Source organism: Microvirga sp. jy35, assembly GCF_056148915.1.
Window position 1 is genome coordinate 56,453 of sequence record NZ_JBWBEW010000017.1, and the last position, 53,503, is coordinate 109,955.

Sequence of the window (53,503 nt, forward strand, 5' to 3'; positions counted from 1 at the left end):
GACTCGTTGATCGCCTTCCAGCCGGCGATGGACGAGCCGTCGAACATGACGCCATCGGCGAACAGGTCCTCATCGACCATCGACACGTCGAAGGTCACGTGCTGCCACTTGCCGCGCGGGTCCGTGAAACGGAAGTCGACGTATTGAACGTCGTTATCCTTGATCGCCTTGAGCACATCCTTGGCGGTCTGCATGGTCGTGTGGTCCTCTTCTGCCCTTGAGAGTAGTCCTTGGCCTTCAGGCCCAGGCTTGGAAAAGCGAGCTTAGATCGCGTCGGATCCGGTCTCGCCCGTGCGGATACGAACGGCCTCTTCGACCGTCGAAACGAAAATCTTGCCGTCGCCGATGCGGCCGGTCTGCGCGGCCTTGCGGATAGCCTCGATGGCGGCGTCCGCCATGTCGTCGTTGAGAACGATTTCGAGCTTAACCTTCGGCAGGAAGTCGACCACATACTCGGCGCCGCGATAGAGCTCCGTATGGCCCTTCTGGCGGCCGAAACCCTTGGCCTCGATGACGGTAATGCCTTGCAGGCCGACTTCCTGCAGAGCTTCTTTGACTTCATCGAGCTTGAAGGGCTTGATGATGGCTTCGATCTTCTTCATCCCGTTCAACCGTTCTCTTTCGAGGTTTTGCTGCTTTTAGCACCGGCAGGGAGGAGCCTTCCATGGCCTCGCCGGCTCAATATCGGCCATTTTGCCGCCTTGCTGAGCATCTTCTGATTAAAGTTTGTGCAGTTGCGAAAAACGTGGCCAAATCCACTCAAACCGCTCCATTTTGGTCCCATGACAGCCCCTGAACTCGTTCTGACGCCCTCTGAGATGAAGCAAGCCGATCGGGAGACGATCGAAAGCGGCATTCCGGGAATTGAACTCATGAGGCGCGCCGGTCACGCTGTGGCCGATCATGCCGAAAAATTAGCCGCTCAAGGGGGGAGGGTCATCGTGGCGGCAGGGCCGCGGCAGAATGGCGGCGACGGCTACATTGCGGCAGTCCTTCTGGCCGAGAGGGGCTATCAGGTGAGCCTCGGCCTCTTGGGCGCGCCCGACCGGCTGACGGGGGATGCGGCCGAAGCCGCTAAGGGTTGGACGGGTGAGGTCGGGCGGGTCGAGGATCTTTCCTTCCATCGGGCAGACCTCATCATCGATGCGCTCTTCGGTACCGGTCTCGCCCGCGACCTTGAGGGCTCTGCGCGCCTTGCCGTGGAGCGGATGAATGCATCCGGGCGCCCGATCCTCGCGGTGGACATGCCCTCCGGCATCGACGGCGATACCGGTGAGGTGCGAGGGGTGGCCGTCAAGGCAACCCGGACCGTGACCTTCGCAGCCCGCAAGCCGTGCCATCTGCTGATGCCCGGGCGGGCCTATAGCGGGCCGGTCGAGGTGGCCGATATCGGAATCAGCCGCAAGACGCTGGAAGCCAAGGGCGGCACTCTGTTCGCCAATGGTCCGGGCTTGTGGAATCATGTGCTGCCGAGGCCCGGTCTCTCATCGCATAAGTATGAGCGCGGCCACACCCTCGTCGCATCCGGCGGCGCCACGCGGACTGGTGCCGCTCGGCTGGCGGCGCGGGCTGCGCTTCGGATAGGGGCCGGCCTCGTGACGGTAGCCTCGCCTCCGGAGGCGCTTGGGGTCAATGCGGCCCATCTCACGGCCATCATGCTGCGGGGCTGCGACGGGCCGGAAGGGCTGAACACCATTCTGCAGGACCCGCGCTTCAATGCCCTGGTGCTGGGCCCGGCGCTCGGCATCCACGCGGGCACCCGGGCCATGGTGGCGGTCGCAGTCCATGCCCGGCGCAGTCTCGTGCTCGATGCCGACGCGCTGACGTCGTTCGAGGGGCTCGCCTCCGAGCTGCACGGGGCCTTACGGTATGCCCCGACGGTGCTCACGCCCCACGACGGCGAGTTCAACCGCCTGTTCAAGGGACACCCGGATCTCCTTGATCCTGCATCGAAACTTGAGCGCGTCCGCAGGGCCGCCGCTTATACGGGAGCTGTGGTGCTGCTCAAAGGGGCGGACACGGTCGTCGCCGCGCGGGACGGCCGCGCTGCAATCAACGAGAACGGCACGCCCTACCTGGCCACCGCGGGTTCGGGAGACACCCTCTGCGGCCTCATTGCCGGCCTGATGGCCCAGGGGGTGCCTGCCTTCGAAGCGGCCTGCGCCGGTGTCTGGATCCATGCGGAGGCGGGGGCGAGCTTCGGGCCCGGGCTGATCGCCGAGGATCTGGCGGAGCTGGTGCCGGGAGTGCTGCGGGACCTGCTCAGGTAACCTCGATCCAGGTCCACAGGCCCGCATCGAACCGCTCCAGTACGGTCGACGCCAGAAGCCACTTGCCGGGATTGTCCGCCACGAAGGCAATGCGGACGGTCTTGTTCTCCGGCACCTGGACCGTATCCAGCCAGTAGGGCTCCCAGCCATCGTCGAGAGCATGGAGGAGCCGGACGCTATGGCCGTGCAGATGGAGCGGCTGCATGAGGGCGGTCTGGTTCGTCAGGGTCAGCACGACGGGGCTGCCCCGCTTGACTTTGACGAGTGGGGCGCCGTTCGGCTTTCCCGCGGCTCCATTGATGGTCCATGGGAGGTTTGCTGCCTTCGGGTCCCCCCTGATCACCACGTCCTTGCGGGTGGCGTTCTGCAACTTGATCGTCTCAGGCAGCTTCGTGTTCGCCGGCAGCGGAGCGACGGCAGGCAGGGCCGGGCGCTTCTCGCCGGCGGTTGCAATTTCGAGGAGAGGCAGGCCGTCGCCAATCAAAGCCATCACGGCGCCGGTGGCGCCAGGCTCGGGGGCAAGGTCCATGAGCACGTCGTAGCGGGTGCCGGGCGCGAAGGGCAGGGAGGCTCTCAGCGGCTCGAAGGTGCTGGTCGGCTGCCCGTCGATGGCGATCACATATGCCTTGAGCCCGTCGAAGCGCAGGCGCATGGCGCGGGCATTGCAGGCATTGGCGAGCCGCAGCCGCAGGCGCCCGCCGGGCGGGGCCTCGATCCGTTGCGGCGTCGGCTTGCCGTTCAGGCTGAGCCAGCTCCCGAGCCGGCCGGCGGGGGCATTTTCCGCCGACTTGTTGAAGGGAACGAGCGAGCCATCGTCGGTCAGACTCCAGTCGTCGATCACCAGGGCGAGGTCTTGGTCGACCTGCGGAGGGTTGGCCTCCTCCACGATCAGCAGGCCCGATAGGCCACGCTCCTGAGGCTCGGCGCTGCCGCCGAGCACGCAGGGGCGGATCAGGAAGGTACCGGAATCGGGCGGGGCAAGGCGGTACTCGTAGGACCCGCCGGGCGCCGCCGGCTCCTGAGTCAGTCCGCCGACTCCGTCCATGCCGTTGGGGCCGCGAACCCCATGGAAGTGCAGGGACAGGGGCAGGGCGGTCTCGTTCCGCAGCTTCAACCGCAACTCGGCGCCATGTTTGATCCGTACCGCGGGGGCGAGCTGGCCGCTGAAGGTCCAGGCTTCGACCTCGCCGCTCGCATCCGGGCGGAGCCGCAGCTTGTCCGACTTTGCGGTGAGCTCCTGGACGGAGGAGCCTGCCTCCTGAGCCCAGGCTACCCGGGGGAGCCCGACGAGGGAGGTGGCAAGGCCGGCGGTGAGGGCGCGGCGGGTGATCATGCAGGGGGCTCGCGAATGGCTCGAGGGTGTCGGTACAGGTACAGCTTTGAACGTGAACGGCCAAGTTTGGTTGCCAATTGGCCGCACACGAACTTTTTTGATGCACACTTCCTCAACCATGCTATAGAGCCGCGTCCCGGAAGAGGGGCGCGTTCTCGCGCTGCTCCCGCGCGGGCGTGGCGGAATTGGTAGACGCACTGGATTTAGGTTCCAGCGACGCAAGTTGTGGGGGTTCGAGTCCCTCCGCCCGCACCAATCCCGTCAGGGTTGGATCCGGAGGCTCCGAGCGGCTCAGATGATGGCATGACGCCGCATCGGCCGGAGCCTGGATTTAAGTTTCTTTTCGAGTGGATGAAGGCGAACAGTACCATGCAGGTGACGGAAACACTGTCCCAAGGCTTGAAGCGAGAGTTCAAGGTCGTGCTCCCGGCCACCGAGTTGGAAGAGCGCCTGAACAGCGAATTGTCGACCCTGAAGGACCGGGTTCGGCTCAACGGGTTCCGTCCGGGCAAAGTGCCGGTTGGGCACCTGCGCAAGGTCTATGGCCGCTCCGTCATGGCCGACGTGCTGCAGAACGCCGTCAACGAGGCCAACCGCAAGATCGTCGAGGACAACAGCCTGAAGCTCGCCAACGAGCCCCAGGTCCAGTTCCCCGAGAGCCAGGAAGAGGTCGAGAAGGCCATGGACGCCAAGGGCGATCTGGCCTTCACCGTCGCCCTCGAGGTTCTGCCCGACTTCGAGCTGGCCGACCTGTCGGACGTCGCCGTCACGAAGCCTGTGGCCGAGGTCACCGACACCGAGATCAACGAATCGCTCGAGCGCATGGCCAAGCAGAACCGCTCCTTCGAGACGAAGGACGGCGAAGCGGTTTCCGGCGACCGGGTGGTCGTGGACTTCGTGGGCCGCATCGACGGGACCGAGTTCGAGGGCGGCAACGGTCAGGACATCCGGGTCGAGCTCGGCTCCAACACCTTCATTCCGGGCTTCGAGGACCAGCTCCTAGGCCTCAAGGCGGGCGACACCAAGCTCGTGAAGGTCACCTTCCCGGTGAACTACATGGCCGCTCACCTGGCCGGCAAGGATGCCGAGTTCGACGTGACCGTGAAGGAAGTCGAGGCTCCCGGCGAGCTGAAGATCGACGACGAGATGGCCAAGGGCTTCGGCATGGAGTCCCTGGACAAGCTCAAGGATGCGATCCGCGACGCCATCAAGCGCGACTTCGACGCCCAATCGCGCCGCAAGGTCAAGAAGGACCTCCTCGACTCCCTAGACGCCAAGTACAGCTTCGAGCTGCCGCCGACCCTGGTCGAGCAGGAGTTCACGGCCGTGTGGTCGCAGGTTGTGGGCGACATGAAGTCGAACAACCGGACCTTCGAGGATGAGGAAACCACCGAGGACGAGGCCAAGGCCGAGTACCGCAAGATCGCCGAGCGTCGTGTACGTCTCGGGTTGGTCCTTGCACAGATCGGTGAGAAGTCCGATATCAAGATTTCCGACGACGAGGTGACTCAGGCCCTCATCGAGCGGGTCCGCCAGTACCCCGGCCAGGAGCGCCAGGTTTGGGAGTTCTACCAAAAGAACCCGCAGGCCCTAGCTGAAATCCGGGCTCCTCTGTTCGAAGAGAAGGTCGTCGACCAGATCCTGTCCCAGGTGAAGGTGGACGAGCAGACCGTCTCCAAGGACGTGCTCTTCAGCGACGAGGACGAAGACGGAGAGAAATCCGGCAAGGGCGAGTAACGCTCCCTTAAGCGTCTCGTTGCTTGCATGACATGCACGGCCGCGGATTCGCGCGGCCGAACTGGAGCAGTGAGACAATGAGAGATCCGGTAGCGCTCTTTAACAATACGCTCGTCCCGATGGTGGTTGAGCAGTCGAACCGCGGCGAGCGGGCATTCGACATCTATTCGCGCCTCCTGCGCGAACGGATTATCTTCCTCACGGGCCCCGTCGAAGATTACTCGGCCTCGCTGATCGTGGCGCAGCTTCTGTTCCTCGAGGCCGAGAACCCGAAGAAGGAAATCTCCTTCTACATCAATTCGCCAGGCGGCGTGGTGACCTCGGGTCTGTCGATCTACGACACCATGCAGTTCATCCGCTGCCCGGTCTCGACCCTCTGCGTCGGCCAGGCTGCTTCCATGGGCTCCCTCCTGCTCACCGCAGGGGAGAAGGGCATGCGCTTCGCCCTCCCGAATGCCCGCATCATGGTCCACCAGCCCTCCGGCGGCTACCAGGGCCAGGTCACCGACATCATGATCCATGCCCGCGAGAGCGAGGCCCTCAAGCGCCGGCTGAACGAGATCTACGTCCAGCATACCAGCCAGCCCTACGAGGCCATCGAACGGGCCCTGGAGCGCGACAACTTCATGACCGCCGAGGCTGCCCAGGAGTTCGGCCTGATCGACCAGGTGATCGCCAAGCGTCCCGAGCCGGCAGCCACTCCGGTCTAACCCTTAAATCCTGGGGACAAATTCCTCCAGGGTGCGTCTTTTTGGCGGGCAATTCCGTTTCTATTGATCCCGTGCTCTGCGCGTGATTGCATGTGGATTCGGAACATGTGGCGATTTGATCGTTCAATTCTTAGCGACGGAACCTTTCGTTAGGCCCGTCGCTCATAAACTTAGAAGAAGTACTGGGCCGGAAGGGCCGTCCCGGTGCGGATTGGAGATGTGATAATGACCAAGGCTGGCGGCAACGACTCCAAGAGCACGCTGTACTGCTCCTTTTGCGGCAAAAGCCAGCATGAGGTTCGCAAGCTGATCGCTGGCCCGACGGTTTTCATCTGCGATGAATGCGTCGAGCTCTGCATGGACATCATCCGCGAGGAGTCGAAATCGTCTCTCGTGAAGTCCCGCGACGGGGTTCCGACCCCGAAGGAAATCAGCCGCGTTCTGGACGATTATGTGATCGGCCAGGAGCACGCCAAGAAGGTGCTCTCGGTAGCGGTCCACAACCATTACAAGCGTTTGGCCCACGCGACGAAGCACAACGACGTCGAGCTGGCCAAGTCGAACATCCTGCTGATCGGTCCCACCGGCTCGGGCAAGACCCTGCTGGCCCAGACCCTGGCCCGGATCCTGGACGTGCCCTTCACCATGGCGGACGCCACGACCCTGACCGAGGCGGGCTATGTGGGCGAGGATGTGGAGAACATCATCCTGAAGCTGCTCCAGGCCTCCGACTACAATGTCGAGCGGGCGCAGCGCGGCATCGTCTATATCGACGAGATCGACAAGATCTCCCGCAAGTCGGACAACCCCTCGATCACCCGCGACGTCTCGGGCGAGGGCGTGCAGCAGGCGCTCCTGAAGATCATGGAGGGCACCGTGGCCTCCGTGCCCCCGCAGGGCGGCCGCAAGCATCCCCAGCAGGAGTTCCTGCAGGTCGACACCACGAACATCCTGTTCATCTGCGGCGGCGCCTTCGCGGGCCTCGAGCGGATCATCGCCAGCCGCGGCAAGGGCACGTCCATCGGCTTCGCAGCCTCCGTGAGCTCCCCTGACGACCGCCGGACGGGCGAGATCTTCCGTGAGGTGGAGCCAGAAGATCTGCTGAAGTTCGGCCTCATTCCCGAGTTCGTGGGCCGTCTGCCGGTCCTGGCGACGCTGGAAGACCTCGACGTGGATGCCCTGAAGACCATTCTGCAGGAGCCGAAGAATGCCCTGGTCAAGCAGTACCAGCGCCTCTTCGAGATGGAAAACGTGCAGCTGACCTTCCAGGACGAGGCGCTGACCCTCATCGCCAAGAAGGCCATCGAGCGGAAGACGGGCGCCCGCGGCCTGCGTTCCATCATGGAAGGCATCCTGCTGGAGACCATGTACGACCTGCCGGGGCTCGACTCGGTTGAGCAGGTGGTGATCGGGCCCGAGGTGGTGGAGGGCAAGGCCAAGCCGCTCTTCATCCACGGCGAGCGCAACGATCAGGCCGCCAGCGCCAGCGCCTGACGGCGGCCAGGGGCTCCAGATGAACCCATCCGTTGCGGGCGATCTTCTTGAAAGGAAGGGCCCGCAACGCCACATTATCTCTTGCGCCGGAGCTGTCCGCTCATCTCCCGAGGGAGGGCCCGGCGTACCGGATGCAGCCCATAACAAGAGCCTGAGCAATCCGGTTATCCGTCTGAGGTCCAGCTCATGTGAGGGGATCCCCGGACGCAGTCAAAAGGAAGCCGTCTCATGACACAATCGAAGCCACGTCAGCCTGTTGTTCCAGGCTCGACCGGAACCTATGCGGTTCTGCCTCTGCGCGACATTGTTGTCTTTCCGCACATGATCGTGCCGCTCTTCGTCGGCCGCGAAAAGTCGATCCGCGCGCTTGAGGAGGTGGTCAAAGGAGACCGTCATATCCTTCTGGCAACCCAGATCGATGCGACGGACGACGATCCGGCAACGGATGCGATCTACAAGGTCGGGACCCTGGCCAACGTGCTTCAGCTCCTGAAGCTGCCCGACGGCACCGTGAAGGTGCTGGTCGAGGGCGCGAGCCGGGCCAAGGTGAAGACCTACACCCGCACGGACGAATATTACGAGGCTGAGGCCGAGGCCCTGCCGGACGCGCTCGGTGACCAGGTGGAGGCCGAGGCGCTCGCCCGCTCTGTGGTGTCCGAGTTCGAGAACTACGTGAAGCTCAACAAGAAGGTGTCGCCAGAGGTCGTGACCGCGGTGACCCAGATCGACGAGCCGGCCAAGCTCGCCGATACAATCGCTTCGCACCTGGCCATCAAGATCGCCGACAAGCAGTCGATTCTTGAGACCCCGACCGTCGCTCAGCGCCTGGAGAAGGTGCTCGGCATGATGGAGAGCGAGATCTCGGTTCTCCAGGTCGAGAAGCGCATCCGCACCCGCGTGAAGCGTCAGATGGAGAAGACGCAGCGCGAGTACTACCTCAACGAGCAGATGAAGGCGATCCAGAAGGAGCTCGGCGACGACGAAGGTCGCGACGAGCTGGCCGAGCTCGAGGAGAAGATCGAGAAGACCAAGTTCACGAAGGAAGCCCGCGAGAAGGCGATGGGCGAGCTGAAGAAGCTCCGCCAGATGTCGCCCATGTCTGCGGAAGCGACCGTCGTGCGCAACTATCTCGACTGGCTGCTCGGGATTCCGTGGAACCGCCGCTCGAAGATGAAGAAGGACCTAAAGGCCGCTCAGGATCTGCTCGATTCGGATCACTACGGCCTCGAGAAGGTCAAGGAGCGCATCGTCGAGTACCTGGCCGTGCAGCAGCGCGCCAACAAGCTCACGGGCCCGATCCTCTGCCTCGTCGGTCCTCCCGGCGTCGGCAAGACCTCGCTCGGCAAGTCGATCGCCAAGGCCACGGGCCGCGAGTTCGTGCGCATGTCGCTCGGCGGCGTCCGTGACGAGTCGGAGATCCGCGGTCACCGCCGGACCTATATCGGCTCGATGCCCGGCAAGATCATCCAGTCGATGCGCAAGGCCAAGACGTCCAACCCCCTCATCCTGCTCGACGAGATCGACAAGATGGGCATGGACTTCCGCGGCGACCCGTCGGCGGCCCTGCTCGAGGTTCTCGACCCTGAGCAGAACTCGACCTTCAACGACCATTACCTGGAGGTCGATTACGACCTGTCCAACGTGATGTTCGTGACCACGGCTAACACGCTCAACATTCCCGGCCCGCTTCTCGACCGTATGGAAGTGATCCGCATCGCGGGTTACACGGAGGAGGAGAAGGCCGAGATCGCCCGCACCCACCTGATTCCGTCGTCCATGCAGAAGCATGGCCTGGCGCAGAAGGAGTGGAAGATCGGCGATGAGGCTCTCCTCATGCTGATTCGCCGCTACACCCGCGAAGCGGGCGTGCGTAACCTCGAGCGCGAGCTGGCCAACCTCATCCGCAAGGCCGTGAAGGAGATCCTGATCTCCAAGGTCAAGTCGGTGGAGGTCACGACCGCCAACCTGCCAGACTTCCTCGGACCCCCGCGCTACCGCTACGGCGAGGCCGAGACGGAGGACATGGTCGGCGCGGTCACTGGTCTGGCCTGGACAGAGGTGGGCGGCGAGCTGCTGACCATCGAAGGCATCATGATGCCGGGCAAGGGCAAGATGACCGTCACGGGCAACCTTCGTGACGTCATGAAGGAATCGATCTCGGCTGCGGCATCGTACGTCCGCTCCCGGGCCGTCGATTTCGGCGTCGAGCCGCCCATGTTCGATCGTCGCGACATCCACGTGCACGTGCCGGAGGGTGCGACGCCCAAGGACGGTCCGTCGGCCGGCATTGCCATGGCCACAGCCATCGTGTCCGTCATCACGGGTATCCCGGTCCGTCGCGATATCGCCATGACGGGCGAGGTGACGCTGCGGGGCAGGGTTCTGCCCATCGGCGGCCTGAAGGAAAAGCTCCTTGCGGCTCTGCGCGGCGGCATGAAGAAGGTGTTGATCCCCGAGGAGAACGCCAAGGACTTGGTCGACATCCCGGCAAGCGTGAAGAACGGGCTTGAGATCGTCCCGGTCTCCATGATGGATCAGGTTCTCCACCACGCCCTCGTGCGCACGCCCGAGCCGATCGAGTGGGACGAAGCCTCGGTTCTTAAAGCCCCGAAGCCTGCTGTCGAGGACGACTCGACCGGGGTCGTGGCTCACTAAAACCCTGGCATGACGTAACGATAGGAGCCCCCGGACGCGAGTTCGGGGGCTTCTTTTTGGGAAAATGTGCCAATAAACGGCTGATTTCAGCCACTTCGGGGTTGCTTACGGACAAGCTTTGCGCCAAACGGAGGTCCCTGAAACGGGGACCATTTCCTTTTGCGCCTGCCGTGATCACTGGAGGATAAGACATGAATAAAGGCGAGCTCGTTGCGGCTGTCGCCGACAAGGTGGGCCTTTCGCGCGGCCAGGCTGGTGACGCGATCGACGCCGCCATCGAGGCGATCACCGGCGCTCTGAAGCAGGGCGACGAGGTGAAGATCGTCGGTTTCGGAACATTCGTGGTGACCAACCGCGCCGCCGGCGAGGCGCGCAACCCGCGCACCGGTGAGAAGGTCAAGGTCCCGGCTTCCAAGACACCGAAGTTCCGCGCCGGCGCTGGCCTGAAGGACGCCGTGAACGCGAAGTAATCGCTTTTTTCGCGGTGTTCGGTTGCGATGAGGGCCAACGGCGCTTGCGTTGTTGGCCTTCTGTTTTTATGTCAGGCCTGTCGGGCGGTTAGCTCAGCTGGTAGAGCATCGGTTTTACACACCGCAGGTCGGGGGTTCGATCCCCTCACCGCCCACCATTGTCCTATGATACCCTGCTATTCCTGCGGTGCCTCGTCAGGGCGAGCCGTTTTCATCCTCCGTCAGCCTGTCGAGCACCTTCTCCGGTGCCACATGCTGTTCCAGCTCTTCCAGGGTCGGATCGTCCGCTTCCTTGATGCCCAGATGCACGGCGATGGCTCGGGTCAGAGTCAGAAGCCGCGTGATCTCATGCTCGGACAGAAGGTTGGTCTGAAGATCGAGCTGAGAGCGGCGGTCCGCTTCGGCAGCCGCGCGGTTCTGGCTGATGAGGACGAAGGTGGAGAGAAAGATCGCTTCCACTGACGCAAAGGTCGCGAGGATGACGAAAGTCGGATCGAAGACCGGAACGCCGGGGATGATCCCAAGATTGACTGCAACCCAACCGCCGACCAGGGCAATGTGAACGTAGACGAAAACCATGCTGCCGGTGAAACGGGTGATGGCTTGGGCGATCCGGTCCTGAAGACTGGCTCTTCTCTCTTCCTCCTCACGCTTGAGACGCAAAGCGTCGATGTTCCGCTCCAGCACGGAGGCGAACATGTTCGGCTCAACGGGAGGGGTGCTCGGGCTCTCACGCCGTGCTTTGGATTCGGCAGGCCCCATGGTCTTTGTCACGGAATGTCTCTCCAAGCCTCGTTTCGGCTGGAGTCAAACGGTTGGTCAGCGCAAGAGTTCAGCCAGGAAAGGCTCACCCCATCCATGGGATGGAACGCCGCACCCGATGCATGAAACAATCTGTTTTCCCGAGGGTTGGACAAGATCCCTCCAAGGATTACTCCTGAGACTTGAACCCGCTCCAGCTTCAACTGGAGCGGGCTTTTTCCGTCGTCCGGCGCCTCAGCGCATGGTCTTCTGCATCTCTTCGAGCATGGCGATATGCTCTCGAATATGACCGCGGGCCATCTTGGCGACGTTCATGTGCTCACGGTTCTGCGGGTTGGACTGGAGATAGCGCTCCTGGACCTGCAGCAGGTCGCGGTGGCCCTGCAGCTGTGCTTCCAGGTACATCTTGTCGAATTCGGCGCCCGCCTGCTGGTTCTGCATCTTCTGCATCATGTCGCGGGCGCTGGCATCCATCTGCATAGGCGGCATGGTCGACTGACCCGACTGACCGCTCGCCGATCCTGTCGCGGCGGTTGCTCCAGGATCCATCATGGAGCGCAGGACTTCCGACAGGGTAGTCTGCTCCTGAACCTCGAAGTTGGCGAAGCGCTTGAGGTCGTCGTTGCGGACCTTGTTCATGGCCATGCGGCTGGATTCCAGAGCGACCATGCCAAGCTGCATGGTCTGCTGCATGTGCTGCATGTCGGCCTGGCTTATCTGGCCGGCAGCCCGGTTCATCGGCATGGCGCCCGAGGAGCCCGAGGGCATGGTTGAAGGGGAGCCGCTCGTCTGGGCGAGGGCAGGGGCAACGACTAGTGAGGCGGCCAAGCCGCCGAGAAGGGCGCGACGATCCATAGGTATCTCCTGCTGAACATCCCGGCTCGGCCGCGACACGCTGAGGAAGCGCTCGACTCTGGGCCGCCGTTGGGATGCGAACGCCGCTTGAGTCCGATGGTTTCAGCTGGGCTTTGGCCACTGGAGTTCACAGGATTGTGTGAAACCGCACATCAGAAATGCTGATGCGTAATATTATGTTGTTCATAAAAACCAAGAAGCTGAAGCCAGGGGTATGGGGGCTCAGTCTTCGGCGGTGCTGACATAGCTCGCTGAACGGAGGATGAGAATGGCAAGCATTCGTGTTCAGAGCAGCGGATACGGCTTCGGTACTAGGGGCAATGATAGGATTTACGGCGATGATCGGGTCAATATGATCTACGCCGATGCAGGCAATGACCGCCTCTATGGTGGAGGGGGCAACGATCACCTCGATGGAGAAGCGGGCCGAGATACCCTTACGGGCGGCGCTGGTTACGACGACTTCTACTTCGGGAGCCGGCCTTCGAGGAACGCGGTCGATGTGATTACGGACTACGACAAGAACTACGATGCGATCCTTCTGTCGAACGACATCTTCAAGGGCATTGGCGCCGCAGACAAGTGGATGAAGGCAAGCGCATTCTGGCAGGGCAGCAAGGCTCACGACAGAGACGATCGCATCATCTACAACTCCAAGAACGGGCTGATCTACTACGATCCTGACGGGACAGGCTCCAAGGGAGCTGTCCCCTTCGTGAAAGTGGGAAAAGGATTGAAAATGTCGGCTTCGGACTTCTGGGTAGAAGAGTTTTGACTTTTGGGAGCACAGCGGGGCCAATAAAGCTCCGCTGTGCTCGCCAGAGGCGTGAGCACGATACGGAGTGTTTTTGTGCTCCACTGGAATTTCGGGGTTGCGTGACCGCTCCTAAAAAGTTAGAGCATCCAAGCCTTTCGGCAGTCGGAGCGTAGCGCAGCCCGGTTAGCGCACTAGTCTGGGGGACTAGGGGTCGGAGGTTCAAATCCTCTCGCTCCGACCATTTATCCAAGGGCACGGGACCGGCGCCCTTCGCCTTCTTACCCTCTCTAACAGCAGAGCCTCGCCAGCACGGTTCGACCGAGCCGGGCTACCGCACCAGCGGCGTCCGGGCGAGCCGCACACGGGTCGTTGCATTGCCGCTCACCATGATGCGCGCTGCCTCGAATGAGGGCGGTGCGGTGCGGCCCGCACCATTGCTGAAGCCATAAGGTTCCTGCGGCAGGCCCCTCGAGTCCCGGTCGAGGCTGTTGTTGCCGTTCGTGTCCTGGAAGACCGCGACGGCGTAGGCTCCCTCCGGAACATCCGGGAACACCACTTGGAACTCCGCCGCCGGGGGTTGCACGGTCTGATTGTACCGGCACGATCCGAAATCCAGGGAACCTGAGCAGATGCCGATCAGGACGGGACCCCGGCCGGGACTGGCGCCTTCGACTTGCACGGTCAGCGGGGCCGCCTCCACACCGCTCGTGAGCATGAGAACGGTGATCATTCCGGTGATCGATCGCAGCATCGATAGCGCCTCTCCTGAAACATAAGGGCTTTGTACATCCGACCACGACGAACTTGGCGCTCGTCTTCAAGATTGCGAGAGCCTCCGGCACGTCCGGCGATCACGTGACGGCGTGCTCTTCCCGAAACCGAAATCGGAGCTAGGTTCCTGACGAGAGGCAGCCTGCCCGCAATCCCCCTGTCCCATGGAGGCAGCCATCGCAGCGCGTCATCACCTGTCGAGGATGCCGGAGCCTGCGGCGGCGCATCAGGGATCATCGATCGCGATTCTGGCCGAGGTGCAGGTCCGGTTGGGCGTACGGGAGGTTCTGCAGGGATTGAACCTGCTGCTACGGCAGGGTGAGATCTTCGCCCTGCTCGGGCGCAATGGGACCGGCAAGACGACCCTGATGCGCCTCCTGACCGGCCAGCTCAGGCCGACATCCGGCGAGGTGAGGGTCTTCGGAGGCGATCCCGGCCGGGAGGCAGCGCCGCGGCGGATGATGAGCCTGGTACCGCAGGACATCGCCCTCTACCCGCGCCTGACAGTCCGGGAAAACCTGGAGATCATGGCCGGAATGGCTGGCCTGTCGAAGCGCGAGATCCCCCTGCGGGTTGGCGAGGCCATGGGCCTGGTGCAGGTGGAAGGCCGGCAGCACGATCTGATCGACCACCTTTCCGGCGGGTACAAGCGACGGGCCAACATCGCCGCAGCCCTGCTGACGCGGCCCCGTCTTCTGCTTCTGGACGAGCCCACCGTGGGCGTCGATGTGGACGCCCGGCTGTCGCTGCACCGAACCTTGAGGCGGCTGCGGGATGACGGCACCTCGATTCTGCTCACGACTCACGACCTCGACGAGGCACGGGCCTTGGCGGATCGAATAGGGATTTTGGCATGGGGTAGGATGGCCGAAGAGGGACCTGTCGGCGACATCCTCCATCGCATGTTCGGGGACCGGCGCGAAGTTGTGGTGACATTGAGCCGGGAGCCGGAGGACAGCGTGAAAGGCGTTCTCGAACGGTCAGGGCTCGCGCCCACGGCCAACCCGCTCGAATGGACCTCGTGGTCGACAGGCCTGGAGGGTTTTGCACCCTTGCAGACTGCGCTCCGGCGGCATGGCGTCGATCTGCACGAGATCAGCCTGCGCGAGCCCGGGCTCGAGCATGTTCTGGCTCATGTCGAGGGATGGCGATCATGATCTTCGCGGCGGCGCGGGTCATGTTCCTGACCCTCCTCAGGGATCGCGGCGCGCTGGCCATGGCGTTCGTGCTGCCGCCGCTCATCTTCGTGATCTTCGCCGCAATCTTCTCCTCCGCCGGCGGTGACCAGCTCCGGCTTCATGTGGGTGTCGCCGATTTGGCGCGAACCCCCACCACGTCACAGCTCGTCCAGGTAATCCGTCAGGAGCCGACCCTGCGGGTCACCTACAGCCACGATGCATCGGCAGAGGATGTGCGCAGACTGGTGAAAGATGGCGCCGTCGATCTGGGACTCATCCTCCGGAGCGACCTGAACCAGCGGGGTGCCGGAGCACCCGTTCTCCTCGTGACCCATGAGGCGCGGGCAATTGCCGGTGCGATCATGGCCGGCCACCTGCAGCGGCTGCTCGCGATCCATATGCCGGATGTGGCCTTCGCCCAGGTGCTGGCAGACCTGGAGGCCATCGGGGGCATCACGTCCGAGCAGAGAATCTGGATCGACGAGACGTTCAAGGAGAAGGCGGACGAGACCCGCAGCGACCCGCGCATGCGTGATGCGGGGCTGGTCGCCAGTGAATCGGCCCTGCCACAGACCGCCGGTTGGGCCGTCTCGTATTACGCCGGCGCCGTTGCGGTGATGTTCCTGCTTCTGGCGGCCGTGCAGGGGGCGGTCGGGCTCATCGAGGAACGGCGCCTGGGGGTCTATGACCGTCTGCTGGCAGGACCCGGAGCCGTTGCGGCGATCATCCTGGGAAAGTTTCTGTTCCTCGTCGTTCAGGGAAGCGTGCAGGCGGCGCTGGTCTTTGCCGCGGCGTATCTTCTCTATGGGGTGGATTTCATCTCAACCTTCGGCCCTTGGCTCACCACGACCCTCGCTGTGGCCGCGGCAACTTCCGGCCTTGCCCTGAGCCTGTGCGTCGTCTGCTCCTCGCGCCAGCAGGCACAGGTTCTGTCGACCTTCGTGGTGCTTATCCTTTCGGCCGCCGGCGGCAGCATGGTCCCGCGCTTCTTCCTGCCTCCATGGCTGCAGGAAGCGGGATGGTGGACCCCGAACGCCTGGTCGATCCAGGCCTATTCCTCGGCTCTCACGCCGGGGGCGTCGGTGTCGTCCCTGTGGACCGCCTGGGCCGTTCTCATCGCAATGACGGCGGGGGCGCTGCTCTTCAGCCTGATGGTGTCGCTGCGGCGCCGCTCGATATGAACGCGTGGCGAGGCGGACCCTGCTTTCAGGGAGATGCCGCCTGTTCTTGTCTGTGACCTGACACCTGCCCGGGATCTCTCTTGTCCGCAGCCTCTACGGAGCGCAGTTCGAGTTCAGCCATCAAGCCATCCGCCAACTGCTGAAGCTGAATGCGGTCCGCATCGGAGAATGCCCGTGGCTCCATGTCGATGACGCACAAGGAACCCAGAACCAGACCTGAGGAAGAGCGCAGGGGGGCTCCGGCATAGAAGCGAATGCCCTTCTCGAGAACGAGCGGATTGTCCGTGAACCGGGGATCCTTGGTCACATCCTCCGAAACGACCACCTCATCTGCTGCCATGACGTGACCGCACACCGACGCCTCTCGCGGAAGGTGATGGGCCGCGTTTGGATCCGGCGGCTGGCCCGTCACACCGGGCATGATCGGGTGCTCGTCGGTGATCAGCGATACGAGCGCGATCGGAGCCCCGAACGCTTCAGCAACCCGTTTCGTGACTTCGTCGAACGAATGGGGCCGGCCTCCGGCGAGCCCTAACTGATGCAAGGCGGCTAGACGCTCGTGCTCGTCGTCGATAATTGCCGGCTTCTGGCCGCCTTCAGTAAAGGAAGTAGCCTGCTTGTTTGCAGCCCATGCGGTGACCTGGTTGATGCCGACCTCAAGTGAAAGAATGGCCGCATCGGCGGACATCTGCCGAGCCAGATCCTCCGTGTGAGTGCCCTGGGGCGGGGCGTTCCAGCAGCAGACCATGAGCTTCAGGTGCGGCGCTCGCCGGCGAAGGCGGCGGCAGATGTAGCGGGCGAAGACCTGCGGCTGCGGGTGGAGATAGGACAGGCAGACGACCTCCACCCCGGTGAGATCGAGCTGCGCCAGAGCGCCTTCGGTCACTGAGATCGGCGGCAGGACCCGCGCTCCCGTTCCGTTTTCCTGCAGCACCTGGGCCAGCATTTCGGCCGCGGCCCGATCAAGCTCGGTACGGCCTGCGATGCAAAGCACCGGCGCGGCCGCGGGCGGGTTCGTGTCGGCGACGTTCGCCTCTTCGGAGGAGGTGGCCTTTTCCTGAATGTGCTCTTCGACCTCCCGCACCACGCAGATGGCGGTGTTCGCGACGAGGCGCCGGTAATTCGTGTCGGTCGTGCTGCGCTGGCGGTCGTTTTCGGCCAGACGCAGGGCCGGAATGGCCACGTGATCGTAGAACGCGCGGGAGGAGTGCTCGTCCACGTAATCCTCGGCGATCTCGACCGCTTCTTCGAGGTTTCCGGCCAGCAGGCGCTGGTACAGGCGCTCCTCCGGGGCGAGCACGGGATCGCTGCCGAGAAGAACGCCCAGAAATTCGAGCTGCGGCACGTAGCGCCCGATCACCACGAGGCAAACGGTCAGGGGTGTGGCGAGAAACAGCCCGACAGGTCCCCACAGGGTGGTCCAGAAGATCGCCGCCATGATGATGGCAAGGGAAGACAGACCCGTGCTGGAGCCATACAGCCATGGCTCGATGACGTTGTTGCTGACGAGTTCGGCAAAGAGAAACAGCCCCACAACCCAAAGCAGCATCGACCAGCCTGGGTCGACTGCAAAGGCGAGCGCGATAGGAAAGCTGGCTGCCAGGAAAGGGCCCAGATATGGGACGAAGCGCAGCAACGCTGCCAGTAGTCCCCACAGCACGGCATTGGGAACGCCGATGAAGTAGAGCGCGATCCCGATGGGGATTCCATAGGTCATGTTGACCATGAGCTGCATCAGCAGGTAGCGGCTGACTCGTGCCGCCGCGTCGTTGAGCGCTTGGGTGCTCTTCTGAAGATCGCCAGCGCCGGCGAGCTTGATGAATCGGTCGCGCAGATCTTCCTGTTCGAGCAGAATGAAAATCACGAAGATGATCACCAGGCCAGCGGTGGCCAATGGCGCGAGGAGGGGACCGACAATGGTCTGAATGATCTCGAGCGGCTGGGACTCAGCACGCTCGAGCCTGACTGTGATCGGTTCCTGTGGAGCAGGAGAGGTGCCCAGAGCCGTGCCGGCCTGCTCGGCTGCCTTGTCGGTGGCCTTCTCCGCTCCCGAGATTTCCTTGCTCAGGTCTTGGATGGTCGTGGTGACTTTGTCCACAACCCCGCCTCCCGGAGCGGAGGTCTGCAAGGTGCGGATCTTCTCCGTGATCGTCGTCTGATAGCTCGGGAGATTGTTGGCGAGCTGCACGAGCTGGCTGCCAACGACGTAGGTGAGGCCCCCGATCAGGATGAAGGCCAGCGTCACTGCAACCAGCGCAGCAGCAATCCTCGGCAGCTTCAGTCGCCGGAGCCGGTTAACGAGAGGGGTCAACGCGAAGCTTAGGAGAATGCCGACCGCGAAGGGAATGAAGATATCCCGGCCAAAGTAAAGCCCGCCTATCGCCAGAACGACGCCGCCTGCGGTCAAGAGCGAGGAACCTGCAGGCGGTGGAGCAGGCTGAGGGGCGGGGAGTGCCGGGTCAACCATGCACGGGTACTTTCCAGTTGAGCTTTCCTGCAGACAACTCGGCAGCACCCTGTTAGATCCGGGACCCTCCTGCGCCCCTGGATGCTCGTCTGCCTTTCAGATGGGCTCAGGTTCCCTTCGATGCCCGGCGCCATCCATCGAGGTCGTCGAGGGACAGGTTGGAGCCGCAGAGCACGAGGCCGATCACGCTGTCGTCGGGCAGGGATGGCGCGATCGTGTCTGCCGCGGTCAGCACGCAGGCGGCCGCCGGCTCGCAGAGGAGCTTCTCCTTCTGCAGAAGCCAGCTCACGTCCGCGATCACAGGCTCGTCCTCCACGAGGAGGATTTCCTTCAGGAAGAGCTTGGCGCCCGCGACTGTCCTGTGGGTCGCAAACGGAGCGCCGAGGGTTCTGGCAATCGATGTCGGGCGGATCGCGACCGGTTCGCCGGCCTTGAGCGCCTCCGTCATGGTCGGCGCGCCGACGGTCTCGACGCCATAGACCGTGACCGAGGGCCGCTTCGCCTTCAGGGCTGCCGCGACGCCGGACATGAAGCCGCCGCCGCCGATGGAGACGAAGACGTGGGTGAGATCGGGGATGTCCTCCAGGAATTCGAGCCCGAGAGTGCCATGGCCCGCAATGATCGCCGGGTCGTCGTAGGGATGGACGAAAAGCCGTCCCTGGCGCTGGTACTCCTCCGCCTTGGCGAAGGCCTCGGCCGCGTCGTCGCAGAGTTCGATGCGCGCGCCGTACTTCGTCGCGAGATCGACGTTGAAGCGCGGCGTGACCTTCGGCATCAGCACGAGGGCGTCGAGGCCGAGGGTGCCGGCCACCTGCGCGACCGCGATGGCATGGTTGCCGCCCGACACCGTGACGAGCCCGCGACGGCGCTCCTCGTCGCTCAGGGTCAGCACCTTGTTGAAGACTCCGCGCACCTTGAACGAACCGGCAAGCTGCAGCGCCTCCATCTTCAGGGCCGTGCGCCGGCTGAGCCGCGCCGAGACCTCGGGGCTGTCGAAGGCGGGCGTACGCCGGACGCGTCCGGCGACGCGGCTGCGGGCGGCTTCAATATCGGCGAGCGTGACGTCGAACGTGGTCATAGTGTCTCCGTCGGAGCGGAATGGGAGGAGGGGGCGGATCATGGTGGCGTGGGGCCTGCCGCGTCAACAGGCACGGCATCCGCTGACGGGCGATAATTCCGGCTTGACCGGCCGCGCCATAGGGTCGGATGCTCGCGACTGTCCTAGGGAGAAACATGACATGTCCTTATCGCCCCGCGAGATGCTCGCGCGTCTGGTTGCCTTTCCGAGCATTTCGACGAGCAGCAATCTCGACATCATCGGGTTCTGCCGGGACTGGCTGAACAGCCATGGGGTGGAAAGCACCCTCGTGATGAGCCCGGAGGGCGACAAGGCCAATCTCTATGCCAGCATCGGCCCGAAGGTTGAGGGCGGAATCGTGTTCTCCGGCCATACGGACGTGGTGCCGGTGGAAGGGCAGAACTGGACCACCGATCCCTGGACGCTGACCGAGAAGAACGGTCGCCTCTATGGGCGCGGCGCAACCGACATGAAGGGCTTCGACGCTCTCGTGCTGGCGCTGGTGCCTGAGATGGTGAAAGCGCCCCTCAAGCGGCCTGTCCATATCGCGCTCTCCTATGACGAGGAGATCGCCTGCCGGGGCGCGCCTTCCATGGTGGAGGCCATGGCGCGGTCGATCCCGACCCCGGCCGCCGTGATCGTCGGGGAGCCGACCCGGCATTCTGTGGTGACGGGCCATAAGGCATCCGTTCAGCTTCGCACTCAGGTGACGGGCTATGCCGTTCATTCCAGCCGGATCGACCAGGGTGTGAGCGCGGTCATGAATGCCGCCCGGCTCGTCACGTGGCACGAGGATGTCATGGAGGAAAACAGGCGCAGGGCTGATCCGGCCAACCCTTTCGAACCCTCCTATACCACGCTGCATTGCGGCATGCTGGCCGGCGGCATCGCGGCCAATGTGGTGTCCTCCTCCGCATGGTTCTTCAGCGATATCCGTGCCATTCCGACCGAGAGCCCGCGTGATTTCGTCGATCGCTACCAGGCCTATATCCGCGAGGTGATCGAGCCCAGGATGAAGGCGATCGCTCCCGAGACCGGCGTCGCTGTCGAGCTGATCGCCGAGATTCCGGGGCTCAGGCCGGAGACCGACGGTGCGGCCGAGAGCCTTATGCGACGCCTTACGGGGGACAACGGCACCCATGTGGTCTCTTACGGAACAGAAGCCGGCCTGTTCCAGCGGGCCGGTTGGTCGACCGTCGTGTGCGGCCCAGGGGACATCGCCCAGGCCCACCAGCCCGACGAATACATCGAGGTCAGCGAAATGGAGGCGGGTGAGCGTTTGCTGCGGCGCATCATCGGCGAGCTCTCTGCCTAAATGGTAAGCAGGGAGATGGAAGACGGGACTAGACCACCGGCCACTTTCCTGCCTAACTTCATGCCCGACGGAAGGAACACGGCCCAAGCCGGGCTTCCGACAAGAAGAACTCCGCGCAAAGACGTGGAGCTTCCAGAGGAGAAAGACATAACATGACGAAGCGTTCGAAATTTCTCGCTGCCACGGTTGCGACGCTCATGGTCGGCGCAGCCCTGCCGGCGATGGCGGTAACCCTCCGCTATGCCAACCAGGGCGACCTGAAGTCGCTCGATCCCTATACCCTCAACGAGACCACCACGATCGCGCATCACGGTCACGTCTATGAGGGTCTGACCAAGCGCGGCAAGGATCTTGCCATCGTGCCCGGGCTCGCCGAGCGGTGGGAGATCAGCGAGGACGGCCTGACCTGGCGGCTCTTCCTGCGCAAGAACGTGAAGTTCCACAACGGCAACCCGTTCAACGCCGACGATGTGATCTTCTCGGCGACCCGCGTGCGTGCGCAAGGATCCAACTTCCAGACCCGCGTGCCGAGCGGCTCCGAATGGGTGAAGGTGGACGACCACACGGTCGACGTGAAGCTCAAGACCCCCAATCCCATCATGAACGCCCAGTGGGATACCTGGTACATCATGGACAAGGAGTGGGCGGAGGCGAACAACAGCGTTGCTCCGACTCCAGCTGCCGCAACAACGCCGAGCTTCGCTTCGCTGAATGCCAATGGCACCGGCCCGTTCAAGATCGAAAGCCACCAGCCCGGCGTGAAGACCGTCTTCAAGCCGAACAAGGAATGGTGGGACAAGGCCGAGCACAACCTGGACGAGATCGTCTTCACCCCGATTGCCTCCGATGCGACCCGCGTTGCCGCGCTACTCTCCGGCGAGGTGGACGTGGTGGAGCCGGTTCCGATCCAGGACGTCCAGCGCGTCAACAGCAGCGCCAACGCGAAGGTGCAGGCCGGTCCCGAGCTGCGCACCATCTTCCTGGGCTTCGACCAGACCCGCGACGAGCTTCTGTTCTCCAACGTGAAGGGCAAGAACCCCTTCAAGGACAAGCGCGTGCGCGAGGCCTTCTACAAGGCCATCGACATCGAGACCATCAAGTCCCGCGTCATGCGCGGCATGGCGACGCCTTCTGCTCTCATGATCGCGCCGCAGCTCTTCGTGCATTCGAAGGACTTCGAGCGACCCAAGCACGATGTCGAGGCTGCCAAGAAGCTCCTGGCCGATGCCGGATATCCAAACGGCTTCGAGGTCGGCATGGACTGCCCGAACGACCGCTACGTGAACGACGAGGCGATCTGCCAGGCTGTCGTGGGCATGCTGGCCCGCGCCGGCGTCAAGGTGAACCTCATGGCTCAGCCCAAGGCGCAGTACTTCGCCAAGGTGCTGAAATCCGGCAACTACAACACCTCGTTCTACCTGCTGGGCTGGACGCCAGGCACCTTCGACAGCCACAACGTGCTGTTCGACATCCAGGGTTGCCGCGACAACGCGCAATCCTCCCGCGGCGAGTCGAACCTCGGCAACTACTGCAACAAGCAGCATGACGAGCTGACCGACAAGATCCTGGTCGAGAGCAACAAGGAAAAGCGCGACCAGATGATCAAGGACGCCTTCAAGATCTCGACCGACGATTATTCCTACATCCCGCTGCACCAGCAGGCTCTCGCCTGGGGCGTCTCGAACAAGGTGTCGCTCACCCAGCGCGCCGACAACCAGGTGCTGCTCTACTGGGCCCAGAAGAAGGAATAGTCCGCGCCTGATCGCATGTCCCGGGCAGCGGACTGCCCGGGACAATTCATTCGAAGGCCCCGGACGGGCAAGCTCGTCCGGGGCGTAGCGATCAAGAGATTGTACATGTTTGCTTTCATCATCCGGCGAGCCCTCCAGGCCATCGGCGTTCTTCTGGCCGTCGGGTTCATTTCGTTCGCGATGTTCCGCTTTGCCGGTGACCCGGTGAACCAGATCGTTTCCCTCGACACGCCCGCGGCGGAGCGGGAGCAGGTCCGCCGCTCTCTCGGATTGGATGATCCGGTTCCCGTGCAGTTCGCGCGCTATCTGTCCAGAGCCGTGCAGGGCGAGTTCGGCGTCTCCTATCAGTTCCGGCAGCCGGTTTCCGACCTCCTGGCCGAACGCATGCCGGCGACCCTGGAGCTCGCCTTCTGCGCCACGGTCTTTGCCATCGGCTTCGGCGTGCTGATGGGCGTCTATTCGGGACTGAAGCGAGACAGCTTTCTGGCCAAGGTATTCCAGACGATCTCACTGATCGGCATCTCGCTGCCCACCTTCCTTATCGGCATTCTGCTGATCTATCTCTTCTCGGTGATCCTCGGCTGGCTTCCGTCCTTCGGACGCGGCGACACGGTTCGCCTGGGCTGGTGGTCGACGGGGCTTCTCACCACCTCAGGTCTGAAGGCTCTGATCATGCCTTCGATCACCCTGGGCCTTTTCCAGATGACCCTGATCATGCGAATCGTCCGGGCCGAGATGCTCGAAGTGCTGCGCACCGACTACATCAAGTTCGCGCGGGCGAGGGGTCTTACCACACGGGCCGTTCATTTCGGCCATGCGCTCAAGAACACGCTGGTTCCGGTCATCACCATCGTGGGGCTGCAGTTCGGCTCAGTCATCGCCTTCGCCATCATCACCGAGACCGTGTTCCAGTGGCCCGGCATGGGCCTGCTGTTCGTGCAGGCTGTGCAGAACGTCGACATCCCGATCATGGCTGCCTACCTGATGCTGGTGGCGCTGATCTTCGTGGTGATCAATCTCGCGGTCGATATCCTCTACACGGTTGTCGACCCCCGTCTGAGAACGTCCATCCGGCAGCCGGCCTGAGGAGGGAACCATGGCAGACGCAATCCAAGCGGCGCCCGCGCCCCAATCAGCACCGACAACCTGGGCTGGCCGCTTTCTCGACAGCGACGTCTGGGCAAGCTTCAAGCGATCGAAGCTCACCATGGCGGCCGCCTTCCTGACTGGCCTCTTCATGGCCTCCGCCATCCTGGCCGGGGTCCTGTCGCCGCAGGATCCCTTCGATCCGGCGCAGCTGGAGCTCATGAACAGCCGGCTTCCCCCCATTTGGGATGCGGAAGGGCAGATGCCTTACATGCTGGGTACCGACGAGCAGGGCCGCGACATCCTTTCGGCTATCCTATACGGCCTGCGGATATCCCTCACAGTCGGGATCATGGGTGTCGCCTTTTCCGCCACCCTTGGGATTACCCTCGGTCTCATTGCCGGATATATCGGCGGCACAGTGGATGCCATCATCATGCGCATCGCCGATGTGCAGTTGACCTTTCCGGCCATTCTGATCGCTCTTCTCATTGATGGTGTGGTGAAGGCCGTTCTCGGCGGCCAGCTCGACGAGATGACGACCCTGTCGGTTCTGGTCTTCTCCATCGGCCTCAGCTTCTGGGTGCAGTACGCCCGCACCGTGCGCGGTTCGGTGATGGTGGAAAAGAACAAGGATTACATCGCCGCGGCCCGTCTGATCGGCCTTCCAGCACCGGTCATCATGGTGCGCCACGTCCTGCCCAACGTCCTGGGCCCGGTCCTGGTGATCGCCACCATCAATCTGGCGCTGGCCATCATTACCGAGGCGACGCTCTCGTTCCTCGGCACCGGCATGCCGGAGACGATGCCGTCGATCGGTACCTTGATCCGCATCGGCAACAACTATCTGTTCTCGGGCGAGTGGTGGATCGTGGCCTTCCCCGGCATTGCGCTCGCGCTTCTCGTGCTTGCCATCAATCTCCTGGGCGATTGGCTGCGCGATGCGCTCAATCCGAAGCTGCGATGAGAGGCGGCATCCATGACACAACCAGTCCTCTCCGTCCGTGACCTGCGCGTCGAGTTCGTCACGCGGCGCGGCATCCTCAAGGCCATTGACGACATTTCCTTCGACATCGCCAAGGGCGAGGTGCTCGGGGTCGTCGGTGAATCCGGCGCCGGCAAGTCGGTGACGGGCTCGGCCGTCATCGGCCTCATCGACCCGCCGGGCCGGATCGCCGGAGGCGAGATCCTGCTGTCGGGCATGCGCATCGACAATCTTCCCCCCGAGGAGATGCGCCGGGTGCGCGGCAAGCGCATCGGCATGATCTTCCAGGATCCGCTGACCAGCCTCAATCCGCTCTACCGGGTGAGCGAGCAACTGATCGAGACCATCCGCACCCACACGCACCTCTCCGCTTCTGCCGCTCGCAAGCGCGCCATCGACCTCCTGGCTGAGGTCGGCATTCCGGCACCCGAGAGGCGGATCGACAGCTATCCGCACGAGTTCTCCGGCGGCATGCGACAGCGCGTGGTGATCGCTCTCGCCCTGTGCGCCGAACCTGAACTCATCATCGCCGACGAGCCGACGACGGCTCTCGACGTTTCCGTTCAGGCGCAGATCATCTCGCTCCTGAAGCGCCTCGGGCGCGAGCACGGAACGGCCATCATGCTGGTCACGCACGACATGGGCGTCATCGCCGAAACGGCCGACCGGGTCGCCGTGATGTATGCGGGTCGAATCGCCGAGATCGGGCCTGTGCGGGACGTGGTGCAGAACCCGCTGCATCCCTATGCCAAGGGGCTCATGGGGGCGATTCCCTCCCTCGAGAGCGATGCGGACCGCCTCGTGCAGATCCCCGGTTCCATGCCGCGCTTGTCGGCGATCCCACCCGGCTGCCCGTTCAACCCGCGTTGTCCCTACGTGTTCGACCGTTGCCGTGTCGAGAGGCCGGAGCCGATCCAGCACAGCGAGCACCGGGTCGCCTGCCATCTCTACGATCAATCTGCCGTCCGGTCGGAGGCCGTCGCGTGACCGAGCGTTCATATGTCGAAGTCAAAGACCTGCGCCGCGAGTTCGACGTCTCGAAGCCCTGGCTCAACCGGGTGCTGGAAGGTGGCGAGAAGCAATACCTGAAAGCGGTCGACGGCGTTTCCTTCTCCATCGCCAAAGGCGAGACCTTTGCGCTCGTCGGCGAGTCCGGCTCGGGCAAGTCGACGGTGGCCCGCATGGTCGTGGGCCTCCTCCCGCCCACGAACGGCGAGGTGGTGATTGACGGCGTCTCCATGTCCAGCAGGGCGGCCCTCGCCGAGCGCCAGCGGCTGCGCCGACGCATCCAGATGATCTTCCAGGACCCCTATGCCAGCCTAAACCCCCGCTGGCAGGTCGACCGCATCGTCGCGGAGCCGATCCGGGCCTTTCGGCTGATCGAGAGGGAGAAGGACATCACGGACCGCGTCGGCGAACTGCTCACCCTGGTCGGTCTTCATCCGGCGGATGGAAAGAAGTACCCGCACGAGTTCTCGGGTGGCCAGCGCCAGCGCGTCGCGATCGCGCGCGCGCTCGCGTCGAACGCGGAGTTCATCGTCTGCGACGAGCCTACATCCGCCCTGGACGTGTCCGTGCAGGCGCAGATCCTGAATCTCATGCGCGACCTGCAGGATCGACTCGGCCTGACCTACCTGCTCATCAGCCACAACCTCGCCGTCGTGCGCCACATGGCGAGCCGGATCGGTGTCATGTATCTCGGACGCATCGTGGAGATCTCCAACGGACGCGAACTCTTCGCGCAGCCGAAGCATCCCTATACCCGGATGCTCCTCGATGCCGTTCCGGATGTGGGCATGACCGGTCGCCAGCGGGTCGCCGTGAGCGGCGAGATCCCGAACCCGATCAGTCCCCCCTCCGGCTGCACCTTCAACCCGCGCTGTCCCTTCGCCAACGAACGGTGCCGGGCCGAAATTCCGCCGCTCCTCGGCGGCGTCGCCTGCCACGCCATTCATGAAGGGCGCTTGGCCGTGGATGCCGCCGCATGAATGAACGCTCTGAGAATAGTTGACTCCATCAACTGTTTGGCGGAGTCTGAAGGACAGGGGAGGCGGCTATGTCTCGACTGTCCAAACTGCCTGCGCATGAGCGGGTCGACCAGGTTAGGCGGTTCAACCGTTTCTATACGCGCCATATCGGCCTTCTGAACGAGGGGCTTCTCGACAGCGAGTATTCCCTGACCGAGGTCCGCGTTCTCTACGAACTCGCCCATCGCAAGCCGCTGACCGCAGCGGCGCTCGGCCAGGATTTGGGTCTCGATCCGGGCTATCTCAGCCGGATCCTCAAGAAGTTCGACGGCCGCGATCTTCTTCAACGGACCCGCTCGGAGGATGACCGGCGCCAGGTCTTCCTGTCTTTAACCGATGCCGGACGTGAAGCCTTCGAGCCCCTCGACAGGGCTTCCGCCGATCAGATCGGCGCCATGCTGTCGAAGCTCTCAAGTGCCGAGCAGGAGAGGCTGGTGCAGGCGATGACCGTCGTGGAGCGCCTCATCAGCGGCTCGGCGTCGGAGGCTCCTTACATCCTGCGCCCGCATCGGGTCGGCGACATGGGCTGGATCGCGCACCGGCAGGGGCTCCTCTACGCTCAGGAATATGGATGGGACGAGACCTTCGAGGCTCTGGTCGCGGAGATTGCCGCCGCGTTCGTCAAGAACTTCGATCGGGAGCGGGAGCGCTGCTGGATTGCGGAACGGGACGGCGAGATCGTCGGCAGCGTCTTTCTGGTGCGTCATTCGGACGAGGCTGCAAAACTCCGGCTGCTCTATGTGGAGCCCTCAATGAGGGGACATGGCCTCGGACGCCGGCTGGTCGATGAATGCATCGCGTTCGCCAAAGCCAAGGGATACCGCACGCTGACCCTTTGGACCACCGACGTGCTGGCGGCAGCTTGCGGGATTTATCAAGCCGCAGGCTTCAGGTTGGTGAAGGAAGAGGCTCATCATTCCTTCGGTCAGGATCTCGTCGGTCAGACTTGGAATCTCGACCTGTGAGGCGGCATCAAGCCCTTGCCTTCGCGGCCGCAGCGGTCACGGGTGTGCAGGTCGGGGCTGCCCTCGTGGCGAGCCGCTTCGTCATCTACGATATCGGCCCGGCATCCCTGGCTTTCCTGCGCTATGCCATCGCGGTTCTGTTTCTTGCACCATTCGTGATTGCGGGCGGGCGGGTGCGGTTCGCACCGCGCGATCTCCTCGCCGTGATGGGACTCGGGATCGTTCAGTTCGGCATACTCATCGCGCTTCTGAACCTTGGTCTCCAGTTCATCTCGTCCACCCGCGCGGCGCTCCTGTTTTCCACTCTTCCGCTGATGACCATGATCGCCGCAGCCTATCTTGGACGCGAGCGCCTGACGGGGACAAAGTCGGCTGGTGTGACATTGACCGTGGTGGGTGTCGCAATCGCCTTAGGCGAGAGGCTGATCACCGACAGCGGCGCGAGCGATGGTCTTGGAGCGCTTCTTGTCCTGGCGGCTGCACTCTGCGGTGCCGTGAGTTCCGTGTTCTACCGGCCGTATCTCTCACGTTATCCCACGCTGCCAGTCGGAGCTTCGGCGATGCTGGCCTCGGTCGCATTCCTGGCTGGTCCGGCAGGCCTGGAGGGGCTCTTCACGGAAGGAGCGCGTCTCGACCAACGTGGCTGGATCGTCGTCCTGCTGATCGGTCTCTCAAGCGGCATCGGCTATGTTCTGTGGCTATGGGCGCTCAAGAATACAACCCCGACCCGAGTGACCGTTTTCCTCTCGCTCAGCCCCATCACGGCATCTCTGCTCGGTGCGCTCATCCTCGACGAGCCTTTCACGCCTGGTGTCGTTCTCGGACTCGCCGGCGTCGTGAGCGGACTTTGGCTTGCCACGAGAAGCGGCGCAGATGAGGCCCGGGGAACCTAAGATCAGATGCTCATCGCACACGAGGCGTCGGCGAGATTCAGTGTCATCCACGAAATCTATCAAACTCCGCATGCGCAGCGACTTCCCCGCGTGAAATCCCTGGTGCTCAAAGATGTCATGTTTTGAGGTCGATGGTTCGCTTACTCGTGTATATCACAAGCTGAATTCAAGCTTGTTTGGAATTGTTTTAGAATACCTTGGTGTCCGTGCCTGACATAGCGTAGCTACGAATACCGTTCATCTTTCATTGGCGTTGCATTAGGCTTGGCGATATGAAAGCTTAGCCTTCATAGATCCACCAATCACATCTCTGTGCGTGGAAAATACGCTTGGAAACCAATCGGCTCTTATGCGTTAAGCCTGTGTTCTTATGGCGAGAAGCCATGCCTAAACCAAGCACAGGAGACTTCTATGAAGAGGATCGCACTCATCGCTGGCGCTGGTCTGATGGCCCTTTCGGGTGTTGGCACGGCCGTTGCCCAGCCGGTTTCCGGGACGCCGGATTCCCTGTTCCCGCACGCCGCTCCGCACGAGATCCGCTGGATCAACGGTGTGCCGTGCCGGACCATTTATGACTATGGTTCGAAGACCCGGATTCCCGTTGCTTGCGCCGGTCCGGTGGCGGGTGCTTCGGCTGCCCCGATGGCCATGGAGGGCGACGTGGTTTCAACCGGCAGCATCGCCCCGGCTCCTGTTGGCCCCATGATGGGTGCGCCCGTGTCCGGCACCCCGAATTCGCCGTTCCCTTATGCAGCGCCACACGAGATCAGAACGGTGAATGGCGTGCCTTGCCGTACCGTTTATGACTACAGCTCGAAGACTCGGATCCCGGTCGCCTGCGCGCAGTAACCTCCGGGCTTACTAAGGGAGGGCGTGGATCCCAGGGGTCCGCGCCCTTTTTCTTGATGTTGCCATGAGCTTTCCTGCCCAGGCGATCAGTCTATTCAGCCGCCTGTCTGAGAGGCAGGAAGCCGATAGCCTGGCGCTGCGGCCCTGTCTGCTTGAGGGTGCCGACCAGCCCTTCATATTCCCGCTCCATCTCCGGTGTGACGGAGGGGCGCGTCTCACGCAGGGCATGTTCGAAATGGGCCATGGTCACGCTCTGTGCCTGAAGCGACTCCCGAAGGGCGAGGAGGCCGGCCCGGCGCGTCAGGTCCTCGAGGTCGGCTCCCGTATACCGGTCCGTCCGTTCTGCGATGGCATTCAGATCGACATCGGGCCCCAGAGGCATGGTTTTGGTGTGGATGCCGAGAATATGCCGGCGGCCACCGACATCGGGGACCGGCACATAGATCAATTCATCGATGCGGCCCGGCCGCAGCAGAGCAGGGTCGATGAGGTTGGGCCTGTTCGTCGCCGCCATCACCACGACGCCTTGCAGTTCCTCGAGACCGTCCATCTCGGCCAGGATCGTATTCACCACCCGCTCAGTAACGGCGGGCTCTCCGAAGCCGCCTCCACGGGCGGGTGCAAGGGAGTCAATCTCGTCGATGAAGATCACTGCCGGGGCAACCTGACGGGCACGGGCGAAGAGCCGCGAGACCTGCTGCTCGGACTCGCCATACCACTTGGACAGGAGGTCCGAAGACTTGGTCGCCACGAAATTGGCTTGGGCCTCCCGGGCGACCGCTTTCGCCAGCAGGGTCTTGCCGGTGCCAGGAGGGCCGAACAGCAGGAAGCCCTTGGCCGGCCGTATCCCAAGCCGAAGGAACGCTTCCGGGCTCTTGAGGGGAAGCTCCACGCCTTCGCGCAGGCGTGTCCGCGCCTCCTCGACGCCGCCGATGTCGTCCCAGGTGACGTTAGGCACCTGGATCATGATCTCGCGCAGGGCGGATGGCTGGACGCGCTTCATCGCGTTGACGAAATCCTGCCGGTTCACCTGGAGGCTCTCGAGCACATTGGCCGGAATGCCGTCCCGTAGATTGATGCCGGGCAGAATGCGCCTCAGGGAATCCATCGCAGCCTCCCGGGAGAGAGCTGCGAGATCGGCGCCGACGAAGCCGTAGGTGGTGCGGGCGACCTCATCGAGGTTCACGTCTTCCGCGAGGGGCATGCCGCGGGTGTGAATACCGAGGATCTCCCGGCGACCCGGCTCGTCCGGCACCCCAATGACGATCTCACGGTCGAACCGGCCGGGGCGGCGCAGGGCCTCGTCGATGGCCTCGCGTCGATTGGTGGCGCCGATCACCACGATGTTCTGGCGCGGCTCCAACCCATCCATCAGGGTGAGAAGCTGCGCCACGATGCGTCGCTCGACCTCGCCCGTCACTTCCTCGCGCTTGGGCGCGATGCTGTCGATCTCGTCGATGAAGATGATGGCCGGCGCATTCTGCTGCGCCTCCTGGAACACTTGGCGCAGCCGCTGCTCCGACTCGCCGTAATGCTTGCCCATGATCTCAGGGCCGGCGATGTGGTAGAACTGCGCTTCCGTCTCATTGGCGACCGCGCGCGCCAGGCGCGTCTTGCCCGTGCCGGGCGGTCCATAGAGCAGCACGCCTTTGGGCGGGTCGATGCCGAGGCGCTGGAACAGTTCAGGGTGGCGGAGCGGCAGCTCCACCATCTCGCGGAGCTGATCGACCGTGTTGCCGAGCCCGCCAATATCGTCATAGGTGACATCGGCGCGCCGGGCCTCCCGCGGCTCCTCGAATTGCGGGCGGAGTTCAATCTCTGTTTCCGCCGTCACATGCACGATGCCGCGCGGTAGGGTCGTCACCACGACAAGGCGGATCTCCTGCAGGCCATAGGCGGGGATGTTGAGCAATCCGCGCAGTTCCTCGGGCAGGCGCTGATCCGTCGAACGCTGCGAGTACACGGAGGTCGAGATCACGTCTCCGGCCGTGAGCGGGCGCTGATGGAAGGTGCGCTTCAGGGCATCGCCCGAGCCCTGCAGGCGCAGTCCCTTCTGGGCTGGTGCGAAAACGACGCGGGTCGCGGGGCGGACGACGGCCCGCCGGACCTCCACGTGGTCGCCGCTGCCGACACCCGCGTTCACGCGTTGCAGGCCGTCGAGGCGCACGATGTTCAGGCCTTCGTCCTCTGCATAGGGGGTCACTGCAATGGCAGTGGTGTGGCGCTTGCCAATGATCTCGATGGCCTGGCCTTCCTGCACGCCGATATCGGCCAGGGCCTGTCGGCTCATGCGGGCGATCCCTCGCCCGGAATCGTCCGGCCGGGTGTTCGCGACTTGGAGCCGTACATTCTGCCCATCATCTGCCATGGCTGTCTTCCCATCGTTCGAGTGGTCGCTCATGCGATGGCAGATGCAGGGAAGAGGCCGGGAACTCAGGCCTTCCGAGTGCCATGCGTCGGGGTCCAGCTGGCATTTCAGGCAGCGAAACCGCATGGCAAACGCCATATGAGTGGAATTGTTGCAGGTTTATCGGAGGGCTCCAGGGCTACGGTGAAGCGTCCTTGGTCGGTGTCCAAAGCCTTTGAAGCGAGAGCTCGATTTCGTCCTCAGCAGGTGCCGGGCTGTGCGACAGCCTGCCGGTGGGCATGAAAGGTGCAATTGTCGGCAGCCTGGGAGATCCGTCCATGTCGCCCTGCGCTGCAGTCTCCTCGGAAGGAGGGTCGATCAGTTCCCAGCTGTCGAAAAGATCCATGGTCGAGTGGCCCGGCAGGTCCGGGCCGAGATAGGGGACGATTTCGATCCAGGGGCGTCCATGGGGACGTGGGGTGATCTTCGTGACGCGACCAAAGAAATTCGTCAGAGGGCAACGGACGAAATCGCCGGGTGCCGGCAGGCGTGCCTTTTCGCGCTCGAGGTCGGCTTCGGCCTTCTGAAGCTCCGCCTGCAGCCGGGCAATCCGAGCCTCAAGTTCCGTCACACGCTTCGTGCAGGAGTTGTCATGCGCCTGGTTGAGCGTCGAAACCAGCGCCAGGCTCTTGTCGGAACCGGTACCCATCACCGGAAATGCCCTCATGGTGGGCCCTCCATCTATATGTGAATCTTGGTGCGTTCCGCCATGAGAACAAGACGCGCAGAAGGCTGAGCGGGAACCCAAGCTCGGCGCATGAGGGTTATAGGACTGTAAGGCTGGAGAATTGGAGTTTTCATGAAACTACGGGGCCGCAGGGCAGGGGGGATGGGCGGCTTCATGATTCTGCTGCTGATGGCGGCACCTGCTGCCTGGGCGCAGGCGCCGACAGCGCCGCTGCCGCCGCCGCGTCCTGATCGCCCGACGCAGCCTGAGCCTGGAGCCGAGACGTCGTCTTCGAGCGAGCCTCCTGCCGGGAAGCTAGCCGCCAAGGACAACAGCGACCACGCCGCCTGTCTTGATAAACTCTCCAGGCTGGGCCTGCGCTTCGAGAAGCGGCCTGATGTGCAGGGGGGACGGTGCAGTGTCGAGAACCCCGTTCTCGTGTCATCCCTGCCCAACGGCATCGAGGTTGTACCCGCGTCGCTCATGGCCTGTCCGGTCGCCGAGAGTTTGGCGCGCTGGGTGAGCGAGGTGGTTTCACCCGAGGCCGAGCGCCAGTTTCAGGGCGCTCCGACCAAGCTGCTGATCGGAACCGCCTATCAATGTCGTGATCAGCGCAACGGAGCGAAGCTCAGCGAACATGCGCTCGGCAACGGCGTCGATGTCATGGGCTTCGAATTCTCCAAGCGCTCTCCGCTGGCGATCGCCTCGCAGTCGGAGAACTCGCCGGAGGCGAATTTTCAGTCCACGATCCAGAAGGGCGCTTGTCCCATCTTCAGCACGGTGCTCGGTCCGGGCTCGGATGCAGCCCACGGTGATCACCTTCACCTCGATCTGCGTGAGCGCAAGGGAGACTACCGGATCTGCCAGTAGGTTGCGGAACATGGCGGCCATCCGGGCTTTGTCGTTGATGATATCGTCGGTGGAGTCTCCCGTGAAGTTGACCGCTTATGCTGCTCTCGGGATCTTGAGCTTCCTTGCACCTGCTCTGGCCGCGCCTCAGGGGCTCGATCTGCAGGCGGTGAACGGCGCCCAATGGAATCCCACGAATACCCAGGGTAAGGAGATCGATCCGGCTCTGGTCAAAGCTCAGGTCCTGCTCGACCGGGCCCGTTTCTCTCCCGGCGTCATCGACGGGCACAACGGCGAGAATCTTCAGAATGCCATCAAGATCTTCGAGAAGGCCAATGAGCTCAAGCCGGACGGATCTCTCGACGACGAGGTCTGGAGAAAGCTCTCCGAGACATCGGCCGAGCCGGTGCTGACCCAGTACACGATTACGGAAGAGGACGTGAAAGGCCCCTTCGTCGACATTCCCGACAAGCTGGAGGATCAGGCCAAACTCGACCGGCTCGGCTATTCCAGTCCAGGGGAGCTTCTGGCCGAGAAGTTCCACATGGATGTCGACCTGCTCAAGGCGTTGAATCCCGACAAAGCCTTTGACAGGGCCGGCACGGCGGTCGTCGTGGCCAACGTGGACGCGAAGGCCGATCCAGGGAAGCCGCAGGAGAAGGCGGCCAGGATCGAGATCGTCAAAAGCGAGCGCATCCTGCGCGCCTTGGCCAAGGATGGTGCCGTGATGGCGGTTTACCCGGCCTCCATCGGAAGCGAGGAAAAACCTGCCTCCAAGGGATCCCATACGGTCCGGGCCATCGCACCGAACCCGAACTATACCTATAATCCCGATTATGCCTTCAAGGGCGTGAAGGCGAAGGAAAAGTTCGAGATCAAGCCGGGACCCAACAACCCTGTCGGGAGCACTTGGATCGACCTGTCCGTCGAATCCTTCGGCATTCACGGCACTCCCGAGCCGGAAAAGGTCGGAAAAGCCTATTCTCAGGGATGCGTGCGGCTGACGAACTGGGACGTGCAGGAATTGGCCAAGATGGTGGAGAAGGGCACTCCGGTGGAGTTCATCGACTAGACTGGTGTCTTGAGATGATGGCCGATCAGTCGTCGTTGGCGGAATTCAGCTGGTCTGGTCTCAATCCTTCGTCCACCTCGGCATCGTGAGCCTGGACGAGCCATTCCAGCTGCTCTTGGACGAAGTTGGGGTCGCTGTGGAAGCGCATGGCGCAGGCAACGAGGAAGACAGCAATTTCCGGCAGGTCGCTGTCACCCATGTCCGGGAGGATCAACTCGAGATCCGTCATGTTGCCGGAGGTCAGGATGGCAGCCTCGGTGGGAGGGATGACGGTTCCGTCGCTGTCGGAATCTTGAGCCATGGAGCTTTTCTAAGCCTTCTGTTCTGTCGATGGAGACGTGTAGGCCCGCCTGGCAGGTCCTGCCTGTTGTTCTAAGGCGTGCCCTTTTGACGTAAAGGCTGCGCCGGGTCTAGAAACGACCTGCCGACGCAGGAAGCCCTGCGGCAGATGTGCTGCCGCAGGGCTTGAGATAGCTGAGACGTCCGGAACTATGGGTAGGTGCAGACGTACCGCATGCCATTTGTCGCGAGGAAAGTTCCGGTCGCGGGATCGTAGGAGCGGTACTTGCGGGCACAGTAGGCCGCGACCTGCGGATCGACAATGCCGGGAGGCTGAGGAGCGACCGGCTGGGCCTGGGCCTGGCTTGCAATCGCACCGGCGATCAGGGCGCCCGCCGCGAGGCCGGCAACGCCGGCAGCAACAGCCGCGCCATTGTCGCGGCGATAGTAGTACCGGTCACGGTAATATGGACGATAGCCGCGCCGGTAGTACTGCACATAGCTCTCGTTCGGATAGGCCGTGTCGATCTGAGGGGCAGGACGGCTCTGGAAGGGGCTGGCGCTCGCGGGAACGGCCGACATCAAGACGGTCGCGCTCACCAGAGTTGTGACGAATTTGCGCATATCGAACTCCATGGTCGCGGACTTGCTCATAGCAAGCCTGCATGCATTCCATCGCACTATACCCACGACTGCCTAGCTTGCCAATATTGATTGGTACTGCGCTCCAGTGGATCGGAATCGGATTCTACTGTTCTGAAATTTCGCCTTCTGAACAACCGTTGTCTGAAAAGGGTCATTTAGATGAAGTCTATATAGTATAAATACTTTATAGATCGGAAATTTCTTTTGTATTATTCATAAAATTTTTGCGCGAGCTGGCTTGTTGCTTGGCGGTACATGCCCGATGAGGCTTATTAGGTCCTCGACAGTAACGTCAGCCCACAACCCCTCTCTGCTATATCCTTCTGGATTTTCTGCGAGAAATCGGACAATATGCGTGCGTTCTATTATAATCTGTCGCGAAACGGGAATTGTTGCGCCTTCTTATTGGAATGATGTGTTTGATCAGTCCCTTGGGTGCTGCTGGCGCTCAGGCAGCAGAACCGTTGCCTGTTCCCAAAGGCCCTGTGGTGCTGACAGTTTCGGGCAAGATCGAACAGACCAATGGAGCGGGTGTGGCTGTCTTCGACAGAGAGATGCTGGAAGCGCTTGGCAAGGAATCCTTTGCCACACGTTGGGAACTGTCCGAGGTGCCTCAGCTTTTCGAGGGTGTCCCCGTTCGTGCGGTGCTGGAGCGGGTAGGTGCCAAGGGCCTCAGCTTGAGAGCATCTGCCCTGAACGACTACGTCGCCGTCATTCCCACGGAAGATCTCAAATTCGAGCCGATACTCGCGACGAAAGTGGATGGCCGCGTGCTGACGATCCGCGACAAGGGGCCCTTGTGGATTGCATATCCCAGAGATTTATACAGAGTACTGCAGGATGCCCGGTATGATGCGCGCTGGGTCTGGCAGCTCAACAAGCTTCACGTCGAGTAGTCATGCGATTCAACTTGCATAATTATAAGACTGCAGTGATCACGCTTCTTGCCACGGCAAGCCTCGTCGTGTGCCTCGGCTTCACAGTCGCGCGGTTGTTCGAGATGGAGCAGGAATTTCGCAACGGCGGGACCTTCACTACTGTCTGGTATGTGACCCAAGCTCAGTTTGAGGCAGCCGTCCTTGCGGAAACTATGGCAAGCGCAGCAGCGAACGAGAGCTTCGTCTCGCCGGAGCAGCAGCCGGGTTTTCGGGCGAACATCCTAATCAGCCGACTGTCGGTCCTGCTTGAGGGGCGCCAGGGCAAGCTGATGGACAGTCTTGGCGTGGCAGGCGATCTCAAGCAGGCCTACCTTCAGCTTACGATGGCGGAACCGCTCCTGCAGGAAGGAGCGGTTCGATCCTCAGGCTGCGGTGCTGCTTCGAGAGCAGATGAAGCAACTCGCATACAAACTCAGGGATGCTGCCAATCAAGTCGTATTGCTCAGCCATGACCACGCTGCTTTGAAGCGTTCCAGCTATTTGCAGGTTGTATTCGAAGGCTTCGCCTTTTTGATGGGCATTGTTTTGAGTGCCGCCTTCCTTCTGGTGCGTCTGTTCAAGGGTGTTCAGGAGGCAAGCCAGGCCAAGCAGCTGCTCAAGCAGGAGCAGGAGTTGTCCGATGTGGTGATCAGCAACATCAGCAACCAGGGCATCATCATGTTCGACAGCCAGCTCCGATGCCTGCTGTGGAATCCAGGCATGGAGGATCTGCTGAACGTCAAGACAGATCAAGCCGTCGGTCAGCGAATGGAGAATCTGGACAGGCTGTTCGGCAAGCCTGAGATCATCAATGCCCTGACTCTGGCGACCGAGGGAGCCAGCTCGATTCTGGAGCATGAAGCTGCATCTTCCGATGGCCATGAACGCTGCCTGGAGATCAACAGCTTCCCCGTTTATATGGCCGAACGGAGACTTGGGATCGCCTTCATCAGGGATGTGACGGAGCAATGGCTGGCACGCAAGCAGACAGAGCGGCAGAATTTCGACCTAGAAATCAAGGTTCTTCAGCGGACCGCTGCCCTGCGTCAGGCTGAACGCCGCCATCAATTCGGCCTCTGAAGGTTTCGCGGCCTTCGATTGGACCGGAAAGCTCCTGTTTGCCAATGAGCAGATCTGGGCGGCCGCGCCCGTTTCACTGTGGTGCAACGAAGACATGAGCTTGCCCGTGTTTCTGCGGTGCTTTGCCATGTGCGAGGGAGCCGACCTGCGCCTCCTGTATGCTCAGTCTCCCTTCGAGGAGCTCGAATACGATCTGCTGGTCAGGAAGGACACCTGGCATTGCCTCTCACTGACCAAGGCTGACGGAGCCACGATCTTCGTTCGCTTGACCGATATCAGCGGCTACAAGCAGGCTTCAAAGGCGCTTGAGTCGGCGCTCGAACGCGAGCGCGAGACGACGAATGCCTATCGCAGCTTCGTGTCGATGGTGTCCCACCAGTTCCGGACACCGGTGGCGATCCTGGATTCGAGCGCGCAACGCATCCTGCGGCGCGGTTCGGCTCTCACCCAGGACGAGCTCGTCACCAGAGTCCAGAAGATCCGCAACGCGGGAACCAGATTGACCCGCCTGGTGGACAGCGTCCTGAATGCGGCCAAGCTCGATGCGGGAACGATCGAAGTGAATCCCGCCTCATACGATCTCACCCATCTGGTCATGGACATCTGCGAGCGGCAGCGGGAAGTCAGCTCACAAGCCGACATCCGTTTCGACGTGCCGGATGTTCCCGTGCGCGTCTATTGCGACGGCATGCTCATCGAGCAGGTCGTGGTGAACCTCCTGTCCAATGCCATAAAATATTCCGGGACCTCGCCCGTCGTCGAGATCAAGATCTGGATGGACGGCTCGCGTGCCTATTGTTCCCTTCGCGACTGGGGTATCGGAATCCCCGCGAACGAGCTGCCGAAGATCTTCGATCGGTTCTACCGAGCCAGTACGGCGTCAGGCATCGCCGGAACGGGCATCGGGTTGAACTTCGCCCAGCGGATTATGCATCTCCATGGAGGCGAGATCCAGGTCGAGAGCTACGAAGCGGCAGGGTCCCTTTTCACCTTCGACCTACCCATCGCCAATGCGGATCAAGCGCAACAGGCTGCATGAGTGACCACGATCATGACAACACAAAAAACAATTCTCTGCGTTGAGGACGAAGATGACCTCCGGAGCGACATCGCCGAGGAGTTGGAAGCTGCCAATTATCGTGTGCTCCAAGGAGCCAACGGCAGCGAAGCGCTGGCGCTTCTCGAGAATAACCGTCCTGATCTCGTCCTGTGCGACATCACCATGCCGGGCCTGGGCGGCTATGATGTTCTCAAGGCCCTGCGGGAGCAGGGAGGCATGGCAGACGTGCCCTTCATCTTCCTCACGGCTCTGGCCGATCGCAACGACGTCCTGACCGGAAAGCAGGCCGGAGCGGACGATTACCTGGTCAAGCCGATCGATTATGAGATCCTGCTCGCGACCGTGGCCGCCCGTCTCGAGCAAGTGGCTCGGGTACAGACGAGTGCCGTACATCGGGCCGAGGAGTCCTGGCAGGAAGTTTTGAAAGCCTCGCAGGGGCGAACCGTAGATGCCCTCTACAAGGCTACCTTCGCATTCGATCGCTTTCTCGTGGGAGTCGTGATCGTCGACGAGACCGGGGCCGTTCGGGTGATGAACAAGGAGGCGCAACGCATCCTCTCCGAAGAGGATGGCTTGGGCGCATCCCAGGGCGTACTGAAAGGCTCGGTCGCCAAGCAGAACAGCAAGCTCTATACTGCAATCGAGAAGGCCTTCGAGGAGGAAACCCTCGATGAGATCATCTCCTTCCCGCGCCTCTCGGGCGGACGGCCCTACCTCGTCCTGATCCCTGGCCAGCGCTTCTCACCGGAGGAGCGACCCGAGGCCGTGGTGCTGCTCGTCATCGACACGGAGCAGCGCGCCAAGGTTTCCGGCGACACCCTGGTCCGGCTCTACAACCTGACACCCTCGGAGACCCGGGTCGCGCTGATGCTGATCGACGGAAAGCGTTTGGATCAGATCGCCGAGGAGCTCGAGGTGGCCCAGACGACCGTCGTCTTCCATCTCAAGAACCTTTTTGGTGCATATAGGACAACCATGGTAAGGTCCAGCCCCAGAGAGGTTCACGAATGCCAAACGCTTGGGCTTACAAGAGATATTCCGACAAGGTCCAAGAGTTGGGGGACTCGATCCGTCGCCAGACCGATCTCGCCAATGCCTTCGCGAAGCGACACAATCTTACAATTGTCGGCGAGTATGTTGACCGTGGCATCTCAAGCTTCAAAGGAAAAAATGCGAAGAAAGGGGAATTGTTTCGCTACTTTCAGGACGTTGAGTCGGGCCGAATCGGCCCTGGTAGCTGGTTGATTATTGAAGATTTTGATCGACTTGATCGTCGGCAACTGGCCTACGCGTTCCCGTCCTTCTTGGATTTGGTCTCGGAGAAACGCATCATTGTCGGCACCAGCGCGGATGGTCGCGTTTATTCAAAACAGAATATCAACCAGCTTGATGTTGCTCTCACTCTCATCATCAAGCAAATCCTCGCCCATGCTGAGTCCGACAAAAAATCCGAACGCCTGTTCGAGAAATGGGATGAGCGGCGCAAGTTGCGGTTGAAGTCGGCTGTCTGTCCAGGATGGATCATGCTGAACAAGGCGGGTGAGTACGTGTTGCGCGAAGAGCGAGTGCCGACCGTCCGCAGAATCTTCGAACTGGCCGAGACCGGCCTGGGATCGCCCAGCATCGCCCGCATTCTGAACTCCGATCCCTCGACGCCACCGTTCCAGCACAAGCACGGCAATCGTGGCAAGCGATGGAACACTACGACCATTGACAACATCATCACGGGTCGCCGCGTCCTGGGTGAGTTTCAGTATTACAGCACAGCCAATGACGCTCGGGAGCCGGTCGGCGAACCTTTAATCGGATGGTATCCGCCCGTGGTTTCAGAAGCGTTGTGGACGAAAGTCCAGGCGATCCGGAAAACCAAGCCTCTTGGTAGACGGAGTGCCAAACTGTCCAACCTGTTTCAGGGGATCGCGCACTGCCAGTCCTGCAAGGGTCCGATGAGGGTCAAGACGAGTGTTCTGTCCAAAAAACGCACCTCAGGTCGTGATCATTCTTATCTGGTTTGCAGCGACGCTATGGTTGGTAAAGGCTGCGATAGCAAGATGTACTTTCCGCTTGACCTTGTCGAGAACTCCATTCTCGACAACATCCACGAACTCCGGCTGCATCAGCTTTTCGCCGATCCGAAAGTGGCCGAGGAATTGAAGAGTTTAGAAGCGGAGATCGCCACCCATGAGATCAAGATCGCCGAATTGGAGCGGCTGAAATCCAACCTCAACAAGCGCATCGCCACCCTCGATCCGGATGATGCTCTTGGGCAGGAATGGGTATCAGCCGTCCGGACGTACATGGTCGATATCCGCCAGTCTCAGGAAGCCATCAAGGCTCTGGAGCAGCGTCGTCTGATCCTGGCCAGCCGGATTGACCAGAGAACGGATGCGGAAGGCAACGTTCGGGCTCTGAGAGCCGAGATGGCCACCGCTGAAGGTGACGATCTGCTGGTGTTGCGGACGCGGCTCTCCCAAGCAGTGAAGACTTTCATCACAGCCATTGGGTTCGATCCGGTTCGAGGATTCATTGACGTGCGGATCGATGGTGTCGTCGCAATCCCTGAAGGGTTCATCCGGAGCCATCTTTTCGAGGTACGGAGCGGGAAGGGTCGGAACGCCGGTCGCAAGGTCAAATACTTCGGACAGATCACGGTGAGCCTACCGAAAGAAGTCCTGACAGACACCGTAGTTCTTTGACACCGTGCAGAACCGTGCGAGGTTCAGACCGGCTGGAAGTCGCTGCCGGTGAAGCTGTCCCAGCCGTTCAAGATACGATCCGACAGGGCAGGGAGACTGCGTAGCGTCAAACAGGGTGATCTCACCCAGCGCGTCGCAGATCATCGGCTATCTTGAGCAGGCCGTGAACGACACGGTGCAGATGCTTGTTGGTGGTTGTGCTCATCCATACAGCAGCGGGTCATCTCGCCAATAGACCGTCGCCATTCGAATCTCCAAGCCTTCTGAGAGGGTCGGACAGGTCAGGAATTCGTCAAACGGTTTGAGTGAGCACTTTCCGGAACTATCACATTCTCCCCTCACTGGACGAACTTCTCAGAGACCAGCCACGCGATGCCGCAAAGAATTGAGAGCCCCGACATTAGAAAGCCCAGTGCTGTCCAGCGATTAACACGCCTTTCCCAGACATGCGTCAGGTGCTCCACCTCCTCAGACAGGGGAGCCTTCAAGAAGGCGCGGAACTTCGTGATGGCGTATCGGCTACCTACAAGACATGTGACTGCCAGCCATCCTGCGATCAGCGCTACAATCCATAGCAGGTTACTGATTGATCCTGTTGCCACAATACCCTTCACCAAATTCCCACAAGGATGGCGTGTTTGGGAACAAAGATTTTCTTACTAAGCTCGTTCAAGCTGCTTCCCCAGATCGAGGCTGGGGCTCTTTCGGCAACCCTTCAGACCTATACATCCTCAGGTCATCCTCCAGGATGTCACGAAGCCGGATCAGGGTGTCGTGGTGTCGGACCTCGATCTTGGGTGAGCTTACCCTCTCGTCGATCAGCCTCAACAGCGAAAGAATGTCAGCTTCCGGCATGATCCAGCCACGCGTTCTCTGCCGCATGAACGACCCCAGGTTCTCCTGGCCGGAATGTGGCTGTCAAAGCTTGAGTGTTCAAGATGCTGGGCATCTACTGCTGCAAGTCCGCCCGACGAAGGTTCGAGCCGAACATGTACAGGATCAGCAGAAGAACTGATGTTACCACTGAATTCCCTCTGTTCCTCTCGACTGTTGAGAGTCATGCTCTCAGTCAAACTGAAGGGACAACCATCATGCGAAAAGCAGTCATTGCCGCAGCCGGTGTGTTGATCGTCAGTGGGCTGGGAGTGCTGGCCCAGCAGGGTGACCCCATCGCTCAGCGCCAAGCCCTGATGAAGAACAATCAGGAGCAGTTGCGGGCGTTGACCGGGATGGCCCGAGGACAAACACCCTTTAACGCCGCGACAGCCCAAGCCGCCCTCCAGCGGATCGAGCAGAACGCCCGACAAGTACCTGCCTTGTTCCCGGCAGGCTCGCAGCAGGGCAAGACCGATGCTCTGCCGGTGATCTGGGAGCGCAAGGCCGACTTCGACGCTCGCGCAGCCAAGCTCGAACAGGATGCCAAGGCGGCTCAGACCGGGATCACGGATCAGGCCAGCCTACAGGCGGCAGTCCAGCGGGTCGGCCAAAACTGCGGCGGTTGCCATGAGACGTACCGTAGAAAAGAAAGCTGATGAAGCGACCAGGGGCTTGAGGCGAACAGAACCCTTCTCTGGGAGGGGTCGCGATGCGGTATCTCAAGGCTCCCTGGCTCATCCCGGTTGTTGTCACCGGACTTCTGACCCTTGCTCCCGCATGGCGCTCCGCTCCTACCGAGGTTGATCTGGCCCTCGTCCTGGCGGTGGATGTCTCCACCTCCATGGACCCAGACGAACAGAACCTGCAAAGGCAGGGCTATGTGGAAACCTTCCGCTCGCCCCTGGTCCATCAGGCCATCCGCACCGGCATGCTCGGACGCATTGCGGTCACTTACGTGGAATGGGCCGGGGCTCATACTCCAGGCTATCAGAGTGTCATCGTACCCTGGACCGTCTTGGAAACTCCGAAGGAGAGCATCGCCTTTGCTGACCGTCTGGCCCGTGCTCCCACGCGCCGCGTATCGGGGACCTCCATCTCAAAAGCCATTGACTTCAGCATGGCTCTCTTCTCATCCAGTCGCCTCCTGGCTGCACGGCGGGTGATCGACATCTCCGGTGATGGCTCGAACAATCAAGGACGTTTGGTCACGGATGCTCGCGACGAGGCGGTTGCGCGGGGTGTCACGATCAATGGCCTGCCGATCATGCTCAAAGAGCCTGATCGGGGAGAGAATGCGACCTTGGACGCTTATTACCACGACTGCGTGATCGGAGGGGCGAACGCGTTCTTGATCCTGGTGCGCGAGCGCAGGCAATTCCTGAGCGAGACCAGGACCAAGATCGTCCGCGAGATCGCAGATGCGGCTGGACCAGATTCACTAATTCGATCCGTAAGAGGTCGGCCTCTGACCGACTGCGACACCAGCGAGAGTGTCTGGGACGATTTCGCGCCGAACCCTCATGGGCCAGTGTCCGATCCAGGGCGGAAACTGTAGGACTTGGACCTTCAGCGATGCTCCTCGTCAGAGGATTGATCAGCAAGCCTTTTGATCTCGAACACAACCGCCGTGATGAAGGCTGAGGCAACGAGGAGGGTCATAAAGGTCGTGAAGGTCCCATCCTGTATTCCGGGGTTCATCCCAACCAGTGGGATCATTGAAAGCAGGGGAATGCCAAGCGTAATAGCAGCCAGAAGGTAGATCGGATTGGTCGGCTGCTTGGCCAAACGAGCCTTGTGAACACGACACACCGAGGTGTCCTGTGCCAGAGCCTTGATCTTGCTGGAGGCATCCAACAGGCCCGAACTTCCCAATCCTACGGCTTGCTGCTTCATAGTTACAATCCCTTAGGTCTGCGACCTCAGAATTGTGTTGAACAAGCTCGACATTGGCAAGCAAGCCAGATCGACGATAGGTGAATCAAAGGAGGTACTCGCCTCAGTCCTCCGCGCCCTTAGCTTCAGCTGCCGTCCACAACCCTAAAATTACATCGGGATCGGTGATCCTCAGTAGCTCTTCCAGAGAAAATCCCGTTGAGAGGCCATACTGGAGTATCTTCTTCCGGTCGGCTTCGAATGTACCCTGGTCGGCCCATTCTGGCTTCGCGTCGATTAAAGCGTTCATCATGCGCCAGACCCGATGCGAGTGGGATGAGCCAAATACGTGTTCAGACGGAATAACGTTGTTCTCGGTTAGGGCAATCGGATCAGATCGTGTCTGTACAAAATGCTGAATGGCTGAGGAGGCGGTGCCGCTGGGTCCCATAGCCAGTCCTGGATGATGCCGATCCATTTCTACCCCCGCTCGCCGACCTAATAGCTGGATTGGCGCTGCTGCATTGATCGCGCAATCTCGTTAACAAGAGCTAAGGCGAGACCGGACTTACGCCTGACGCGGATCGTTTGAGGAGGCATGAGCCGGGATGGCTGAACGGGCCGTGTGAGCCACTGCTGTCGATGTTGAGCCAATCCGGATTGTTTCCGGATTGGCTGTGTAAGCAGAGGGTTCAAGCAGCCTTCTTCGAGCGACGGCCCTTCGCGGGAGCGGCATCATTGGCAACAGCCTCCACCGGAGCCTTGCCCTTCCTACGCTGCTGACCCAGCCCCATGGTCTTAGCAAGCTCGGAGCGCCCCTTGGCGTAATTCGGTGCAACCATCGGGTAGTCGCGGGGCAATCCCCATTTCTCCCGGTACTGCTCGGGTGTCATGTCGTAGGTCGTGCGCAGATGACGCTTGAGCGACTTGAACGACTTTCCGTCCTCCAGGCAGATGATCGCATCTGGAGTGACCGACTTCTTCACCGGAACAGCCGGGATCAACTCAGCCTGAGGCTCGGTCTGCTGGCCCTGTGTGGTCTTCGTCAGGGCGGCATAGACGGAAGCGAGCAGCGACGGCAAGTCAGCGGCGGGAACCGAGTTGTTGCTGACATAGGCTGAGACGATGTCAGCAGAGAGTTCGATGTAGTTCGGAGCGGTTGCGCTCTCACTCATGGTTTCGTGTCCTCAGACTGCACGGAAACTGGTTCGGGAGGAGAATAGAACAAGATGACGTTCTAACAGGATCAGCAGGAACAGTCCGTGCAGCACAACAAAAGCCTGTGATCTGCGCCGCGCCTATGCCCTTCGACAGAGTTTTGCAAGATCATTTTCCGAGCCCGCCCTGATAAACCGACCGACGATCATTTATATCAGCAACAGGCTACGTGAATGACGCCAATCCTTTGGGATGTATATTGCGGCCCTCCCAAGGTAGATTCTCATCCCATGAGGGTTCGACAGCCAAATTCTTCACGGCTGGGATGAATTTGTTGGTTATGCACGACACAACAATGAGGATTGCTGCTTGAACTTGCCCGACACTATCTACACGGCCTCAACATGGATTGTGCCGATCCTCATCGCCATCACGTTCCACGAAGCGGCCCATGCGTTCGCCGCCTGGAGGTTGGGGGACGATACGGCGCATCGTCTTGGCCGCGTCACCTTCAATCCACTGAAGCATGTGGACGCGTTTGGAACGATCCTGCTTCCCGCCCTGCTCTTCCTGACCAAGGCTCCTTTTCTCTTCGGGTGGGCCAAACCTGTGCCGGTGGCATTCCAGCGGCTTCGTAAGCCGCGCCGCGATATGGCGCTTGTCGCCATTGCTGGCCCGTTGACGAATGTCGTGCTCGCCGTTGTGTCAGCCGCTCTCATTCGTCTTGCGGGGCTGCTGCCAGAGGCCATGGCCCCTTGGTGGGTTCAGACCCTCTACCAGTCGATCCTGCTGAATCTGATCCTCGCGATCTTCAACATGTTCCCCATCCCGCCTCTGGACGGCAGTCGCGTCGTCATGAGCCTTCTGCCGAAGGTTCTGGCGCGGCAATACGCAAAGCTGGAGCGTTTTGGGTTCCTCATCCTCCTCGGGATCGTCTTCCTTCTGCCAATGCTTGGACGGCAGATGGGAACTGATCTGAACGTGTTCCGATGGATGGTCACACTTCCGCTTGCAGGGCTAATGCCGATCTTTCGGGCTATAGCTGGAGTACCGGAGTAGTGGCTGCGGGCGAAGAAGCTGCTTCATAACCGCCCCGGACAGGAACCTCTCTGAATAAGCCTACGTTGGCCGAGATCATGAGAGGTCGTATCGATGAGGAAGATAGCGCTCGCCGCCGCCGTCATGTTCTTCTTTGGCATCGCCGCAGGCTCGACAGAAGCTCAGAGCCGTCCAGGTGGTTGCCTTAAGTATGGACTGGGTGGTGCTGTGGCCGGTCATTTCGCAGGCGGGCATCGGATCAAAGGAGCGCTCGCGGGCTGTGCCCTCGGTATCTATCAGCGCCGACAGTACGAGCGCGAGGTTAGAGAGAAGAACGAAATCAGAAACAGGATTCCGGAGCGCCGACCCGCGCCTATACCGGAACGAGACAACCGCTACGACAACCAGGACCGGAGTGCCAATCGCATTCCCTTGCCTCGCCAGGAGGGCACCAGTCCCTACGAGGACCTTGGCATTGACCTTGGTCGCCGCCCCACCCGTGAACAGGCCACGAGAAGTGAAGATCGTATGGGTGATCGGAACCTGGAACGGGATGGTCACACATCAGGCGGGTTGTTTGCGCGAGGGCAGCAAGAGAGGCGTAGTTGTTTGGAGAACTGGGAGCGGGCTCCCGATCCCAGATTCCAACGGCGCTTTGAGCCCGAGGAGACCGGCAGCTTTCCTCAGGCGAATGGCCAAGTCTACTGACCTCGATGGATACGGTCGAGAACGTGAACCAGGGGACCAGAAGCATGATCGCTATGGCAAAGAACCCATGAATGAGCCTTTGACCATAAACCACAGCCCTTGAAAATATGGGAACTCCAGTCCTGGCCCTTTGTTGGCCCGACATACTCACACTATTAAGAAGGTCGGTCAGATGATGTGTCCATTCTGCAAGCAAGAGGTCGATGAACCCTGCCAGAACACAGTGGAGATGCAGCGGCGAGCAGATCAGTCTGAGCGATGCAATCACGCTCTGAAAAGCCTGACAGGAATCGTATTCGGCTAACCGTTGCGCTTATGCTCTGCCGCAGAGGCGGGCTTTGCCGCAATCATCCAGTGACCCTGATGCCACTCCCACCGGATACGGCCCGTGCCTATGTCGGTGACGCAGCAGGGTACAGTGTTGGCGGTGTTCTCAGCCATACACAGCCTCTCCGTATTCGCGCATGGACCTCGGATCAGTCCCCGTCTGGAGTTCGGTCCGGTGCCGGGATATCGGCATCGCCATAGCCACGCCGCCCGTAGAGCTTGACCTTCGAAGTCGGTGCGGGACGGTCCTCCAGCATCCGCACGGCTTTCCAGACCGAGTTGACAACCCTCTGAATAGGACTAAGCGGCGTTTTGCTCATGGTCGGTTCGCCTCCCCGATAGAGTCGTCCGCTTGCGGGTGAAATACCAAACCGCAGCAGCGATCACGATGGCAAGCAGAACCCACCACCACGTGGCGATGCCACCCACAGGCGCTGCGGCTGCATCGCCAGGAGGCGTTGCTGGGGTTGTCTGAGCCAGAACCAACGAGGATGAGAGGGAAAGCAGGGCAGTCCCTGCGAGAGAGGCGGATAGAACATCGCGCATGTGTTCCTCCTTGTTTCTTCCCAATGAGAGGCAGAAGGTCATGGAGCTAATAACGGAACGCCATCCGATCCATCAGATGCTGTAACTCAGCCAGCCTCTGAACATAGGGAGTGCGTTCTCTCTGATAGCGCTCCGCAAGTTGGGCAGCGAACCGCGTCTTGATGGCCTCAGGGCCTGCCCATTCCTGAAGCTGCTCCTGATCACTGTGGTAGCGAAGCTCGATATCCGCCAATGCCGCCAGGGTGCTCTGTAGCTGGGGCAGCAAGTCGTCTGGATACGAGGAGCATTGCATCGACGAAGCAGAAGCCGGTCGCGCGGTAGAGGTACGCGGCATTAAACACCCTCCCTCTTCTCAGAATTGAGGGGAGCATAGCACCATTCTGGTCCAGGGTAACTCGGGTATCGAATGGGAGGCCGAGGGTGATCATTTATTGAGGCTTTGGCTGAGCCGCTTTAATCACGCAGTCAGGCTCAGGTTCGAGATGGGGATACCGAGTTCTTGCCCGAATGAGGCTTCCTCACACGACTGAAGCTGGGTCGATGAGTTGGATAGGCTCTGCGGGGTGGATCGCAGAAACTGCATGCTTGTAGACGACTTGCGTCCCATTGCCTCGGACAAGCTGTAAAGTGAAGTTGTCAAACGATCTGATCTGACCCTGTAGCCTAATCCCATTCGCCAGAAAGACGGTGACTTCCAATCTGTGATCGCGGACGTGCTTCAGGAATGTGTCTTGAAGGGCTGAGGTGCTTTGTGCCGTCAACTGCCTGTTCCTTCTGCAACCGCCCCTCACCAGGATGCCGCTCCATGTCTCACAGCAGTATCAGCCTGATGTCAGTCGGGCCAATGGGCGCTTTCGAGTAGGCTCCGTCTGTTCCGCGAACGAACGGGCTGGCTGACTGGCAACCGTAGGTGTATGGTGAACCTGTCGCCAAGGTGGAGCACAGCCATGGCCCACAGCGCTCGCAGTCACCGTCACCCACCGCTGCAAGGCAGGGTCTGCAACCAGCCTGCATGGCACCGGCTGAGGCGCTTGCGGCATCTGCATCCGCTGTCCCACGAGCGCCAGATTGCGCTCGTCCGCAGAACCCGCCGCGCCCGTCCAGCCACGCAACGAACCCGCGCCCGTCCCTTGGGCACTGCCCTGGAGAAGCAGATGCTTCATCTGCTGCCGAACCTACGGGCGTTCGCCTTCTCTCTGACCAACGATCCTGTCAGGGTCGATGATCTGGTGCAGGATACCTTCCTCCGCGCATGGGCTAACATTGACCGCTTCGAGTGCGGCAGTAATCTTGGCGCATGGCTGTTCACGATCCTGCGCCATGCTTTCTATACCGAGTACCGCAAGCGCAGGCATGAGGTGGAGGACCCCATTGGCGTTCACGCAGCCCGCCTCAAGGTGCTTCCAGATCAGGATGCGGCTCTGACGATGGCCGAGCTTCGCGCGGCTCTGGCACACCTGCCTCACGAATCCCGCGAGGCTCTTCTGCTGGTGGGTGCGGAGGGGATGACCTATGAGGAGGTAGCGCGGGTCCAAGGAGTTGCTGTCGGCACGATCAAGAGTCGGGTTCACCGCGCTCGCACCCAGCTTGCAGGGTTGTTGCAGATGAGGAGCCGTCACGAGATCGGCCCCGATCAGGTGATGCAAGCTGCCTTGCAGGAGCCTACGAGCCTGTTGTCGTAGTGAGAAGCCCCGAGGGGCAGGCTGGGAGCCTTATTGAGGAAGAAGCAGGTTTAGTAGCGGCGCGCAGCCATTCTAATCTCGTCCAACAAGGTATCTGCGGGGATCGGATGAGGCAGAAAACATCCGTTGCCGGGAACCTCGTCGGGCCGAAGATGACGCACCTGTTCTGAGGTCAGGACCAGCCCCACCCCAGGCCAGCGGTCATGGATGTACCGGCCCAGATCAACGCCGCCTGCTGGGCTGGAGATGTCAGCCAGGAGAACGTCTACATCATCTCGCGCTTCCAACGTTGCCCATACCTCGTTCGGGTCTTGAACCGAGATCACCTCAAAGTCGGCCTTCACCAGGATTGAGATCGTCGAGGCGCTCCTTTGCGCTGTCTCAAGAAGAAGGACCTTGGGCTGCTTTGCTGTGGGACGTGTCATCGAACTCACCGTCGTGTCCTGAAACAGGCCCGTCTCAGCATCAAGGTTGATGCTGAGACGGGCCGGAACAGCGTAGAGTGGGAATATGCAGAACCACTTAAGTAGTTCCCGGCCTGCTGCCAGAGCCTGTGACAAGTTGCACACCTGACGAGAAGGGGCCGACGCAAGTGCTGATCATGATCAGATTTGACGAGCCCATAGCTGCTCATTTGTGGTAAGAAGCAGGAAATCAGCGCACAACTCTAAAGCCGTTCAGGCGAGACGTACTGCCCAGACCAGCCCATCCCCCGTTCTAAGCCTGCCCATGATGGTCACCCTCCGACCGGCTCGTTCAGCCGACTACCCCTTCGCTCTCCATCTGTATGTACAAACGATCAAACCCTTGGCCACTGCCTGGATGGGGTGGGTGGATGAGGAGCAAGAAGTGCAGTTCGCCAGCCTGTGGCGTCCTACCGATACCCGGATCATAGTCCTTGATGGCGAGGAGATCGGCTGGGTGGAGTTCCGACAGACAGGGGAGGAACTCTTTCTGAAGCAATTGTATATCTCTCCCGCTTATCAGCGGAAGGGGATTGGCTCCCAAGTCATGCAGCTTCTGGAGGAGCGGTCTGGGACGGTGAAGTCGATGGCGCTGTTTGTGCTGAAGAATAATCCCGCTTTTCGCTTTTATCAGCGACATGGCTTTGAGGTCGCTCACGAGACCCACAGCACACTTGTGATGCGCCGCGCGATGGGTGAAGCAGCCTGACTCACCAGACAGCCGCATAGGCTTGCAGGAGCCTGAAGTGTAACTACCCTCCCAAAAGGTACCATGCGGAACGATCACGCATGGGCGGGGTGCTCCTCGACGAGCGTTCCAATCAGGCGCAGCAATTCTTGCTGTTCTGGGCCGTTGCCTCGGCTCAGGAAGGAAGGGAGGTCCTCATGTTCCACGTGCCCACCCGAGGCCACATTGGCTTCGTGATGGATGAACAAAACCCCTGAAGGATCACGGATCAAACACCAGCGGTCGGCACTTAAGCTTTCATAGAACTTGCGCGCCTTTTTCATGGGGGCTCCTGTCGGATCGGCCAACGTTTCTAACGTGCCTCGTTTTGGCAGAACGCAGAAAGTGGCTTCTAAGTCCCTTCTAAACTTCAGCCGATGCTGCGGGCAGCCACCGCGAATAAAATGCGCCCGCAGAGGGCGCTTGAGGTTCCATCCCGTAGGGACGACGGAGCAGGTGAGTTCACGAAAGGAGTGGATCAGCCCGTTGCCTGAAGGTCGTCCGCCACGGCTGACGACAGGTGGCTCTGGAGTTCGGCAATCAGTGCCACATAAGGCTGACGCCGTTCGCGGTGCCGCCGCTTCAGGTTGTCGATGATCTGCCTCCTCAGCACAGGATCAGTTCTGCCGCGCTCAACCCGCTGCATCTCATGCTGGTGCTCAAAGTCGAGGTTGGACAGGGTACGTGACGTGCTCTGCAACAAGGCACGAAGATCGAACGGCTGCTCAGCACCAATGATCAGGCGGTTCAGTGCAGAGGAGAGGTGCTGATGGTTCTGCATTGTGACCTCCGATGGATTGGGCTGAGCCGCACCCGTGTTCAGGTGCTTAAGCTCAGCCCATGCCCATTCTCAGGAAACGGTTCATCCCTAAACAGTCCTGCTTCAGCATACAGTAGTCATGTTGCGGCTCTCGCCTACCTCTGAATGGAATTTGAGGTAGGTGTCAGCCCGTGCAGCCAGGATGTTTGCTGAAGACGCGCGGGGAAATACTGAACAATGCACCCTGCGTCTGTCTGAAATCCGACAGAACGGATAACTCTTTCGTATATGTCAGCTTGCCGCAGCAGGATAATGTCCTGTCCCAGCGACAGTTGTACGATAAAAGCCTTGGTGTGTGGAGTTCATGCTTGAACGAGGGAGGAAGCCATGCGTATCCACGCCATTGTTGCCGCTACCTGTGTGTGCCTCTCGGTTCCTGCCATGGCACAGGACAAGGCCACCATCCAGAGCCTGAACGACAAGTTCGCCCAAGCCTTCAATGCGGGCGATGCGGCAGGAGTTGCCGCCCTTTACACAGAGGAGGCTGTCATCCTGCCGCCTGGGGCCGAGATGATGAAGGGCAGGAGTGCCATTCAGGCGTTCTGGAAGGGTGCTGCGGAGCAGCTTGGCAATGGCAAGCTGACGACTGTTGAAGTGAAGCCGCTGGGGAGCGACAGAGCCCTTGAGATAGGCACCTTCTCGTTCCGGACAAAAGCATCACAGCCGCAGGAGATCACCGGCAAGTATGTAGTGGTCTGGAAGAAAGTCGGAAACGATTGGAAGCTCGCCACCGATATCTGGAACACGAACAAGTAGCTCTTCGGCTCACACCTGCCAACACTTGTCCGGGGATAGATTGATTTAGGTGTCGCAACAATGATGCCGTGAGTTTGTGGGAGTGTCCCGTGACAAATGCTCGTCCAGTTGATCAGGTTGAGGTGCATGTCCTCGTGGACAACGTGACCGACAGCCTCTCCACAGTTCCAAGCCATGTTGAGAACGAGTGGAGCTATCTGTGGCGGAACGGGATGAAAAGGCTGTCGGGCCGCTGCATCTGCTGCGCTGCCCATGGCCTGTCGTGCCTGATTACGGCCTATCGTGGCGAGAGGCGACACACGATCCTTTTCGACACAGGGCCAGAGGAGGATGTCTTCGAACGTAACGTCTCGCGTCTTGGAATCGACCTTGGCACTGTTGAAGGCATCGTCCTCTCTCACGGACACTGGGACCATGCAGGCGGAATGCTTCGGGCGCTCGACCTCATTCGCGAGCGCAATCGCGGGCGGGAGGTCCCGTTCTACGCCCATCCCGGTATGTACGCGACCCGTGCCATGAAGCAGCCGGATGGCAGCATGCGGCTGATGGAAGACGTTCCCAGTGTTGAAGCCCTGACAGCACACGGCGCACAGGTGGTCAACACGACGGAGCCCCAGAGCCTCTCAGAGGGAATGTTCTATGTGAGTGGGGAAATCCCGCGCGTGACCGCCTTCGAGCATGGCCTTCCAGGTCAGCACCGCCAGGAGGATGGTGGCTGGGAGCCCGATCCACTAATTATGGATGAACGCTGGGTCGCAGTTAACGTGAAAGACAAGGGCCTGATCGTGTTCACGGCCTGCTCGCATGCTGGGGTGGTCAATGTCCTCAAACATGCTCAGGACTGCTTTCCCGGTGAGCCGCTCCACGCGGTCGTGGGTGGCTTTCACCTCTCGGGTGGAAACGAAAAGATCATCCCTGAGACAGTCGAGGGCATGAGAGCGTTCGGCCTGAAGACGATAGCCGCCGCCCATTGCACCGGTTGGCGAGCTAATCTGGCATTAACGCAGGCGTTCGGTGAACCGGTGGTCGCGCCCTCAGCGGTGGGTAAGAGATATACATTCTGATGCAGCGTCTTGATGCTGCGTTACAGACTCGGAGGTGGTTCGTGAGGGCGTCCCGGCAAATGGCATTAACGCCAGACCACATCGCGCAGGTCCACCGTGTATTGGATGATCCGGGTCCAGACCCGAGTTGGACCTACCATAGCGAGGAGGATTACGACGCAGTCGTGCAGACGCTGCTAACCTCGCGTCCAAAGGGGCCTGACA

55 protein-coding genes, 3 tRNA genes and 1 pseudogene (1 of these 59 only partly in view) are annotated in these 53,503 nt (G+C 61.2%); 36 read left to right on the plus strand and 23 right to left on the minus strand.

The features are described 5' to 3' along the window. Together glnA and AC0QTX_RS14435 are read right to left on the minus strand one after the other, a co-directional pair. Positions 1-194, minus strand: the 5' end (the start) of a protein-coding gene (gene glnA, locus AC0QTX_RS14430) for a type I glutamate--ammonia ligase (RefSeq protein WP_474604515.1). Its footprint begins 1,216 nt before the window's first position; 194 of the gene's 1,410 nt are visible here — the first part of the coding sequence; it begins with the start codon at positions 192-194; its stop codon lies beyond the left edge, outside the window. 69 nt (positions 195-263) lie between these two features. After that, positions 264-602, minus strand: coding sequence for a P-II family nitrogen regulator (locus AC0QTX_RS14435; RefSeq protein WP_036352735.1), 339 nt, complete (start codon positions 600-602; stop codon positions 264-266). 180 nt (positions 603-782) lie between these two features. Here AC0QTX_RS14435 and AC0QTX_RS14440 point away from each other — a divergent pair, with 180 nt between their 5' ends. After that, entirely contained in the window at positions 783-2,270 is a 1,488-nt protein-coding gene (locus AC0QTX_RS14440) for an NAD(P)H-hydrate dehydratase (protein ID WP_474604516.1), read from the plus strand. Here AC0QTX_RS14440 and AC0QTX_RS14445 read toward each other — a convergent pair. Then, positions 2,263-3,603, minus strand: coding sequence for a multicopper oxidase family protein (locus tag AC0QTX_RS14445; protein WP_474604517.1), 1,341 nt, complete (start codon positions 3,601-3,603; stop codon positions 2,263-2,265). The genes AC0QTX_RS14440 and AC0QTX_RS14445 overlap by 8 nt on opposite strands. Before the next feature lie 170 nt (positions 3,604-3,773). Here AC0QTX_RS14445 and AC0QTX_RS14450 point away from each other — a divergent pair. From AC0QTX_RS14450 to AC0QTX_RS14480, 7 genes are all read left to right on the plus strand, one after another. After that, positions 3,774-3,858 (plus strand) — tRNA-Leu (locus AC0QTX_RS14450). Positions 3,859-3,972: 114 nt separating this feature from the next. Continuing rightward, the gene (tig, locus tag AC0QTX_RS14455) at positions 3,973-5,340 is read left to right on the plus strand and encodes a trigger factor (RefSeq protein ID WP_474604566.1); all 1,368 of its coding nucleotides are present in this window, start codon (positions 3,973-3,975) and stop codon (positions 5,338-5,340) included. 77 nt (positions 5,341-5,417) lie between these two features. Continuing rightward, a complete protein-coding gene (locus tag AC0QTX_RS14460; RefSeq protein ID WP_329797788.1) occupies positions 5,418-6,050 on the plus strand; it encodes an ATP-dependent Clp protease proteolytic subunit in 633 nt (210 codons plus the stop codon). 225 nt (positions 6,051-6,275) lie between these two features. Next, the gene (clpX, locus tag AC0QTX_RS14465; RefSeq protein ID WP_196265508.1) at positions 6,276-7,544 is read left to right on the plus strand and encodes an ATP-dependent Clp protease ATP-binding subunit ClpX; all 1,269 of its coding nucleotides are present in this window, start codon (positions 6,276-6,278) and stop codon (positions 7,542-7,544) included. A 228-nt stretch (positions 7,545-7,772) separates the two neighbouring features. After that, on the plus strand, positions 7,773-10,199 hold the full coding sequence (gene lon / locus AC0QTX_RS14470) for an endopeptidase La (protein WP_474604518.1): 2,427 nt from the start codon (positions 7,773-7,775) through the stop codon (positions 10,197-10,199). Positions 10,200-10,390: 191 nt separating this feature from the next. Next, on the plus strand, positions 10,391-10,669 hold the full coding sequence (locus tag AC0QTX_RS14475; protein WP_036352717.1) for an HU family DNA-binding protein: 279 nt from the start codon (positions 10,391-10,393) through the stop codon (positions 10,667-10,669). A gap of 82 nt (positions 10,670-10,751) precedes the next feature. Then, a tRNA-Val gene (locus AC0QTX_RS14480) sits at positions 10,752-10,827 on the plus strand. Positions 10,828-10,864: 37 nt separating this feature from the next. Here the strand turns inward: AC0QTX_RS14480 and AC0QTX_RS14485 are convergent. Both AC0QTX_RS14485 and AC0QTX_RS14490 read right to left on the minus strand, forming a co-directional pair. Then, the gene (locus AC0QTX_RS14485; RefSeq protein ID WP_474604567.1) at positions 10,865-11,431 is read right to left on the minus strand and encodes a DUF1003 domain-containing protein; all 567 of its coding nucleotides are present in this window, start codon (positions 11,429-11,431) and stop codon (positions 10,865-10,867) included. Between the two features lie 234 nt (positions 11,432-11,665). After that, positions 11,666-12,286 carry a DUF4142 domain-containing protein gene (locus AC0QTX_RS14490; RefSeq protein WP_474604519.1) on the minus strand — a complete coding sequence of 207 codons (621 nt, stop codon included), beginning with the start codon at positions 12,284-12,286 and terminating at the stop codon, positions 11,666-11,668. Positions 12,287-12,554: 268 nt separating this feature from the next. On the opposite strand from AC0QTX_RS14490, the gene AC0QTX_RS14495 reads away from it, so the two are divergent. Then, a complete protein-coding gene (locus tag AC0QTX_RS14495; protein ID WP_474604520.1) occupies positions 12,555-13,061 on the plus strand; it encodes a hypothetical protein in 507 nt (168 codons plus the stop codon). A gap of 145 nt (positions 13,062-13,206) precedes the next feature. Next, positions 13,207-13,284 (plus strand) — tRNA-Pro (locus AC0QTX_RS14500). Between the two features lie 87 nt (positions 13,285-13,371). Here AC0QTX_RS14500 and AC0QTX_RS14505 read toward each other — a convergent pair. Continuing rightward, complete coding sequence (locus tag AC0QTX_RS14505; RefSeq protein WP_474604521.1) at positions 13,372-13,794, minus strand: DUF2141 domain-containing protein; 423 nt, start codon at positions 13,792-13,794, stop codon at positions 13,372-13,374. Between the two features lie 184 nt (positions 13,795-13,978). On the opposite strand from AC0QTX_RS14505, the gene AC0QTX_RS14510 reads away from it, so the two are divergent. Then, positions 13,979-14,971 (plus strand): ABC transporter ATP-binding protein, encoded by a 993-nt coding sequence (locus tag AC0QTX_RS14510; RefSeq protein WP_474604522.1) that lies wholly within the window; start codon positions 13,979-13,981, stop codon positions 14,969-14,971. After that, positions 14,968-16,173, plus strand: coding sequence for an ABC transporter permease (locus tag AC0QTX_RS14515; RefSeq protein WP_474604523.1), 1,206 nt, complete (start codon positions 14,968-14,970; stop codon positions 16,171-16,173). Before AC0QTX_RS14510 ends, AC0QTX_RS14515 begins: the two co-directional genes overlap by 4 nt. Before the next feature lie 25 nt (positions 16,174-16,198). Here the strand turns inward: AC0QTX_RS14515 and AC0QTX_RS14520 are convergent, their stop codons facing one another. Together AC0QTX_RS14520 and AC0QTX_RS14525 are read right to left on the minus strand one after the other, a co-directional pair. After that, positions 16,199-18,580 carry an AI-2E family transporter gene (locus AC0QTX_RS14520; protein WP_474604524.1) on the minus strand — a complete coding sequence of 794 codons (2,382 nt, stop codon included), beginning with the start codon at positions 18,578-18,580 and terminating at the stop codon, positions 16,199-16,201. A 166-nt stretch (positions 18,581-18,746) separates the two neighbouring features. Further along, positions 18,747-19,718: a threonine ammonia-lyase gene (locus AC0QTX_RS14525; protein ID WP_474604525.1), complete on the minus strand. Its 972-nt coding sequence runs from the start codon at positions 19,716-19,718 to the stop codon at positions 18,747-18,749. A gap of 160 nt (positions 19,719-19,878) precedes the next feature. On the opposite strand from AC0QTX_RS14525, the gene argE reads away from it, so the two are divergent. From argE to AC0QTX_RS14570, 9 genes are all read left to right on the plus strand, one after another. Next, positions 19,879-21,033 (plus strand): acetylornithine deacetylase, encoded by a 1,155-nt coding sequence (gene argE / locus AC0QTX_RS14530; RefSeq protein ID WP_474604526.1) that lies wholly within the window; start codon positions 19,879-19,881, stop codon positions 21,031-21,033. A 152-nt stretch (positions 21,034-21,185) separates the two neighbouring features. After that, positions 21,186-22,784, plus strand: a complete 1,599-nt coding sequence (locus tag AC0QTX_RS14535; protein WP_474604527.1) for an ABC transporter substrate-binding protein — start codon at positions 21,186-21,188, stop codon at positions 22,782-22,784. Between the two features lie 105 nt (positions 22,785-22,889). Next, complete coding sequence (locus AC0QTX_RS14540; RefSeq protein ID WP_474604528.1) at positions 22,890-23,870, plus strand: ABC transporter permease; 981 nt, start codon at positions 22,890-22,892, stop codon at positions 23,868-23,870. Positions 23,871-23,880: 10 nt separating this feature from the next. Beyond that, positions 23,881-24,837, plus strand: a complete 957-nt coding sequence (locus tag AC0QTX_RS14545; protein ID WP_474604529.1) for an ABC transporter permease — start codon at positions 23,881-23,883, stop codon at positions 24,835-24,837. Positions 24,838-24,849: 12 nt separating this feature from the next. After that, a complete protein-coding gene (locus AC0QTX_RS14550; RefSeq protein ID WP_474604530.1) occupies positions 24,850-25,842 on the plus strand; it encodes an ABC transporter ATP-binding protein in 993 nt (330 codons plus the stop codon). Continuing rightward, on the plus strand, positions 25,839-26,843 hold the full coding sequence (locus tag AC0QTX_RS14555; RefSeq protein ID WP_474604531.1) for an ABC transporter ATP-binding protein: 1,005 nt from the start codon (positions 25,839-25,841) through the stop codon (positions 26,841-26,843). The genes AC0QTX_RS14550 and AC0QTX_RS14555 overlap by 4 nt, the downstream gene beginning before the upstream one ends. 68 nt (positions 26,844-26,911) lie before the next feature. After that, a complete protein-coding gene (locus AC0QTX_RS14560; protein ID WP_474604532.1) occupies positions 26,912-27,847 on the plus strand; it encodes a bifunctional helix-turn-helix transcriptional regulator/GNAT family N-acetyltransferase in 936 nt (311 codons plus the stop codon). After that, a complete protein-coding gene (locus AC0QTX_RS14565) occupies positions 27,844-28,740 on the plus strand; it encodes a DMT family transporter (protein WP_474604533.1) in 897 nt (298 codons plus the stop codon). The genes AC0QTX_RS14560 and AC0QTX_RS14565 overlap by 4 nt, the downstream gene beginning before the upstream one ends. A gap of 411 nt (positions 28,741-29,151) precedes the next feature. Beyond that, the gene (locus tag AC0QTX_RS14570; protein ID WP_474604534.1) at positions 29,152-29,589 is read left to right on the plus strand and encodes a hypothetical protein; all 438 of its coding nucleotides are present in this window, start codon (positions 29,152-29,154) and stop codon (positions 29,587-29,589) included. Between the two features lie 91 nt (positions 29,590-29,680). On the opposite strand, the gene AC0QTX_RS14575 is transcribed toward AC0QTX_RS14570, so the two are convergent. Continuing rightward, entirely contained in the window at positions 29,681-31,957 is a 2,277-nt protein-coding gene (locus AC0QTX_RS14575; protein ID WP_474604535.1) for a CDC48 family AAA ATPase, read from the minus strand. Between the two features lie 178 nt (positions 31,958-32,135). Next, entirely contained in the window at positions 32,136-32,663 is a 528-nt protein-coding gene (locus AC0QTX_RS14580; RefSeq protein ID WP_474604536.1) for a hypothetical protein, read from the minus strand. 132 nt (positions 32,664-32,795) lie between these two features. On the opposite strand from AC0QTX_RS14580, the gene AC0QTX_RS14585 reads away from it, so the two are divergent. Then, positions 32,796-33,533, plus strand: coding sequence for an extensin-like domain-containing protein (locus AC0QTX_RS14585; RefSeq protein WP_474604537.1), 738 nt, complete (start codon positions 32,796-32,798; stop codon positions 33,531-33,533). A gap of 61 nt (positions 33,534-33,594) precedes the next feature. Then, complete coding sequence (locus AC0QTX_RS14590; protein ID WP_474604538.1) at positions 33,595-34,584, plus strand: L,D-transpeptidase family protein; 990 nt, start codon at positions 33,595-33,597, stop codon at positions 34,582-34,584. A 25-nt stretch (positions 34,585-34,609) separates the two neighbouring features. On the opposite strand, the gene AC0QTX_RS14595 is transcribed toward AC0QTX_RS14590, so the two are convergent. After that, complete coding sequence (locus AC0QTX_RS14595; protein ID WP_474604539.1) at positions 34,610-34,885, minus strand: hypothetical protein; 276 nt, start codon at positions 34,883-34,885, stop codon at positions 34,610-34,612. Between the two features lie 188 nt (positions 34,886-35,073). Next, on the minus strand, positions 35,074-35,517 hold the full coding sequence (locus AC0QTX_RS14600) for a BA14K family protein (protein ID WP_474604540.1): 444 nt from the start codon (positions 35,515-35,517) through the stop codon (positions 35,074-35,076). Positions 35,518-35,897: 380 nt separating this feature from the next. On the opposite strand from AC0QTX_RS14600, the gene AC0QTX_RS14605 reads away from it, so the two are divergent. The 8 genes and pseudogenes from AC0QTX_RS14605 (at position 35,898) to AC0QTX_RS14640 (ending at position 43,692) form a co-directional block, all read left to right on the plus strand. After that, positions 35,898-36,404 carry a putative pterin-binding protein gene (locus AC0QTX_RS14605; RefSeq protein ID WP_474604541.1) on the plus strand — a complete coding sequence of 169 codons (507 nt, stop codon included), beginning with the start codon at positions 35,898-35,900 and terminating at the stop codon, positions 36,402-36,404. 2 nt (positions 36,405-36,406) lie between these two features. Then, the gene (locus AC0QTX_RS14610) at positions 36,407-36,898 is read left to right on the plus strand and encodes a hypothetical protein (RefSeq protein WP_474604542.1); all 492 of its coding nucleotides are present in this window, start codon (positions 36,407-36,409) and stop codon (positions 36,896-36,898) included. Further along, positions 36,837-37,505, plus strand: coding sequence for a PAS domain-containing protein (locus AC0QTX_RS14615; RefSeq protein WP_474604543.1), 669 nt, complete (start codon positions 36,837-36,839; stop codon positions 37,503-37,505). The genes AC0QTX_RS14610 and AC0QTX_RS14615 overlap by 62 nt, the downstream gene beginning before the upstream one ends. A gap of 106 nt (positions 37,506-37,611) precedes the next feature. After that, positions 37,612-38,544 carry a sensor histidine kinase gene (locus tag AC0QTX_RS14620; RefSeq protein ID WP_474604544.1) on the plus strand — a complete coding sequence of 311 codons (933 nt, stop codon included), beginning with the start codon at positions 37,612-37,614 and terminating at the stop codon, positions 38,542-38,544. Positions 38,545-38,556: 12 nt separating this feature from the next. Further along, positions 38,557-39,510 (plus strand): annotated as a pseudogene (locus AC0QTX_RS14625) (response regulator); the annotation flags it as partial. 62 nt (positions 39,511-39,572) lie between these two features. Then, positions 39,573-41,261, plus strand: a complete 1,689-nt coding sequence (locus AC0QTX_RS14630; protein ID WP_474604545.1) for a recombinase family protein — start codon at positions 39,573-39,575, stop codon at positions 41,259-41,261. Between the two features lie 938 nt (positions 41,262-42,199). Then, complete coding sequence (locus AC0QTX_RS14635; RefSeq protein WP_474604546.1) at positions 42,200-42,793, plus strand: c-type cytochrome; 594 nt, start codon at positions 42,200-42,202, stop codon at positions 42,791-42,793. A 53-nt stretch (positions 42,794-42,846) separates the two neighbouring features. Further along, positions 42,847-43,692 (plus strand): DUF1194 domain-containing protein, encoded by an 846-nt coding sequence (locus AC0QTX_RS14640; RefSeq protein WP_474604547.1) that lies wholly within the window; start codon positions 42,847-42,849, stop codon positions 43,690-43,692. A gap of 11 nt (positions 43,693-43,703) precedes the next feature. On the opposite strand, the gene AC0QTX_RS14645 is transcribed toward AC0QTX_RS14640, so the two are convergent. The 3 genes from AC0QTX_RS14645 to AC0QTX_RS14655 all read right to left on the minus strand — a co-directional run bounded on the left by AC0QTX_RS14645 (position 43,704) and on the right by AC0QTX_RS14655 (position 45,184). Next, positions 43,704-44,030 carry a hypothetical protein gene (locus AC0QTX_RS14645; protein ID WP_474604548.1) on the minus strand — a complete coding sequence of 109 codons (327 nt, stop codon included), beginning with the start codon at positions 44,028-44,030 and terminating at the stop codon, positions 43,704-43,706. A 103-nt stretch (positions 44,031-44,133) separates the two neighbouring features. After that, complete coding sequence (locus tag AC0QTX_RS14650; RefSeq protein ID WP_474604549.1) at positions 44,134-44,487, minus strand: hypothetical protein; 354 nt, start codon at positions 44,485-44,487, stop codon at positions 44,134-44,136. A 214-nt stretch (positions 44,488-44,701) separates the two neighbouring features. Next, entirely contained in the window at positions 44,702-45,184 is a 483-nt protein-coding gene (locus AC0QTX_RS14655; RefSeq protein WP_474604550.1) for a Ros/MucR family transcriptional regulator, read from the minus strand. 352 nt (positions 45,185-45,536) lie between these two features. Here AC0QTX_RS14655 and AC0QTX_RS14660 point away from each other — a divergent pair, with 352 nt between their 5' ends. Then, entirely contained in the window at positions 45,537-46,226 is a 690-nt protein-coding gene (locus AC0QTX_RS14660; protein ID WP_474604551.1) for a site-2 protease family protein, read from the plus strand. A 75-nt stretch (positions 46,227-46,301) separates the two neighbouring features. Here the strand turns inward: AC0QTX_RS14660 and AC0QTX_RS14665 are convergent, their stop codons facing one another. From AC0QTX_RS14665 to hfq, 5 genes are all read right to left on the minus strand, one after another. Beyond that, positions 46,302-46,766 (minus strand): hypothetical protein, encoded by a 465-nt coding sequence (locus AC0QTX_RS14665; RefSeq protein ID WP_474604552.1) that lies wholly within the window; start codon positions 46,764-46,766, stop codon positions 46,302-46,304. A gap of 623 nt (positions 46,767-47,389) precedes the next feature. Then, entirely contained in the window at positions 47,390-47,560 is a 171-nt protein-coding gene (locus AC0QTX_RS14670) for a hypothetical protein (RefSeq protein ID WP_474604553.1), read from the minus strand. Further along, positions 47,541-47,786, minus strand: a complete 246-nt coding sequence (locus tag AC0QTX_RS14675; RefSeq protein WP_474604554.1) for a hypothetical protein — start codon at positions 47,784-47,786, stop codon at positions 47,541-47,543. The genes AC0QTX_RS14670 and AC0QTX_RS14675 overlap by 20 nt, the downstream gene beginning before the upstream one ends. 46 nt (positions 47,787-47,832) lie before the next feature. Next, positions 47,833-48,120 (minus strand): hypothetical protein, encoded by a 288-nt coding sequence (locus AC0QTX_RS14680; RefSeq protein ID WP_474604555.1) that lies wholly within the window; start codon positions 48,118-48,120, stop codon positions 47,833-47,835. A gap of 184 nt (positions 48,121-48,304) precedes the next feature. After that, positions 48,305-48,577 (minus strand): RNA chaperone Hfq, encoded by a 273-nt coding sequence (gene hfq / locus AC0QTX_RS14685; RefSeq protein ID WP_474604556.1) that lies wholly within the window; start codon positions 48,575-48,577, stop codon positions 48,305-48,307. Between the two features lie 156 nt (positions 48,578-48,733). Between hfq and AC0QTX_RS14690 the strand changes: the two genes are divergently transcribed. Next, positions 48,734-49,468, plus strand: a complete 735-nt coding sequence (locus AC0QTX_RS14690) for a sigma-70 family RNA polymerase sigma factor (protein ID WP_474604557.1) — start codon at positions 48,734-48,736, stop codon at positions 49,466-49,468. Positions 49,469-49,518: 50 nt separating this feature from the next. On the opposite strand, the gene AC0QTX_RS14695 is transcribed toward AC0QTX_RS14690, so the two are convergent. Further along, positions 49,519-49,893 (minus strand): response regulator, encoded by a 375-nt coding sequence (locus AC0QTX_RS14695; protein WP_474604558.1) that lies wholly within the window; start codon positions 49,891-49,893, stop codon positions 49,519-49,521. Positions 49,894-50,197: 304 nt separating this feature from the next. Here AC0QTX_RS14695 and AC0QTX_RS14700 point away from each other — a divergent pair, with 304 nt between their 5' ends. Beyond that, positions 50,198-50,641: an N-acetyltransferase family protein gene (locus AC0QTX_RS14700; RefSeq protein ID WP_474604559.1), complete on the plus strand. Its 444-nt coding sequence runs from the start codon at positions 50,198-50,200 to the stop codon at positions 50,639-50,641. A gap of 74 nt (positions 50,642-50,715) precedes the next feature. Here AC0QTX_RS14700 and AC0QTX_RS14705 read toward each other — a convergent pair whose 3' ends face one another. Beyond that, entirely contained in the window at positions 50,716-50,943 is a 228-nt protein-coding gene (locus AC0QTX_RS14705; protein ID WP_474604560.1) for a hypothetical protein, read from the minus strand. Between the two features lie 194 nt (positions 50,944-51,137). Next, a complete protein-coding gene (locus AC0QTX_RS14710) occupies positions 51,138-51,440 on the minus strand; it encodes a hypothetical protein (RefSeq protein WP_474604561.1) in 303 nt (100 codons plus the stop codon). A gap of 366 nt (positions 51,441-51,806) precedes the next feature. Between AC0QTX_RS14710 and AC0QTX_RS14715 the strand changes: the two genes are divergently transcribed. Both AC0QTX_RS14715 and AC0QTX_RS14720 read left to right on the plus strand, forming a co-directional pair. Then, the gene (locus AC0QTX_RS14715) at positions 51,807-52,235 is read left to right on the plus strand and encodes a YybH family protein (RefSeq protein ID WP_474604562.1); all 429 of its coding nucleotides are present in this window, start codon (positions 51,807-51,809) and stop codon (positions 52,233-52,235) included. Between the two features lie 89 nt (positions 52,236-52,324). Next, the gene (locus AC0QTX_RS14720) at positions 52,325-53,299 is read left to right on the plus strand and encodes an MBL fold metallo-hydrolase (protein ID WP_474604563.1); all 975 of its coding nucleotides are present in this window, start codon (positions 52,325-52,327) and stop codon (positions 53,297-53,299) included. The last annotated feature ends 204 nt before the right edge of the window (positions 53,300-53,503 follow it).

Bases quoted from the DNA above. Each gene is read 5' to 3' on its own strand.
- AC0QTX_RS14670 (WP_474604553.1), bottom strand. From the start codon at position 47,560: ATGAGCAAAACGCCGCTTAGTCCTATTCAGAGGGTTGTCAACTCGGTC.
- AC0QTX_RS14445 (WP_474604517.1), bottom strand. From the start codon at position 3,603: ATGATCACCCGCCGCGCCCTCACCGCCGGCCTTGCCACCTCCCTCGTC.
- AC0QTX_RS14545 (WP_474604529.1), top strand. From the start codon at position 23,881: ATGGCAGACGCAATCCAAGCGGCGCCCGCGCCCCAATCAGCACCGACA.
- AC0QTX_RS14460 (WP_329797788.1), top strand. From the start codon at position 5,418: ATGAGAGATCCGGTAGCGCTCTTTAACAATACGCTCGTCCCGATGGTG.
- AC0QTX_RS14505 (WP_474604521.1), bottom strand. From the start codon at position 13,794: ATGCTGCGATCGATCACCGGAATGATCACCGTTCTCATGCTCACGAGC.
- AC0QTX_RS14645 (WP_474604548.1), bottom strand. From the start codon at position 44,030: ATGAAGCAGCAAGCCGTAGGATTGGGAAGTTCGGGCCTGTTGGATGCC.
- AC0QTX_RS14560 (WP_474604532.1), top strand. From the start codon at position 26,912: ATGTCTCGACTGTCCAAACTGCCTGCGCATGAGCGGGTCGACCAGGTT.
- AC0QTX_RS14585 (WP_474604537.1), top strand. From the start codon at position 32,796: ATGAAACTACGGGGCCGCAGGGCAGGGGGGATGGGCGGCTTCATGATT.
- AC0QTX_RS14580 (WP_474604536.1), bottom strand. From the start codon at position 32,663: ATGAGGGCATTTCCGGTGATGGGTACCGGTTCCGACAAGAGCCTGGCG.
- AC0QTX_RS14675 (WP_474604554.1), bottom strand. From the start codon at position 47,786: ATGCGCGATGTTCTATCCGCCTCTCTCGCAGGGACTGCCCTGCTTTCC.
- AC0QTX_RS14705 (WP_474604560.1), bottom strand. From the start codon at position 50,943: ATGAAAAAGGCGCGCAAGTTCTATGAAAGCTTAAGTGCCGACCGCTGG.
- AC0QTX_RS14525 (WP_474604525.1), bottom strand. From the start codon at position 19,718: ATGACCACGTTCGACGTCACGCTCGCCGATATTGAAGCCGCCCGCAGC.
- AC0QTX_RS14650 (WP_474604549.1), bottom strand. From the start codon at position 44,487: ATGGATCGGCATCATCCAGGACTGGCTATGGGACCCAGCGGCACCGCC.
- AC0QTX_RS14570 (WP_474604534.1), top strand. From the start codon at position 29,152: ATGAAGAGGATCGCACTCATCGCTGGCGCTGGTCTGATGGCCCTTTCG.
- AC0QTX_RS14690 (WP_474604557.1), top strand. From the start codon at position 48,734: ATGGCCCACAGCGCTCGCAGTCACCGTCACCCACCGCTGCAAGGCAGG.
- AC0QTX_RS14540 (WP_474604528.1), top strand. From the start codon at position 22,890: ATGTTTGCTTTCATCATCCGGCGAGCCCTCCAGGCCATCGGCGTTCTT.
- argE (WP_474604526.1), top strand. From the start codon at position 19,879: ATGTCCTTATCGCCCCGCGAGATGCTCGCGCGTCTGGTTGCCTTTCCG.
- AC0QTX_RS14635 (WP_474604546.1), top strand. From the start codon at position 42,200: ATGCTGGGCATCTACTGCTGCAAGTCCGCCCGACGAAGGTTCGAGCCG.
- AC0QTX_RS14535 (WP_474604527.1), top strand. From the start codon at position 21,186: ATGACGAAGCGTTCGAAATTTCTCGCTGCCACGGTTGCGACGCTCATG.
- AC0QTX_RS14485 (WP_474604567.1), bottom strand. From the start codon at position 11,431: ATGGGGCCTGCCGAATCCAAAGCACGGCGTGAGAGCCCGAGCACCCCT.
- AC0QTX_RS14440 (WP_474604516.1), top strand. From the start codon at position 783: ATGACAGCCCCTGAACTCGTTCTGACGCCCTCTGAGATGAAGCAAGCC.
- AC0QTX_RS14475 (WP_036352717.1), top strand. From the start codon at position 10,391: ATGAATAAAGGCGAGCTCGTTGCGGCTGTCGCCGACAAGGTGGGCCTT.
- clpX (WP_196265508.1), top strand. From the start codon at position 6,276: ATGACCAAGGCTGGCGGCAACGACTCCAAGAGCACGCTGTACTGCTCC.
- AC0QTX_RS14655 (WP_474604550.1), bottom strand. From the start codon at position 45,184: ATGAGTGAGAGCGCAACCGCTCCGAACTACATCGAACTCTCTGCTGAC.
- AC0QTX_RS14695 (WP_474604558.1), bottom strand. From the start codon at position 49,893: ATGACACGTCCCACAGCAAAGCAGCCCAAGGTCCTTCTTCTTGAGACA.
- AC0QTX_RS14435 (WP_036352735.1), bottom strand. From the start codon at position 602: ATGAAGAAGATCGAAGCCATCATCAAGCCCTTCAAGCTCGATGAAGTC.
- AC0QTX_RS14490 (WP_474604519.1), bottom strand. From the start codon at position 12,286: ATGGATCGTCGCGCCCTTCTCGGCGGCTTGGCCGCCTCACTAGTCGTT.
- AC0QTX_RS14610 (WP_474604542.1), top strand. From the start codon at position 36,407: ATGCGATTCAACTTGCATAATTATAAGACTGCAGTGATCACGCTTCTT.
- AC0QTX_RS14515 (WP_474604523.1), top strand. From the start codon at position 14,968: ATGATCTTCGCGGCGGCGCGGGTCATGTTCCTGACCCTCCTCAGGGAT.
- AC0QTX_RS14710 (WP_474604561.1), bottom strand. From the start codon at position 51,440: ATGCAGAACCATCAGCACCTCTCCTCTGCACTGAACCGCCTGATCATT.
- AC0QTX_RS14495 (WP_474604520.1), top strand. From the start codon at position 12,555: ATGGCAAGCATTCGTGTTCAGAGCAGCGGATACGGCTTCGGTACTAGG.
- AC0QTX_RS14550 (WP_474604530.1), top strand. From the start codon at position 24,850: ATGACACAACCAGTCCTCTCCGTCCGTGACCTGCGCGTCGAGTTCGTC.
- AC0QTX_RS14575 (WP_474604535.1), bottom strand. From the start codon at position 31,957: ATGGCAGATGATGGGCAGAATGTACGGCTCCAAGTCGCGAACACCCGG.
- AC0QTX_RS14680 (WP_474604555.1), bottom strand. From the start codon at position 48,120: ATGCCGCGTACCTCTACCGCGCGACCGGCTTCTGCTTCGTCGATGCAA.
- AC0QTX_RS14715 (WP_474604562.1), top strand. From the start codon at position 51,807: ATGCGTATCCACGCCATTGTTGCCGCTACCTGTGTGTGCCTCTCGGTT.
- AC0QTX_RS14615 (WP_474604543.1), top strand. From the start codon at position 36,837: ATGAAGCAACTCGCATACAAACTCAGGGATGCTGCCAATCAAGTCGTA.
- AC0QTX_RS14510 (WP_474604522.1), top strand. From the start codon at position 13,979: ATGGAGGCAGCCATCGCAGCGCGTCATCACCTGTCGAGGATGCCGGAG.
- tig (WP_474604566.1), top strand. From the start codon at position 3,973: ATGCAGGTGACGGAAACACTGTCCCAAGGCTTGAAGCGAGAGTTCAAG.
- AC0QTX_RS14595 (WP_474604539.1), bottom strand. From the start codon at position 34,885: ATGGCTCAAGATTCCGACAGCGACGGAACCGTCATCCCTCCCACCGAG.
- AC0QTX_RS14630 (WP_474604545.1), top strand. From the start codon at position 39,573: ATGCCAAACGCTTGGGCTTACAAGAGATATTCCGACAAGGTCCAAGAG.
- AC0QTX_RS14700 (WP_474604559.1), top strand. From the start codon at position 50,198: ATGATGGTCACCCTCCGACCGGCTCGTTCAGCCGACTACCCCTTCGCT.
- lon (WP_474604518.1), top strand. From the start codon at position 7,773: ATGACACAATCGAAGCCACGTCAGCCTGTTGTTCCAGGCTCGACCGGA.
- AC0QTX_RS14600 (WP_474604540.1), bottom strand. From the start codon at position 35,517: ATGAGCAAGTCCGCGACCATGGAGTTCGATATGCGCAAATTCGTCACA.
- AC0QTX_RS14640 (WP_474604547.1), top strand. From the start codon at position 42,847: ATGCGGTATCTCAAGGCTCCCTGGCTCATCCCGGTTGTTGTCACCGGA.